Origin of the sequence: Pseudomonas sp. Root71, from assembly GCF_001429045.1 — a bacterium.
Lineage (GTDB): Bacteria > Pseudomonadota > Gammaproteobacteria > Pseudomonadales > Pseudomonadaceae > Aquipseudomonas > Aquipseudomonas monachiensis.
In genome coordinates, this window is record NZ_LMHY01000028.1 from 1 (window position 1) to 57,671 (window position 57,671).

At 61.0% G+C, this 57,671-nt stretch carries 45 protein-coding genes and 1 pseudogene (1 of these 46 running past the window's edge); 36 read left to right on the plus strand and 10 right to left on the minus strand.

Annotated features, from left to right (window positions below):
- Positions 1–222: pseudogene (locus tag ASD95_RS28890) on the minus strand (sulfatase-like hydrolase/transferase); the annotation flags it as partial.
- A gap of 370 nt (positions 223–592) precedes the next feature.
- On the opposite strand from ASD95_RS28890, the gene ASD95_RS22480 reads away from it, so the two are divergent.
- The 7 genes from ASD95_RS22480 (at position 593) to ASD95_RS22510 (ending at position 8,135) form a co-directional block, all read left to right on the plus strand.
- A complete protein-coding gene (locus ASD95_RS22480; RefSeq protein WP_056727460.1) occupies positions 593–1,189 on the plus strand; it encodes a paraquat-inducible protein A in 597 nt (198 codons plus the stop codon).
- Positions 1,186–1,842 carry a paraquat-inducible protein A gene (locus ASD95_RS22485; RefSeq protein ID WP_056727463.1) on the plus strand — a complete coding sequence of 219 codons (657 nt, stop codon included), beginning with the start codon at positions 1,186–1,188 and terminating at the stop codon, positions 1,840–1,842. Before ASD95_RS22480 ends, ASD95_RS22485 begins: the two co-directional genes overlap by 4 nt.
- On the plus strand, positions 1,823–3,499 hold the full coding sequence (locus ASD95_RS22490) for a PqiB family protein (protein WP_056727464.1): 1,677 nt from the start codon (positions 1,823–1,825) through the stop codon (positions 3,497–3,499). The genes ASD95_RS22485 and ASD95_RS22490 overlap by 20 nt, the downstream gene beginning before the upstream one ends.
- Before the next feature lie 17 nt (positions 3,500–3,516).
- Positions 3,517–4,074 carry a PqiC family protein gene (locus ASD95_RS22495; RefSeq protein WP_056727466.1) on the plus strand — a complete coding sequence of 186 codons (558 nt, stop codon included), beginning with the start codon at positions 3,517–3,519 and terminating at the stop codon, positions 4,072–4,074.
- A 377-nt stretch (positions 4,075–4,451) separates the two neighbouring features.
- The gene (locus tag ASD95_RS22500) at positions 4,452–5,465 is read left to right on the plus strand and encodes an iron ABC transporter substrate-binding protein (protein ID WP_056727467.1); all 1,014 of its coding nucleotides are present in this window, start codon (positions 4,452–4,454) and stop codon (positions 5,463–5,465) included.
- 4 nt (positions 5,466–5,469) lie between these two features.
- On the plus strand, positions 5,470–7,068 hold the full coding sequence (locus ASD95_RS22505; RefSeq protein ID WP_056727468.1) for an ABC transporter permease: 1,599 nt from the start codon (positions 5,470–5,472) through the stop codon (positions 7,066–7,068).
- Complete coding sequence (locus ASD95_RS22510) at positions 7,065–8,135, plus strand: ABC transporter ATP-binding protein (protein WP_056727470.1); 1,071 nt, start codon at positions 7,065–7,067, stop codon at positions 8,133–8,135. Before ASD95_RS22505 ends, ASD95_RS22510 begins: the two co-directional genes overlap by 4 nt.
- Before the next feature lie 4 nt (positions 8,136–8,139).
- On the opposite strand, the gene ASD95_RS22515 is transcribed toward ASD95_RS22510, so the two are convergent.
- Complete coding sequence (locus ASD95_RS22515; protein WP_056727471.1) at positions 8,140–9,078, minus strand: site-specific integrase; 939 nt, start codon at positions 9,076–9,078, stop codon at positions 8,140–8,142.
- 390 nt (positions 9,079–9,468) lie between these two features.
- Here ASD95_RS22515 and arnB point away from each other — a divergent pair, with 390 nt between their 5' ends.
- The 13 genes from arnB to ASD95_RS22580 all read left to right on the plus strand — a co-directional run bounded on the left by arnB (position 9,469) and on the right by ASD95_RS22580 (position 24,103).
- Positions 9,469–10,617, plus strand: a complete 1,149-nt coding sequence (arnB, locus tag ASD95_RS22520) for a UDP-4-amino-4-deoxy-L-arabinose aminotransferase (RefSeq protein WP_056727472.1) — start codon at positions 9,469–9,471, stop codon at positions 10,615–10,617.
- Positions 10,614–11,633 carry an undecaprenyl-phosphate 4-deoxy-4-formamido-L-arabinose transferase gene (gene arnC / locus ASD95_RS22525; RefSeq protein WP_056727474.1) on the plus strand — a complete coding sequence of 340 codons (1,020 nt, stop codon included), beginning with the start codon at positions 10,614–10,616 and terminating at the stop codon, positions 11,631–11,633. The genes arnB and arnC overlap by 4 nt, the downstream gene beginning before the upstream one ends.
- Positions 11,630–13,636: a bifunctional UDP-4-amino-4-deoxy-L-arabinose formyltransferase/UDP-glucuronic acid oxidase ArnA gene (arnA, locus tag ASD95_RS22530; protein ID WP_056727475.1), complete on the plus strand. Its 2,007-nt coding sequence runs from the start codon at positions 11,630–11,632 to the stop codon at positions 13,634–13,636. The genes arnC and arnA overlap by 4 nt, the downstream gene beginning before the upstream one ends.
- Positions 13,636–14,520, plus strand: a complete 885-nt coding sequence (arnD, locus tag ASD95_RS22535; protein WP_056728082.1) for a 4-deoxy-4-formamido-L-arabinose-phosphoundecaprenol deformylase — start codon at positions 13,636–13,638, stop codon at positions 14,518–14,520. Before arnA ends, arnD begins: the two co-directional genes overlap by 1 nt.
- Entirely contained in the window at positions 14,517–16,166 is a 1,650-nt protein-coding gene (gene arnT / locus ASD95_RS22540; RefSeq protein ID WP_056727477.1) for a lipid IV(A) 4-amino-4-deoxy-L-arabinosyltransferase, read from the plus strand. The genes arnD and arnT overlap by 4 nt, the downstream gene beginning before the upstream one ends.
- Entirely contained in the window at positions 16,163–16,507 is a 345-nt protein-coding gene (gene arnE / locus ASD95_RS22545; protein ID WP_056727479.1) for a 4-amino-4-deoxy-L-arabinose-phosphoundecaprenol flippase subunit ArnE, read from the plus strand. Before arnT ends, arnE begins: the two co-directional genes overlap by 4 nt.
- Positions 16,504–16,905, plus strand: a complete 402-nt coding sequence (arnF, locus tag ASD95_RS22550; protein WP_056727481.1) for a 4-amino-4-deoxy-L-arabinose-phosphoundecaprenol flippase subunit ArnF — start codon at positions 16,504–16,506, stop codon at positions 16,903–16,905. Before arnE ends, arnF begins: the two co-directional genes overlap by 4 nt.
- Positions 16,902–18,281, plus strand: coding sequence for a UDP-glucose dehydrogenase family protein (locus ASD95_RS22555; protein ID WP_056727483.1), 1,380 nt, complete (start codon positions 16,902–16,904; stop codon positions 18,279–18,281). Before arnF ends, ASD95_RS22555 begins: the two co-directional genes overlap by 4 nt.
- A gap of 5 nt (positions 18,282–18,286) precedes the next feature.
- Positions 18,287–19,870 (plus strand): ArnT family glycosyltransferase, encoded by a 1,584-nt coding sequence (locus ASD95_RS22560; RefSeq protein WP_162252432.1) that lies wholly within the window; start codon positions 18,287–18,289, stop codon positions 19,868–19,870.
- 56 nt (positions 19,871–19,926) lie between these two features.
- Entirely contained in the window at positions 19,927–21,138 is a 1,212-nt protein-coding gene (locus ASD95_RS22565; protein ID WP_263291685.1) for an MFS transporter, read from the plus strand.
- A 159-nt stretch (positions 21,139–21,297) separates the two neighbouring features.
- The gene (locus ASD95_RS22570; RefSeq protein ID WP_056727486.1) at positions 21,298–22,005 is read left to right on the plus strand and encodes an HPP family protein; all 708 of its coding nucleotides are present in this window, start codon (positions 21,298–21,300) and stop codon (positions 22,003–22,005) included.
- A 97-nt stretch (positions 22,006–22,102) separates the two neighbouring features.
- Positions 22,103–23,575 carry a nucleobase:cation symporter-2 family protein gene (locus ASD95_RS22575; protein ID WP_056727487.1) on the plus strand — a complete coding sequence of 491 codons (1,473 nt, stop codon included), beginning with the start codon at positions 22,103–22,105 and terminating at the stop codon, positions 23,573–23,575.
- A 57-nt stretch (positions 23,576–23,632) separates the two neighbouring features.
- The gene (locus ASD95_RS22580; RefSeq protein ID WP_056727489.1) at positions 23,633–24,103 is read left to right on the plus strand and encodes an LEA type 2 family protein; all 471 of its coding nucleotides are present in this window, start codon (positions 23,633–23,635) and stop codon (positions 24,101–24,103) included.
- 34 nt (positions 24,104–24,137) lie between these two features.
- On the opposite strand, the gene ASD95_RS22585 is transcribed toward ASD95_RS22580, so the two are convergent.
- Complete coding sequence (locus tag ASD95_RS22585) at positions 24,138–25,154, minus strand: AraC family transcriptional regulator (protein WP_056727491.1); 1,017 nt, start codon at positions 25,152–25,154, stop codon at positions 24,138–24,140.
- Between the two features lie 126 nt (positions 25,155–25,280).
- A complete protein-coding gene (gene pssA / locus ASD95_RS22590) occupies positions 25,281–26,624 on the minus strand; it encodes a CDP-diacylglycerol--serine O-phosphatidyltransferase (RefSeq protein ID WP_056727493.1) in 1,344 nt (447 codons plus the stop codon).
- 217 nt (positions 26,625–26,841) lie between these two features.
- Here pssA and ASD95_RS22595 point away from each other — a divergent pair, with 217 nt between their 5' ends.
- The 3 genes from ASD95_RS22595 (at position 26,842) to ASD95_RS22605 (ending at position 28,907) form a co-directional block, all read left to right on the plus strand.
- The gene (locus tag ASD95_RS22595) at positions 26,842–27,405 is read left to right on the plus strand and encodes a TetR/AcrR family transcriptional regulator (protein ID WP_056727494.1); all 564 of its coding nucleotides are present in this window, start codon (positions 26,842–26,844) and stop codon (positions 27,403–27,405) included.
- 55 nt (positions 27,406–27,460) lie between these two features.
- Positions 27,461–27,937, plus strand: coding sequence for a nuclear transport factor 2 family protein (locus tag ASD95_RS22600; protein ID WP_056727496.1), 477 nt, complete (start codon positions 27,461–27,463; stop codon positions 27,935–27,937).
- A gap of 190 nt (positions 27,938–28,127) precedes the next feature.
- Entirely contained in the window at positions 28,128–28,907 is a 780-nt protein-coding gene (locus ASD95_RS22605; RefSeq protein WP_056727498.1) for a TSUP family transporter, read from the plus strand.
- On the opposite strand, the gene nudC is transcribed toward ASD95_RS22605, so the two are convergent.
- Positions 28,875–29,705 (minus strand): NAD(+) diphosphatase, encoded by an 831-nt coding sequence (nudC, locus tag ASD95_RS22610; RefSeq protein WP_046037107.1) that lies wholly within the window; start codon positions 29,703–29,705, stop codon positions 28,875–28,877. The genes ASD95_RS22605 and nudC overlap by 33 nt on opposite strands.
- 6 nt (positions 29,706–29,711) lie before the next feature.
- Positions 29,712–30,524 carry a crotonase/enoyl-CoA hydratase family protein gene (locus tag ASD95_RS22615; RefSeq protein ID WP_056727499.1) on the minus strand — a complete coding sequence of 271 codons (813 nt, stop codon included), beginning with the start codon at positions 30,522–30,524 and terminating at the stop codon, positions 29,712–29,714.
- 564 nt (positions 30,525–31,088) lie between these two features.
- Between ASD95_RS22615 and glgA the strand changes: the two genes are divergently transcribed.
- The 9 genes from glgA to ASD95_RS22660 all read left to right on the plus strand — a co-directional run bounded on the left by glgA (position 31,089) and on the right by ASD95_RS22660 (position 46,579).
- Positions 31,089–32,672 carry a glycogen synthase GlgA gene (gene glgA, locus ASD95_RS22620; protein WP_056727502.1) on the plus strand — a complete coding sequence of 528 codons (1,584 nt, stop codon included), beginning with the start codon at positions 31,089–31,091 and terminating at the stop codon, positions 32,670–32,672.
- A 12-nt stretch (positions 32,673–32,684) separates the two neighbouring features.
- Positions 32,685–34,481 (plus strand): malto-oligosyltrehalose trehalohydrolase, encoded by a 1,797-nt coding sequence (gene treZ / locus ASD95_RS22625; RefSeq protein ID WP_056727504.1) that lies wholly within the window; start codon positions 32,685–32,687, stop codon positions 34,479–34,481.
- The gene (malQ, locus tag ASD95_RS22630) at positions 34,478–36,556 is read left to right on the plus strand and encodes a 4-alpha-glucanotransferase (protein ID WP_056727505.1); all 2,079 of its coding nucleotides are present in this window, start codon (positions 34,478–34,480) and stop codon (positions 36,554–36,556) included. Before treZ ends, malQ begins: the two co-directional genes overlap by 4 nt.
- Positions 36,553–39,348, plus strand: coding sequence for a malto-oligosyltrehalose synthase (locus ASD95_RS22635; RefSeq protein ID WP_056727507.1), 2,796 nt, complete (start codon positions 36,553–36,555; stop codon positions 39,346–39,348). The genes malQ and ASD95_RS22635 overlap by 4 nt, the downstream gene beginning before the upstream one ends.
- A 21-nt stretch (positions 39,349–39,369) precedes the next feature.
- Positions 39,370–39,687 (plus strand): DUF2934 domain-containing protein, encoded by a 318-nt coding sequence (locus ASD95_RS22640; protein ID WP_056727508.1) that lies wholly within the window; start codon positions 39,370–39,372, stop codon positions 39,685–39,687.
- A 150-nt stretch (positions 39,688–39,837) separates the two neighbouring features.
- A complete protein-coding gene (gene glgX, locus ASD95_RS22645) occupies positions 39,838–42,000 on the plus strand; it encodes a glycogen debranching protein GlgX (protein ID WP_056727510.1) in 2,163 nt (720 codons plus the stop codon).
- Between the two features lie 213 nt (positions 42,001–42,213).
- On the plus strand, positions 42,214–42,972 hold the full coding sequence (locus tag ASD95_RS22650; protein ID WP_056727512.1) for a PIG-L deacetylase family protein: 759 nt from the start codon (positions 42,214–42,216) through the stop codon (positions 42,970–42,972).
- Positions 42,973–43,068: 96 nt separating this feature from the next.
- On the plus strand, positions 43,069–43,869 hold the full coding sequence (locus tag ASD95_RS22655; RefSeq protein ID WP_056727513.1) for an endonuclease/exonuclease/phosphatase family protein: 801 nt from the start codon (positions 43,069–43,071) through the stop codon (positions 43,867–43,869).
- Positions 43,870–44,050: 181 nt separating this feature from the next.
- Positions 44,051–46,579 (plus strand): autotransporter family protein, encoded by a 2,529-nt coding sequence (locus tag ASD95_RS22660; RefSeq protein ID WP_056727515.1) that lies wholly within the window; start codon positions 44,051–44,053, stop codon positions 46,577–46,579.
- A gap of 97 nt (positions 46,580–46,676) precedes the next feature.
- Here ASD95_RS22660 and glgB read toward each other — a convergent pair whose 3' ends face one another.
- The 3 genes from glgB to ASD95_RS22675 are packed head-to-tail and all read right to left on the minus strand — an operon-like array spanning position 46,677 to position 54,306.
- A complete protein-coding gene (gene glgB, locus ASD95_RS22665; protein WP_056727516.1) occupies positions 46,677–48,908 on the minus strand; it encodes a 1,4-alpha-glucan branching protein GlgB in 2,232 nt (743 codons plus the stop codon).
- Positions 48,909–48,910: 2 nt separating this feature from the next.
- Positions 48,911–52,252, minus strand: a complete 3,342-nt coding sequence (gene treS, locus ASD95_RS22670; protein ID WP_056727518.1) for a maltose alpha-D-glucosyltransferase — start codon at positions 52,250–52,252, stop codon at positions 48,911–48,913.
- A gap of 56 nt (positions 52,253–52,308) precedes the next feature.
- The gene (locus tag ASD95_RS22675) at positions 52,309–54,306 is read right to left on the minus strand and encodes an alpha-1,4-glucan--maltose-1-phosphate maltosyltransferase (RefSeq protein ID WP_056727520.1); all 1,998 of its coding nucleotides are present in this window, start codon (positions 54,304–54,306) and stop codon (positions 52,309–52,311) included.
- Between the two features lie 215 nt (positions 54,307–54,521).
- Here ASD95_RS22675 and ASD95_RS29480 point away from each other — a divergent pair, with 215 nt between their 5' ends.
- A complete protein-coding gene (locus tag ASD95_RS29480; protein ID WP_177336494.1) occupies positions 54,522–54,689 on the plus strand; it encodes a hypothetical protein in 168 nt (55 codons plus the stop codon).
- A 41-nt stretch (positions 54,690–54,730) separates the two neighbouring features.
- Here the strand turns inward: ASD95_RS29480 and ASD95_RS22680 are convergent, their stop codons facing one another.
- Complete coding sequence (locus ASD95_RS22680; protein WP_056727522.1) at positions 54,731–55,228, minus strand: MgtC/SapB family protein; 498 nt, start codon at positions 55,226–55,228, stop codon at positions 54,731–54,733.
- A 121-nt stretch (positions 55,229–55,349) separates the two neighbouring features.
- On the opposite strand from ASD95_RS22680, the gene ASD95_RS22685 reads away from it, so the two are divergent.
- From ASD95_RS22685 to mapR, 3 genes are all read left to right on the plus strand, one after another.
- Entirely contained in the window at positions 55,350–55,583 is a 234-nt protein-coding gene (locus ASD95_RS22685) for a DUF3203 family protein (protein WP_056727524.1), read from the plus strand.
- 195 nt (positions 55,584–55,778) lie between these two features.
- Entirely contained in the window at positions 55,779–57,191 is a 1,413-nt protein-coding gene (gene ccoG, locus ASD95_RS22690) for a cytochrome c oxidase accessory protein CcoG (protein WP_056727525.1), read from the plus strand.
- Positions 57,192–57,334: 143 nt separating this feature from the next.
- Positions 57,335–57,671, plus strand: the 5' portion of a protein-coding gene (mapR, locus tag ASD95_RS22695) for a GntR family transcriptional regulator MpaR (RefSeq protein ID WP_056727527.1). Its footprint extends 1,073 nt past the window's final position; 337 of the gene's 1,410 nt are visible here — the first part of the coding sequence; it begins with the start codon at positions 57,335–57,337; its stop codon lies beyond the right edge, outside the window.

The following is a 57,671-nucleotide window of genomic DNA, read 5'->3' on the forward strand; positions in this document are numbered from 1 at the left end:
ATAAAAGGTCGTACCTTCTTGTGCCAGTTGGTCGATGCTGGGGGTTGGCATGCCACGGCCGACACCACCACCGTACGGCCCCAGATCGCCGTAGCCGGTATCGTCGGACACGATGAACAGGATATTGGGTTTTTCTGTTTGTGCAGCCTGGGCCATACCGTTAAGCGCTATCAGTAATGAACCTGCAATGTAGAACCTTGAGCGATGCGAGAGTCTATTCATGGCGACCTTCCTTTATCGGGACGGATCCTTGTGGTCGGCTACTTGTTTTCAAGTAATCCGTGACCGGACCCTGGTGAGTTACCCCAAACCATGCCCTCTGGTGAGTTCCAGGCTTTCAACTGACCAGGCAATTGGATTCCTGTATCTACTCAAGGCACCCGAGTCAGCCTAGTACGGTTATTTTCATAACGCGCAATACAGGCAGTGGAATTCTCAGTCGTTCGTCGCTTGCTTCCCATGTCATTTCGTGGGTCGAGTCATCCCCGGCGGCAGATAGTGTTCAGGTTGCGATTTTTGATTTGCTCAATTGCAAGTCACCTCTATATTGAGGGGGTGCTCTGAACTTCCTGCCTTCTGTTGAGCTTGACCCATGGCAACTACTGATCAGCTGATCATCTGCGAGCACTGCGACAGCGTGTACCAAAAAGCAACGCTCGCCAAACATCAAAAAACCCTGTGTACGCGCTGTGGCGGCGTGCTTCAGCGCTATAACGGCCTCACGGTGGAACAACGTCTTGCGTTGACCTTCACCGCATTGATGCTCTGGATATTCGCCAATTTCTATCCGGTGATGAGCATCAGCCTCAAAGGCGTGAAGAACAGCGCAACGCTCTGGGACTCGGTGCTGGCCCTGAGCATGGGGCCTATCACCTTCATCGCCATGGTGGCGGCAATCGCCATGATCATCGCGCCGATTTTCCAGTTGCTGCTGCTGATCTGGGTGCTGGGCTTCGCCCTCAGCGGGCGACGCTCGCCCGGATTCAAACTCTCCATGCGCTGGCTGGAAACCCTGAGGCCCTGGAGCATGCTCGAAGTCTGTCTGCTGGGAGCCATGGTCGCGGTGATCAAGCTCGCCGGACTGCTCGATGTGCTGCCCGGCATCGGGTTGTTTGCCCTCGCTGCGCTGAGCCTGATGATGATCCGCATCGCCGGGCGCGATATTCGCGAACTATGGGACCTTGTATGAGCACGCCTCCTTACGCCGACGAGCTCAACCTGTGCCTGTGCCACACCTGCGGCCTGGCCTGCGACATGACCTTAGAACCCCACGAATGCGAGCGATGCGGTGCACCGCTGCACCGGCGCAAAACCAATTCACTGACCCGCACCTGGGCCTACATGATCGCGGCCCTGGTGTTCTACATCCCGGCCAACCTGTTGCCGGTGATGAACACCAAGATGGTCGGCAACGGCGCCGACAGCACGATCATGAGCGGCGTGCTGGAGTTCTGGGAGGCCGGGGCCTGGGACATCGCACTGATCATTTTCATTGCCAGTATCGCGGTGCCGGGCATCAAGTTCGTCGCCATCACATTGCTGCTGGTTACCGTGCAGCGCGACAGCGAGTGGGCACGCAAGGAGCGGTCGACGCTGTACCGCTTCGTCGAGGTCATCGGTTACTGGTCGATGCTCGATGTGATCGTGGTCGCCCTGGTGGCCTCGCTTGTTAAATTCCAGGCCCTGGCCGATATCGAACCGCGCCCGGGCATTCTGTTTTTTGGTCTGGTGGTGGTATTTACCATGTTGTCGGCAATGAGTTTCGATCCACGCTTGATTTGGGATAAAGAACGGGAAAAACCACACAATGAGGAGGTCACGGATGAAGTCACAAGCCACTGACGGGCCGCAAGCCCCCGGGCAGGCTCCGATCAAGACCCGCCGCTTCAGCGTCTCGCTGGTCTGGATCGTCCCGATCGTCGCGGTGCTGGTGGGTATTTCGCTGGTGGTTCACAGCATTTTGCAGCAAGGCCCGACCATCGTTGTCACGTTCAAGACCGGGGACGGCCTGACCGCGAACAAGACCGAGGTCAAGTACCGTAATGTCGTGATTGGTCATGTCTCCGATGTGGAACTGGCCAATGACCAGAAGAGCGTCAACGCCACCATCAAACTGGAAAAGCAGGCCGAAAGCTTTACCCGCGAAGATTCGCAGTTCTGGGTCGTGCGGCCGCGCATTGGCGCGGGCGGTGTGTCCGGCATCGATACGCTGTTGTCGGGCGATTACATCGGTGCCGATATCGGCCAGGCCAACGGCCGGGCAAAAAACTTCAAGGGCCTGGAAAACCCGCCACCCATCACCTACGGCGAGCCGGGCAAGCGTTTCACCCTGTTCACCCAGGACCTGGGGTCGCTGGATATCGGCTCTCCGGTCTACTACCGCAAGATCCCGGTGGGTCAGGTGGTGGCTTACGCGCTGGACCCGGATGGCAAGGGCGTGAACATAGAGCTGTTCATTCACGCCCCCCATGACAAGTACGTCACCGAAAACACCCGTTTCTGGAACGCCAGCGGCATTGACGTGAACGTCGGCGCCAACGGTTTCGCGGTCAAGACCGAATCCTTGTCTTCCTTGCTGGTGGGCGGCATTGCCTTCCGCGCGCCCGACTACAGCCCCAACGATAAGCCTGCTGCCGCGGAGTACGCCTACGAACTGTTCGAGGACCAACAAGCCGCCCTCGCCCCGCCAAACGGCAAGCCGCAGTACCTGGCCATGCGCTTCGACCAGGCACTGCGCGGGCTCAAGGTCGACGCCCCGGTGGAATTCCTCGGTGTGGAAATCGGCAAGGTAGTGGCAGTCAATCTGGATTACGACGAGAAAAAACGTTCCTTTCCGATCAACGTCGGCATCGTGATCTACCCGCAGCGCCTGGGCCAGGCCCACATCAAGATGCTCAAGGCGCTCAATCATGATCCTGATAACGAAGCCGCTGGCGTACGGCTGATCGGCACCTTCATCGAAAACGGCCTGCGTGCCCAGGCCCGCACCGGCAACTTCCTGACCGGCCAGTTGTACATTGCCCTGGACTTCTACCCCAAGGCCGACAAGGTTACCTTCGATGCAAACGCGCGCCCGGTCATGATTCCGACCCTTCCCGGCAGCCTCGAGCAATTGCAGGAAAAACTCGAATCCATGGTCGACAAGATCAACAAGCTGCCGATCGAGCGTATCGCCGGCAATCTCGATGGCAACCTCGTCGAATTGCGCAAAGGCATGATGCAATTCAACGGCAAGATCCTGCCGGGCGTGCAATCCACCCTGTCGGATGTCAGCAAGACCCTGGAAACCGCCAATTCGACCCTGCAATCGGCCAGTTCGACCTTGGCCGAGGATTCGCCGCAACGGGAAAAACTGGGGCAGACCCTGGATGAACTCGGACGCACGTCGAGATCCTTGCGTGATCTTTCGGATTACCTGGGACGGCATCCGGAATCGCTGCTTCGCGGCCGTCCGAACAATGCCGCGCCCATGGACCTGCAAGGGCCACCGCGCAATTGAACACAGGAGCAATACCCATGGCTTTACCGCTGAAGTTCACTCTGGTCACCGCGATGTTGCTGCTCGCCGCCTGCCGCAGTGGCCCGATTCACTTCCATACCTTGACCCCGGCACATGAGGGCAATCACTCAAGGACCACCGTCGGGCTGATCCAGATCGAGATGCTCAGCGTGCCACCCCAGGTCGATCGTGCGCAGATCGTCATTCGCGAGGGCAACAGTGGCCTGGCAATCCTGGAAAACCAATGGTGGGGCGCCACCCTCGTGGACGAATTGCGCAGTGCGCTGGTCGATCAACTGAGCAACAATCCTGTACAAGGCCGATATTCGGTGCGGATCGATGTGCAGCGTTTTGACTCGGTGCCCGGCCAGTACGCCTTGATGGACGTGGAATGGCGCCTGCGCAGTGACAGCACCGGCGACACGGCACGGGTGATTTGCCGCAGCACCTTGCAAACGCCATCGGGCGCGAGCATCGATGACCTGGTGCTTGCCCAGCAAAACAACGTCAAGCGCCTGGCCGCGCTGATCAGCCAGGCAGCCACCAGACCGCAGGCGAATTGCCCCACGCCCTGAATGCCGTCTCCCCCCCTGGATCTACGGCGACAAGTTCGCCGTAGATCCGTCTCTCCTTTTCCTGCTGTCATTCCCCGCGACAGGCGACCCGCAGCAACTGCCACCGTCAGATACGCCGAGGCGCACGACAAAAAGGCAACCGGGGCAACGTCATATTCTGATCGACGGCATCGTTTGATCGACGAGTCCAACCACAGTGGGCACAGTGCTGCTAATCTGAATGAAAATTACATGTATTAGCGGTTTTTTTGACGTTTTTTTCTCATTTGGATCTCTACATTTCCCGCACTTCAAAAACATGCAAATGATTCGCATTGGTTAACTGGCGTTTGAATGCGCATGACTTTCAAAAAAATGCACCAGGAGCAGCCCGCAGAATGATTCCAAAAATCCCTTCGTTCTTGAAAAAAGCCCTGCTGGCCACCGCTTTGCTGAGCGCTGGCCAGGTCTATGCCGCTGACTCTGTCGGCATCGTGGTGTACAACGCGCAACACGAAGGCCTGACCAAGGCCTGGGTCGAGGGTTTTACCCAGGAGACCGGTATCCCCGTCACCTTGCGCAACGGCGATGACACCGAGATGGGCAACCAGATCGTGCAGGAAGGCGCGGCTTCTCCGGCGGACGTATTCCTGACTGAAAACTCCCCTGCCATGGTCCTGGTCGACAACGCCGGGCTATTTGCGCCCATCGACAAGGCCACGCTGGAACAGGTTGACTCCGCCTACCGTCCAGCCCACGGCAAATGGGTCGGGATTGCCGCGCGCTCTACAGTGTTCGTCTACAACCCGAGCAAACTGCCGGAAGCCGACCTGCCGAAATCGATCATGGACCTGGCTTCGCCGAGCTGGAAGGGTCGCTGGGGTGCATCGCCCGGTGGCGCTGACTTCCAGGCCATCGTCGCGGCCATCCTCGAACAAAAGGGTGAAGCCGCCACGCTGGATTGGCTCAAGGCGATGAAAACCAACTACGCCAACTACCGCGGCAACAGTTCGGTACTCAAGGCGGTTAATGCCGGGCAGATCGACAGCGGCGTGATCTACCACTATTACAGCCTGGTGGATCAGTCCAAGACCGGCGAAAACAGCAAGAACACCGCCCTGCACTATTTCAAGCACAAAGACCCTGGCGCTTTTGTTAGCATCTCCGGCGGCGGCGTCCTCGCTTCCAGCAAACACCAGGAACAAGCCCAGGCGTTTCTCAAATACATTACCGGCAAGGATGGCCAGGCTGTCCTGAAGAACGGCAAGTCGTTTGAATACGCCGTGGGCAAAGGTGCTGCATCCAACCCTAAACTGGTGCCTCTGAATCAACTCGATGCGCCGACTGTCGATGCTTCGAAACTCGACAGTAAAAAAGCCGTGGAGCTGATGACACAGGCCGGACTGCTCTAAATTGATGCCAGAAACCCTGCCTGCGGGGGTCGCTGAGGCGACACCCGCTAATTTGCGTCGACGTTCCCGTGGAGTCTTTGCGGGACGTGGCGGTGTATGGGTGATTGGTTTGTCGGTGCTGGTTTCATTACTGGCACTGCTACCGATCGCCTACGTTATTGGCGTGTCCCTGCAGACAGGCTGGTCAACCGTTGTGGCCCTGGTGTTCCGTCCTCGGGTCGGTGAACTGCTGGTCAACACCGTGTTGCTGGTGCTGCTGACGATTCCCTTATGCGTCGCGCTGGGAGTGACGCTGGCGTGGCTCACGGAACGCACGAATCTGCCGGGACGACGCTGGTGGTCGTTGCTGGCCACCGCGCCGCTGGCGGTGCCTGCGTTTGTTCACAGCTACGCCTGGGTCAGCCTGGTGCCACCGATTCACGGCTTGTTTGCCGGAGTCCTGGTCTCGGTCATCGCCTACTTCCCGTTCCTGTATTTGCCGGTAGCGGCGACTTTGCGCCGGCTCGATCCGGCCATCGAAGACGTCGCCGAGTCCATGGGGCTCAAGCCCTGGAAAGTGTTTTTCCGCGTGGTGTTGCCGCAATTGCGCCTGGCGATCTGCGGCGGCGCCTTGTTGGTCGGCCTGCACCTGCTGGCTGAATATGGCCTGTACGCCATGATCCGCTTCGACACCTTTACCACCGCGATCTTCGATCAGTTCAAATCGACCTTCAACGGTGCGGCTGCGCACATGCTGGCCAGTGTGCTGGCGCTGTGTTGCCTGGCGATGCTGACGGCCGAATCCGCCGCCCGGGGTTCCGCGCGCTACGCTCGCGTCGGTTCGGGAAGCGCCCGGGAGCAACGGGTCGTATACCTGAAACCGGTATCCACACTGCTCTCGCTGACGCTGCAAATCGTGACCTGCGCCCTGGCCCTGGGCGTGCCCTTGATCACCCTGGGCAAGTGGCTCATCGCCGGTGGCGTGGAAGTCTGGGACATGGCCGAATTGTTGCCCGCCCTGGAGCAAACCCTGCTGCTTGGCATCGCGGGCGCGGCGCTGACCACCTGCGCGGCGATTCCGATAGCCTGGCTATCGATTCGCTACCCCGGTCGAATGCAACGGGTACTGGAAAGCTGCAACTACATCACCAGTTCCTTGCCTGGAATTATCGTGGCGCTGGCACTGGTAACCGTCACGATCCATTATGCCCGGCCGATCTACCAGACCACCTTCACCGTGCTGCTGGCGTACCTGTTGATGTTCCTGCCCCGCGCCCTGGTGAGCCTGCGCGCCGGCATTGCCCAGGCCCCGGTGGAACTGGAAAACATGGCCCGCAGCCTTGGCCGCTCGCCGGCCCGGGCACTGTGGCTGATCACCCTGCGCCTGGCCGCACCGGGGGCAGCCGCCGGCGCGGCACTGGTGTTCCTGGCGATCACCAACGAATTGACCGCCACCCTGCTGCTGGCACCCAACGGAACGCGCACCCTGGCGACCGGGTTCTGGGCCTTGACCAGCGAAATCGATTACGCAGCCGCTGCCCCCTACGCCTTATTGATGGTTGTGCTGTCACTTCCGTTGACCGGACTTCTTTATCACCAATCGAAAAAAACGGCTGGCCGATGAACACTCTTGAATTAAATGCCCTCTACAAGTCCTATGGCGCCCATTGCGCCCTTGACAACGTCAGCCTCTCGGTACCCAGCGGCAGTCGCACGGTCATCGTTGGCCCTTCCGGCTCGGGCAAGACCACGTTGCTGCGGATGATCGCCGGCTTCGAGTTCCCCGATTCCGGGCATCTTTCGCTCAATGGCCAGACCCTGGTCGACGGCACCCACGAAGTGCCGGCCCATCAACGCCTGATCGGCTACGTGCCACAGGACGGCGCATTGTTCCCGCACATGACCGTGGCCGCGAACATTGGCTTCGGCCTGGCGACCAAGGGCCCTGAAAAACAGCAGCGCGTCGCCGAACTGATGGACAGCGTGGCCCTGGACGCGAAGATGGCCGCGCGCTGGCCCCATGAATTGTCCGGTGGCCAGCAACAGCGCGTGGCCCTGGCCCGAGCCCTGGCGCAACAGCCACGACTGATGCTGCTGGACGAGCCGTTCTCGGCGCTCGATACCGGATTGCGCGCCGCGATGCGCAAGATGGTTGCGCGGCTGCTGGAGGACGCGGGTGTCACCACCATCCTGGTCACCCATGACCAGAGTGAAGCCCTGTCCTTCGCCGACCAGCTGGCGGTGATGCGTCATGGCCGATTGGTACAGTCAGGGCATCCGCTGGACCTTTACCGCTATCCCGAAGACGAACAGACCGCCTTGTTCCTGGGGGATGCCGTGGTGATGCCCGCACGCATCGAGGCCGGTTGGGCCCATTGCGACCTCGGGCGGATTCCCGTCAACAATCACCGCAACAACAACTCGGCGCAGATCATGTTGCGCCCCGAACAACTGCAATTGGCCAGCATCCTCCCCAGCGACCCGGAAGCCAGCGGTTGCCGGGCCGTGGTCACCGATCGGGACTTCAGCGGCAACACCTGCACGCTGACAGTGGAACTGCAGCCATTGACCCGCAATGAGCAATCGGGCCGATCACTGCTGGTGCGCAGTTCAGGCATGTATGCACCACCCGCCGGCAGCTCGGTGCAGGTCTCGACCATCGGCCATGCCCATGTACTGAGCGAGATGTGATCGCTCAGAGGTCGAATCGATCCACCGCCCGACGCCGCTCGTTGTCATCGCGCACATCGTAGTTGGCCGTGGTCTGGATATTGCTGTGGTGCGCCAGCTTCTGCGCAATCGACAAGTCATGCTCTTCGATCACCCGGGTGATGAATGAACGCCGGAAGTCGTGGGGCATGATTTTCACCCCGACCTGTGCGCCCCGTTGCCGTGCGATGTAGTAAATCGCGTGCTTGGTGATGCGTTCGCGGGTGATGTGACTGCCACGGCGGATGCGGTTGAACAGGAACGGGTCGTCCGACTCACCGTCCTTGAGCATCGACCGACGTAGCTCAAGCCAGGCTTCAAGCTTGGCGAAGGCCCAGGCCGGGGCGTACTTGATCAACTGTTTGTTGCCCTTGGCCGTCACCCGCAGGCTGCGCTCGGTGAAATCGACCTGGTTCAGCTCCAGGTTCACCGATTCGGATTTGCGCATTCCCGAACCGTACAGAATCCCGATGATTGCTGCGTCCCGCAGGCCTTGCGGCCGCGGATCGGCGGCGCAAACCGCCATCAGTTCCTGGATCAGCGTGCGCCTGAGATTGCGCCCCTGGGACAGCCGTGTACCGGCCATGCCCTTCACCGATCGCATCTTCAACAGATGATCCTGAGAGATCAGGCTCATGCGCCACGCTTCGTTCATCACCCCGCGCACCGCGTTGACATAGAGCGACGACGTGTTCGGTGCATAGCCATCCGAACGCAAGGTGGCCACCAGCGCAATGACGTCCTCGGGCTGCAGGTTGTGCCAGGGAATTTCCTCGATATCCTGGTCTTCGAAGCCCAGGCGGTCGGCGGCATCCTGCAGCACATAACGCATGGTCAACTGGCTGGACGGCGCCAATCGCGCCAGATACAGGGTCAGCGGATTGGTGAGGAGCGGGCGTGAATCAGTAACAGGTAAGTCAATCAAACGAAACGGCCTTGAATGTAAACAGTTCAATGAAACAACTAAGAAGTGAAATAACGATGATGTAAAAGACATTACCGCTGTAGGACTTTTCCTAGGAACTACCATAAATGTCGGAAGTCTGAACAACGGCTTAATAGCCTTCAGATAAACGATTCCCCAACCGTTTTTTCATGTTCCTTTCACAAAATCGGGCATAACCTTCTATAAACTCGACGCAACCCGAATGGACGTCCAACCTGCCGCCCGTGGCGAAAAAAGTCAACCAATGCAGATTTTTACCGCCAACCGGTAACTATTTGATTTGATGCAGGTTCTGATTTAGCGTCTAAGCTGATTTCTGGATCCCTTTAGCCTCAAAGGCTATTTACGTTTACAGCCCCTGAGGTGCCCATGAGTCAGGCGTTTCTCCCTTTCTCCCGTCCCAGTATCGGCGACGAAGAAATCGCTGCCGTAGAGCAAGTATTGCGCTCCGGATGGATCACTAGCGGACCGAAGAACCAGGCACTGGAAGAACACTTCGCCAACTACGTCGGTTGCCGACATGCCGTGGCACTTTCCTCGGCCACCGGCGGAATGCATATCACCCTGTTGGCATTGGGTGTCGGTCCCGGCGATGAAGTCATTACGCCGTCGCAGACCTGGGTTTCCACCGCCAACATGATCACCCTGCTGGGTGCCACGCCAGTGTTCGTCGATATCGACCGCGACACGCTGATGACCGACGTGGCCTCTATCGAAGCTGCGATCACGCCGCGCACCAAAGCCATCATCCCGGTGCATTACGCCGGTGCGGCATTCGATCTCGATCCGCTCTACGCCCTCGCCGAAAAACACGGCATAGCCGTGATCGAAGACGCCGCCCACGCGGCAGGCACTGTCTACAAAGGTCGTCACATCGGCTCCAAAGGCACTGCGATCTTTTCGTTCCACGCGATCAAGAACATGACCTGCGCCGAAGGCGCCATGTTCGTCAGCGACGATGAAGCCTTGGCCTCACGGGTACGCATGCTCAGGTTTCACGGGCTGGGGGTTGATGCCTACGACCGCCTGACCCACGGCCGCAAGCCTCAGGCCCAAGTGGTCGAGCCCGGTTTCAAGTACAATCTGGCTGACATCAACGCGGCTATCGCGCTGGTGCAACTGGAACGCCTGGACGAGATAAATGCCAAGCGCACTTCACTGGCACAGACCTACTTGCAGCGCCTGGAAGGCTTGCCCGTGCAACCCCTGGCCGTTCCCGCCCATTCGCAAAAACACGCCTGGCACCTGTTCATCCTGCGTATCGACGCCGAGCGTTGCGGACTGGATCGAGAAGCGTTCATGAAAGCCCTCCAGGAACAGAATATAGGCACCGGCATTCACTTCATTGCAACGCACCTGCACACCTACTATCGACAACGTTACCCCAACCTGTACCTGCCCAACACCGAATGGAATTCGGCGCGGCTGTGTTCGATCCCGTTGTTCCCCGACATGACCTCCGATGATGTCGAGCGCGTCGTCGGCGCCATTGAAAACTGCATGGACAGAAGCCTTTGAGACCCTACCCAATCAACTTCGTTTCGATCGTCATTCCGGTCTACAACGAACAGGAAAGCCTGCCAGAGTTGCTTCGTCGCACCGAAGCAGCGTGTCAGCAATTGACCCATCCCTACGAGATCGTTCTGGTCGACGACGGCAGCCGCGACGACTCCGCACAGATTCTGGAAGACGCCGCCTCCCGCGAAGGCAGCCCTGTTGTGGCGGTGATCCTCAACCGTAACTACGGCCAGCATGCGGCGATCATGGCCGGTTTCGAGCAGTGCAAGGGCGATGTCGTCATCACCCTCGATGCCGACCTGCAAAACCCGCCCGAAGAAATCCCGCGACTGATCGAGCAGGCCGAACTTGGCTACGACGTCGTCGCGACGGTACGCAACAACCGCCAGGATTCGGCCCTGCGCCGTTGGCCATCGAAGCTGATCAACCTCGCCGTGCAACGTTCCACCGGTGTGGCCATGAACGACTACGGCTGCATGCTGCGCGCCTACCGACGCACCATTGTCGACGCCATGCTCGCCTGCCGTGAACGCAGCACCTTCATTCCGATCCTGGCCAACAGCTTTGCCCGCCATACCACGGAAATCCCCGTGACCCACGCCGAGCGTGAACATGGCGATTCCAAGTACAGCCCCATGCGCCTGATCAACCTCATGTTCGACCTGGTCACCTGCATGACGACCACGCCGCTGCGACTGCTGAGCATCGTCGGCGTGGGCATGGCGGCGCTGGGCATCCTGTTCGCCATCGCCTTGATCCTGCTGCGCCTGGTGTTCGGCGCCGGTTGGGCCGGTGGCGGTACCTTCGTACTGTTTGCCGTGCTGTTTGTCTTCACCGGTGGTCAATTCATCGGCATGGGCCTGCTGGGTGAATACCTGGGACGCATGTACAGCGACGTACGCGCGCGTCCGCGCTTCTTCGTTGAAAAGGTGCTGCGCAGCCAGCCCGCCGCCCCCGCTTCCGTTGTAACTGTCGACGGCCTTACTTCCACTTCTACAGATCAGGTTCCTTCATGAGTGCAAAAGCTGTTGTCTTCGCCTATCACGATATTGGCTGCGCCGGCATCGAATCCCTGCTCTGCTCCGGTTTCGAGATTGCGGCGGTGTTCACCCACGCCGACGATCCGAAGGAGAACGCGTTCTACGGCTCCGTCGCGCAACTGTGCGCCCGCCACGGCATTGTCGTGCATGCACCGGAAGACGCCAACCATCCGCTGTGGATCGAGCGTATCGCCAAGCTCGACCCCGACTACATTTTCTCCTTCTACTACCGCAACCTGCTGAGCGAACCACTGCTGGCCACTGCGCGCAGAGGCGCGTTCAACCTGCACGGTTCGCTGCTGCCGCGCTACCGTGGTCGCGCACCGGCCAACTGGGTGCTGGTCAACGGCGAAACCGAAACCGGCGTGACCCTGCACCGCATGGTCAAGCGTGCCGATGCGGGCGCCATCGTCGCCCAACAGAAAGTCGCGATCGAACGCAGCGACACGGCGCTGAGCCTGCACGGCAAATTGCGCACGGCGGCAGCAGACCTGCTGCGCGACACCTTGCCGGCCCTGCTGCAAGGCAAGGCCACTGAAACACCGCAAGACGAATCCAAAGCCACGGTGTTTGGCCGCCGCACCCCGGCCGACGGCAAACTGGTCTGGGCCAGGCCGGCCGAAGAGCTTTTCAATCTGGTTCGCGCGGTTACCCAGCCGTACCCGGGCGCCTTCTGTGCGGTGGGCGAGCACAAGCTGATTGTCTGGAGCGCAGAAGTCGCCAAGGGCAACGAAGGCCTTGCGCCTGGTCGCGTCATCAGCGTCGACCCGCTGCGCATCGCCTGCGGTCAAGACTCGCTGATCATCAACGCCGGCCAGCGCAACGACAACGGTCTGTACCTGAGCGGCCCGCAACTGGCCAACGAACTGGGCCTGGTGGACGGTTCCGTGTTGCGCGGTGCCGAATCCGGTCGTGCGCCACGCCGCACCCGCGTGTTGATCCTCGGCGTCAATGGTTTCATCGGCAATCACTTGTCCGAGCGCCTGCTGAGCGACGACCGTTACGAAGTCTATGGCCTGGATATCGGCTCGGACGCCATTGACCGCCTGCGCAGCCACCCGCATTTCCACTTCGTCGAAGGCGACATCAGCATTCACTCCGAGTGGATCGAATACCACATCAAGAAGTGCGACGTGGTGCTGCCACTGGTGGCCATCGCCACGCCAATCGAATACACCCGTAACCCGCTGCGTGTATTCGAACTGGACTTCGAAGAGAACCTGAAGCTGGTTCGCTATTGCGTCAAGTACAACAAGCGCGTGATCTTCCCGTCGACGTCGGAAGTCTATGGCATGTGCCAGGACAACAACTTCGACGAAGACACCTCCAACCTGGTGGTCGGCCCGATCAACAAGCAACGCTGGATCTACTCGGTCTCCAAGCAACTGCTGGACCGCGTGATCTGGGCCTACGGCCAGAAGGGCCTGAACTTCACCCTGTTCCGTCCGTTCAACTGGATGGGCCCACGCCTGGACCGCCTGGATTCGGCCCGTATCGGCAGTTCCCGGGCGATTACCCAGCTGATCCTGAACCTGGTGGAAGGTACACCGATTCGCCTGTTCGACGGTGGCGAGCAGAAACGTTGCTTCACCGACATCGCCGACGGTGTGGAAGCCCTGGCACGGATCATCGACAACGACAACGATGTCTGCAATGGCCAGATCATCAACATCGGCAACCCGGACAACGAGGCCAGCATCCGTCAGTTGGGCGAAGAGCTGCTGCGTCAGTTCGAAGCTCATCCGTTGCGCGCCAACTTCCCTCCGTTCGCCGGTTTCCGCGACATCGAGAGCAAGGCGTTCTACGGCACCGGTTACCAGGACGTGTCGCACCGCAAGCCAAGCATCGCCAACGCCAAGCGCCTGCTGGACTGGACGCCAACCGTTGAGATGAGCGAAACCATCGGCAACACCCTGGACTTCTTCTTGCGCGAGGCCATGCTCGAAATCGCAGAGCGCCCTGCAGAAGAATCATGCTGATGCAGGCAGGCCTTCGGATCGATGTCGACACCTACCGGGGCACCCGTGAAGGGGTTCCCCGGTTGCTGGAAATCCTTGATGAAGCTCAGGTCAAGGCGACGTTCTTCTTCAGTGTCGGGCCGGACAACATGGGGCGCCACTTGTGGCGTCTCATTCGTCCGCAGTTTCTCTGGAAAATGCTCCGCTCCAACGCTGCCGGCCTGTATGGCTGGGACATTCTGCTGGCCGGCACCGCATGGCCCGGGAAACCGATCGGCCGCGACCTGGGGCACTTGATGCGCCAGGCCCGGGATGCCGGGCATGAGGTGGGTTTGCACGCCTGGGATCACCATGGCTGGCAGGCCAATGCCGGGCGCTGGAGCGACACACAACTGGTCGAGCAGATACGCCGTGGCGTGGACACCCTCAGCGACATTCTCGGGGAAAAGATCACCTGCTCGGCGTCCGCCGGCTGGCGTGCCGACGAGCGTGTGATCGAAGCCAAGCAGGGTTTCGGTTTTCGCTACAACAGTGATTGTCGTGGCCAGAGCCTGTTCCAGCCGCAACTGGCCAATGGTCGACTGGGCACACCGCAAATCCCGGTGAACCTGCCAACCTTCGACGAAGTGGTCGGCCCGACCGTCGCCGCCAAGGACTTCAACAGGTTCATCCTGGACCGGTTCAACCCGGAAAAGCTCAATGTCTACACTATCCATGCCGAGGTAGAAGGGATTCTGATGGCCAACGATTTCCGTCAACTGCTGAGCGATGCACATCAGCGAGACATTCGTTTTCACCCCTTGGGCAACTTGTTGCCCCGGGCCCCTGACAGTTTGCCGATCGGCCGCGTGGTACGCGGTGCGCTCGAAGGTCGCGAAGGCTGGCTGGGAGTGCAAGGCGCATGAGCAAACGCTGGGCTTTGCCGTTATTGCTGACCATGATGGCTCTGGCGTACCTGCTGCCACTGGGCAGTCACGGTTTATGGATTCCCGATGAAACCCGCTACGCCCAGATCAGCCAGGGCATGCTCCTGAGCGGCAACTGGGTGTCGCCGCATTTCATGGACGTGCGCTATTTCGAAAAACCCGCGGCCGGCTACTGGATGATTGCCATCGGTCAGGCTCTGTTCGGCCAGAACCTGTTCGGAGTGCGCTTCGCCTCGGCACTGAGCACCGCTTTGGGTGTGTTGCTGTGCTATCTGGTCGCCCGCCGGATGTGGAACGAGCCGAGCAAGAGTCTCGCCTGCGCCGTGATCTTCATGAGCTTCACCATCATTGCGGCTATGGCGGGGTACGCCAACCTCGATCCGCAATTCACCTTTTGGGTCAACCTGAGCCTGGCGGCGCTATGGTTCGCGCTCGACAGCAAGAGCCGTGGGCAACGCCTGATCGCGTGGGCGGTGTTGGGCCTCGCTTGCGGCATGGGCTTCATGACCAAGGGCTTCCTGGCCTGGCTGTTGCCGGTGCTGATCGCCCTGCCCTGGATGATCTGGCAAAAACGCTGGCGTGAACTGTTGGTCTATGGCCCTGTGGCGATCGTGGTCGCCATTGTCGTCAGCCTGCCATGGGCACTGGCTGTACACGCCCAGGAGCCCGACTACTGGCGATTCTTCTTCTGGCACGAGCACATCCGCCGTTTTGCCGGGGACGATGCCCAGCATGACGCGCCATGGTGGTACTACCTACCGCTGCTGGTGGCGTTCAGCATGCCGTGGGTTGCCATGCTGCCCCCCGCGCTCAAGCAAGCCTGGCAGACCCGGCGCCAAACCAATATCGGGTTCCTGCTGCTGTGGCTGTGGATGCCGTTGTTCTTCTTCAGCCTGAGCAAGGGCAAGTTGCCGGCCTACATCCTGCCGTGCCTGCTGCCGCTGGCATTGTTGCTCGGCCATGCTCTGGCTGACCGATTGAAGCTGGAGCAAGGTCGCGCCCTGGGCATCAACGGCCTGCTGAATCTGGCTGTGGGTGTGGCCACCCTGTTGACCCTGGTTTATCTGCAACTGAAAAAACCAATTTACGATCATGAACTGCACAACCTGGTATTGGTGTTCGTCGGTTTGATCGGCTGGATCATGGCCAACCTGCTACAGACCTTGCGCCCATTGCAGTGCTGGGCGGCCCCGGCTTTTGGCAGCCTGTTGCTCGCCGCCGTGCTGCCCGCCGGACTGCCCAACTCCGTCGTCGCCAATAAAACCCCTGACCAATTCATCCTCGATCACGCCGAAGAACTTGGCCAGAGTGCCAAATTATTGAGCAACGATCTGGGTGCCGCGTCGGCGTTGTCCTGGCGGGTGAAACGGCCGGACGTGGCTTTTTTCAACACGATAGGCGAATTGAAATATGGCCTTGCCTATCCTGACTCGCTTGAACAGCGCGTCGACTCCGATCAGGTGCAACAGTGGATGCACGATGCCCGCCAGCAAGGCTCGGTGGGTGTGGTCATGCGGGTCAAGGGCGAAGAAGAGCTGCGCGAACTTGAACTGTTGCCCAAAGAGGGCAAGCGGTATGAACAAGGCAATCTGGTGATTTTGATTATTCCTCAGGCGGCACCATGAGCCTGCTATTGCTGCTGGTGGCCTGCCTGCTGACCTGCCTGGGCCAGATCGCCCAGAAATATGCGGTAGAAAGCTGGCGCGACAAACCTTCCGGGTGGGCGGACAAACTGCGTTCGCCCTGGCTTTGGCTGGCCCTGGCCTCATTGGGCCTGGGCCTGCTGGTATGGCTGCTGGTGCTGCAACGCCTGGAAGTCGGGATTGCCTACCCGATGCTGAGCCTGAACTTCGTGCTGATCACCCTGGTGGCGCGTTTCGTGTTCCACGAAACCGTCGACCGCCGCCACTGGCTCGGTGTGGCGCTGGTGATCGGCGGCGTGGCATTGTTGGGGCAACACGCATGAACCTGAGTCGCGGCATCACCTTCGCGCTGGGCAGTGTGTTGCTGGTCAGCGCCGCCCAACTGGGCATGCGCTGGAGCATGAGCCACCTGCCACAACCCGAACAATGGCTCAGCGCCCCCGTCGACCTGACAGCGGTTGCCGTGGTGCTCCTGGCCATCTTCGCCTACGCCCTGTCGATGCTCTGCTGGCTCGCCGCCCTGCGGGACCTGCCCCTGGGTCGTGCCTACTCGTTGCTGAGCATCAGCTACGCATTGGTGTACCTGCTAGCCGCCAGCCTGCCGCTGTTCAACGAAACGTTCAGCCTTGCAAAAAGCCTTGGCGTGGCATTGGTCATCCTCGGCGTCATCACCATCAATTCTCGACCTGCTCGTGCGCCCGAATCAAGGAGTGCCCCATGAAAATCAGTGTATTTGGTAGCGGATATGTCGGCCTGGTGCAGGCAGCGGTATTGGCGGAAGTCGGCCACGATGTGGTCTGCATGGACGTTGACGAAAATAAAGTCGAACTGCTCCAACAGGGTCACGTGAGTATTTTCGAACCCGGGCTGGCCAGCCTGGTGCGCGAAGGTCTGGACGCCAGGCGGTTGCAGTTCACCAGCGACGAAAAGTTCGCGGTACAGCACGGACAAGTGTTGTTCATCGCAGTCGGCACTCCGTCCCGGGACGACGGCTCGGCGGACTTGCGCTACGTGATGTCGGTGGGCGACGCCGTGGCCCGTCATCGCGAGCAACCGGCGATCCTGGTGGAGAAATCCACTGTCCCGGTCGGCACCGGCGATGCCTTGCGTGCACACATCGATAAATGCCTGCTCAGCGCCGGGCGCGTATTGCAGTTCGATATCGTCTCCAATCCGGAATTCTTGAAAGAGGGTTCGGCCGTGGCCGACTGCCGACGCCCGGACCGTATCGTCATCGGCTGTGAACGCGAAGAAGTGCGTGACGTGATGCGTGACCTGTACTCGCCCTTCAACCGCAACCATGAGCGCATCATGTTCATGGACCTGCGCAGCGCCGAGCTGACCAAGTACGCCGCCAACTGCATGCTGGCGACCAAGATCAGCTTCATCAACCAGATCGCAGAACTGGCCGAACACCTGGGTGCCGACATCGAATCAGTACGCCTGGGCATCGGCGCCGACTCCCGCATCGGCTATCACTTCATCTACCCCGGTTGCGGCTACGGTGGCTCATGTTTCCCCAAGGACATGCGCGCCCTGATCCACAGCGCCGAGCAGGCCCATTGCTCCAGCGACCTGCTGCAAGCGGTGGAAGCCATCAACGAGCGACAGAAATACAAGCTGTTCGAGCGCATCAACGCGTTCTACAAGGGCGACTTGCATGGCAAGACGTTTGCCTTGTGGGGCCTGGCGTTCAAGCCAAATACCGACGACATGCGCGATGCGCCGAGCCGGGTGTTGCTCGAATCCTTGTGGGCCGCCGGGGCGAATGTCCGTGCGTTCGACCCGGAAGCCATGCAGGAAACCCAAAAGCTGTATCCCGATGAATCGAAGCTGATGCTCATGGGCACGCCCGAGTCGGTCCTGTCCGGTGCCGATGCACTGATCATCTGCACCGAATGGCAACAGTTCAAGGCGCCGGACTTCCAGCTGATCCAGCAGCGGCTCAACGCACCGGTGATCTTCGACGGCCGCAACCTTTACGACTCGGACCGCCTGGCACGCATCGGTTTCACCTACTTTCCGATCGGCCGGGGTGAGTCGAGCAAATTGCCGATTCCGTACCAGCAATGGTTTGCCGAGTCAGTGGTTGCCTGAACACCATGCTCCCTCACATCCGCCAACAGTCCCTCGCGCTGGGTCTGTTGGCGCTGTTGTTGTTCTGCGCCGGGATTTACCAGCAAGCGGTCATCGGTTTCGATTCGCGCTTCGTGCTGTTCGCCCAGGAGATGCTGCGCAATGGACCGTCGTTTTTTCCGACGACCTATGGCCAGCCCTACGCCGACTATTCGGGACTTTCAACGGTATTCATCTGGCTGCTTTCGCTGCCGTTCGGCCAGGTCAGCAGCCTGACCGCATGGCTGCCGAGTGCCATCGCCGCAGCGGTCATCGTCAGCTTGATGTACCGCCTGTTGGCACCCTACTCCACGCGCTGGGCGCTGTTGAGCATCGCCTTGATGCTGTTGACCAATACCTTCATCACGCAAACCCATGCCGTTTCCCTCGACCTGATGCTGGCGGCCGTCGCGTTCAGCGTTTTCTACCTTGGCTATGCCGCCGATCATTTCGCGGCGCCGCGCCGCCGGGTTCTGATCTTTGCCTTGCTGATGCTGGGCTTCTGGATTCGTGGGCCCATCGGCCTGGTCATTCCTGCGGGGATGCTCTGCAGCTGTTTTCTGCTTGATCGCCAATGGCGACGGCTGATGGTCTTCGGATTGCTGGCATCGGTACTGCTGGCGGTGTGCATTGGGCTGCTGTTGTGGCTGGCAGGCGTCAGCGGCGGCCCGGCCTTCCTGCAGGAAGTGATTCGCATGCAGTTCCTGGGACGCATGGACGGTAGCGAAGGGTCCAACGGAGCGTTGTATTACTTCACCAGCTCGATGGGCAATTACGCGCTGGCCTGGCCGTTGGCCGTGCTGACGCTTGGGGCCGCTGCGTTAACCGGTTCGAGGGAAACCGGGCCGGCATTGCGCCTGATGCAGTACTGCGTGGCGGCCGGACTGATCGTAATGCTCGGCCTTTCCATTCCCCAGGCGAAAAAGGCCCGCTACCTGCTGCCGATGTTGCCCATGGCGGCAATCGTGGCGGCGTATCCGTTTTACGCGACGCAGGGTCAATGGTTTGCCTGGCTGCGGGGGTTGATGCAGGGGCTGTGGCTGCTGATCCCGGGGCTGCTGATCACGGCATTGCTGGTGGTACGGCAAAAATTCCCCGATGGGGTGGCTCACCTCACTTCCCTGTTCATCCTGCTCGGAGTGTTGCAAGCGATCGCCCTGGCAGCGCTCAGGCAGTCCCGCTGGCGAGCTCAGATACTGGCCCTCTGCGCGGTCCTGGCACTGTGGTCGTCCTACATCCTGCAGTTCGAGCCCATTCAACGACAGCTCTACGACACCCGGACCTTCAGTCGCGAAGCTTTTGAACTCGTGCAAAAAGACCCGGCGCCGCTGGTCATGCACGGGATGGGCAAAGACGCGAAGGCCATCAAGTTCATGGTCAACATCCCGCAGGACCTGCACCCGGTTTTCACTGACTCCCCACCGGAGCTTTTAGCCCTCAAGGGCCCGGCGTGGCTGATGATGGACCGCAACACCTACCAGACACTGCAAAGCACAGCCGTTGGTGCATTGCCGCCAGTGCTGAGCGGGCGGTTCGACAAGAATGATTTCGTACTCCTGCACCTTAAGTAAATCCCGTAGCAACGACAGGGGGGCCGACTGCTAAAGTAGCGCTCACGACCGGGCTGATGCCGACCCGCTCGAATAAGGATATTCGCGCCGTGACCAGCTACTCCCCCCTCATTCGCCGCCTGCTGATCTGCTCGCTGACCATCGTCGTCAGCCGCGCCATCACCAGCCCGTTGCTCACACTGTTCGTCAGCGACAAGCTGGGCCTCAACCAGCAGGATGTTGGCTTGCTGCTCGGCATTGCAGTGTTCATCGCCACCCTGCTCTCCCTGTATGGCGGCTACATCATCGATCGCTTCGAAAAACGCCGGTTGCTGATTCTCTCGATGGCGTCCAGCGCGGTCGGCCTGGTGTTGCTGACCTTTGCTGAAAACCTCTACCTGACCACGATCACCCTGATCGTCACCGAAACCGCTTCATCGCTGTTCCTCATCGGTTCAAAAGCGATCCTCAGCGACAACCTCCCGGTGGGCCAGCGCGCCAAGGCGTTTTCCTTGAGCTATACGCTGACCAACATCGGCTACGCCGTCGGGCCGATGTTCGGTGTGCTGATTGCCGGGGCCTTTGCCAGTGCACCTTTCCTGATCGCGGCGGCCATCGCTTTTTTCAGTATTTTCCTGATGACCGGGATCGCAAAGGACCCGGCGAGTTCATCTGTCACCGGCCAGGCGCAGAGTTTCCTCAAAACCCTGATCACCCTGAAAAACGATCGCACGCTGATCATGTTCACCGCCGGTTGCCTGCTCAGCACCGTGGTGCACGGACGGTTTACCTTTTACCTGTCGCAGTACCTGCTGGTGACCAGCGACCCCCAACACACCATGGAAATCATGGCTGCCCTGCTCGCCTGCAACGCCATCAGCGTGATCCTGCTGCAATACCAGATCGGGCGTTTTCTCAAGCGTGAGCAACTGCGCCAATGGATCGTGGCCGGCACCGGCCTGTTCATCCTCGGGCTGATCGGCTTCAGCGTGGCGGACAGTCTGGTGAGCTGGTGCGTGGCGATGTTCATCTTCACCCTCGGTGAAATCATCATTTACCCGGCCGAGTTTCTGTTCGTCGACACCCTGGCGCCGGAAGATCTGCGCGGCAGCTACTACGGTGCGCAAAACCTCGCTGCCCTTGGCGGCGCGCTGAGCCCGGTGATTTGCGGCTTCATGTTGATGCACACCCCCGCGCCGACGATGTTTTATGCCTTGAGTGCACTCGCGGCCCTGGGTGGTTTGCTGTGCTACATAAGCGGCCGACGGAGAAAATTACAACAAAATTAATGCACTCAAAGCTCATTAATATGAATTTGTCAGTAACTTAATTGAACGGCACACTGTGTGCGTTCCTCCCCCAACAGTTGGAACGACTTCAAGGGCTTTCTGGGTTCCCCAGCTAAGCCCTTTTTTTACCTCGATTTTTTCTGCCGGAGTTTTCTCGGAATGCTTGCTCGCTGGTTGCCTGCCGCCATCAACACCCGCCCCACCGAATGGAGCCGCGCCGCCATCGGCATGGCCTTGGGGACACTGATGAGTGTGTGGCTCTGTAGCCAGGTGTTCGGCATCGAGGTGGCCCAGCACCTGATCGGCCCGCTGGGGGCCTCGGCGGTGCTGTTGTTTGCCGTGTCTTCGGGCGCGCTCGCCCAGCCCTGGTCGATTCTCGGCGGTTACTTGAGCGCCGGGGTGATTGCCCTGCTGGTGGCCCATGTGTTGGGACGAACCTTGGGTAGCGCTTGCCTGGCGGCGGGCATGGCGTTGATCCTGATGTGCTGGCTGCGGTGCCTGCATCCACCGGCCGGTGCAGTGGCCCTGACCCTGGTGCTGGCCGATCCGGCAACCATTGCCATGGACTGGAAAGCCATTGGGCCGGTGATGCTCAGCGCGGCGACGATGCTGCTCTGCGCCCTGATCTACAACAACCTGACCCGTGTTCGTTACCCCAAGAGCGCCAGCGAACCGGTGGCCAGGATTCCTGCCGATCATCCGCCGGTCGACCGTCAGGCCATCACCGCCGAAGACCTGAAACTGGCGTTGGCCGACATGGAAGCGTTCTATGACGTCACGCCCGAAGACCTCGAACAGTTGATCCAGGCCAGCCAACTGCACGCCAAACGCCGCAGTGTGGGCGAAGTGCTCGCCCCACGACTGTAAGTCGCTGTTTTGGAGGTTCTTTTGCCGTGGCCGGGCGGTTCTGGCATCCTGCGCCTCCATTTTCTGACCCGGCCCGCCTTCTGGCACGCAAACCACCATGACCGCCTCCGAAAAAGCCCCCGCTCCACGCCACAGCGATCTGATCTACGGCCTCGATGACCGCCCGCATCTGACCGCCACCGTCTTTGCCGCCCTGCAACACGTCCTGGCGAGCTTCGTCGGCATCATCACCCCGACGCTGATCATGGGCAGCGCCCTGGGCCTGCAAAGCGAAATTCCCTACCTGATCAGCATGGCACTGTTCGTCTCCGGCCTGGGCACCTTCGTGCAGGCGCGGCGCTTCGGTCCGGTGGGCTCGGGCCTGTTGTGCCTGCAAGGCACCAGTTTCTCGTTCATCAGTGTGATTCTCAGCGCCGGCTTCATGGTCAAGGCCCGGGGTGGCGGCACCGATGAGATTCTCTCGACCATCTTCGGCGTGTGCTTCTTTGCCGCGTTCATCGAGGTGGTGTTAAGCCAGTTCATCGGCAAACTGCGCATGCTGATCACCCCGGTGGTGACCGGAACCATCATCACGCTGATGGGTTTGTCGCTGATCAAGGTGGCGATGACCGACATCGCCGGCGGCTTCGGCGCCCCGGATCTTGGGGCGGCCAGTCACCTGGCCCTGGCGGCGCTGGTGCTGGGCACCATCGTGGTGTTGAACCGGGTGGATGTGCCGTTTCTGCGCCTGGGGGCGATTGTCATCGGCCTGACCCTGGGCTACGGGGTGGCATGGCTCATGGGCCAGGTGGATTTCAACAGCCTGCCTGAAGTGCCGCTGATGAGCGTACCGGTACCCTTCAAGTACGGGTTCTCCTTCGATTGGGTGGCGTTCATTCCGGTGGCGGTGATCTTCCTGGTGTCGCCGCTGGAGGCCGCGGGCGACCTCACGGCCAACTCGATGATCTCCCGGCAACCGGTCAAGGGCCCAGTGTACATTCGCCGGATCAAGTCCGGCCTGCTCGCCGATGGCCTCAACTCGGCCATGGCCGCGGTGTTCAACAGCATGCCGATGGTGACCTTCGCCCAGAACAACGGGGTGATCCAGCTCACCGGTGTGGCCAGCCGTTACGTGGCGTTTTTCATTGCCGGATTGCTGGTGGTGCTTGGCCTGTTCCCGATGATCGGCGCGGTACTGCAACTGATGCCGAAACCGGTGCTCGGCGGCGCCGAACTGGTGATGTTCGGCACCGTCGCGGTGGCCGGGATCAAGATTCTCGCCGAGGCCGGCCTGCATCGGCGCAACATGCTGATCGTGGCGATTTCCATCGGCATGGGCCTGGGCGTGGCCGCCGTGCCGGAAGTCTTGCGTGAACTGCCCAAGGCCCTGCACAACATTTTCGAATCGCCCATCACCGTCGGCGCGCTGTGCGCTATCGTTCTTAATATCTTCCTGCCCGAAGAGTTCATCGAACTGGAAGAGGACGAATTCGATCCGGAGGCCTCCGTGCTTCAGGTGATGCAGAACCCCGATGTGACCGCCAGGGATGAACCCGCAAAGCCTGCGATGGTCGCACAGTCGAACCACTAGTCGGGCTCAAGGGCTGAGCCGCTGGCGGTTCAGTCTTTTTCAGATGAGAGCACGTCCATGCGCAGCCTCCATGCGGTCCTGATTTCCCTCCTGCTCTGTCTGGGCGCCTGCTCCTCCTTGCCCAATCGAGACCCGTTGAAAATCAACGTCGTGGGTGTCGACCCCCTGCAAGGCGAAGGCATGGAAGTGCGCTTTGCCGTGAGAATCCGCGTGCAGAACCCCAATGACTACACCCTCACCTACAGCGGCGTTGCCCTGGACCTGGACATCAATGGCCAGCCCTTCGCCTCTGGCGTCACCGATGTGCAGGGTACGATCGGACGTTTTTCCGACACCATCGTCACCGTGCCGGTCAGTGTTTCGGCGTTTTCGGTGATCCGCCAGACCTATGGCATCAGCCAGATGAAAACGCTGAACAACATGCCCTACGTCCTGCGAGGCAAGCTCTCGGGTGGGGTGTTCAACACGATGCGTTTCGTCGACAGTGGCACCCTCAATCTGCCAGGGCCTACCACCGGCAGCCGTTAACAGCTCGGGAATATACGGTCATTGCGCTGCTGACTTACTCGGTATCATTGAGAATCAGGCTGCGGTAATGCCCCGGATTCGACCCCGACCACTTGCGAAACGCCTTGTAGAACGAACTGACGTCAGCGAACCCCAGCCGCGTGGCGATTTCGCTGAAGCTGATCGCCGGCTCCGCCAGCCAGACGATCGCCAGTTCCTTGCGCACGCCATCCTTGAGGCCCTGGTAGGTTTGCCCTTCCTCGGCCAGTCGGCGGCGCAAGGTCGAGGCCGACATGCACAGGCGTTGCGCCAGGGCTTCGGTTTCCGGCCAGTGTTCGGCCGGCAGGTGGCGCAGGTCGTGTTTGATGCGACTGGCCAGGCTCTGCGGATCGCGGTACTTCACCAGAATGTTCGCCGGCGCACGGGCCAGGAATCGCTCGAGTTCCTCAGGGCTGCGCTTGATGGGCAGGTCCAGGCAATCGGCGGAGAAAATCATCCGCGTGCGTGGGCGGTTGAAGCGCAGGTTCTCGGAAAACATCACCTGATAGTCATCGCAGAAATCCGGCTTCGAACAGCGCAGTTCGATGGCCAGGATCGGAATCCGCCGCCCTGCCAGCCAGCAGGCAACGCCATGCACGATCATCCAGTAAGTGAAATAGGTGAAGGCCCGGCGCGGGTCCTTGTCGTCCTCCAGCAGGACGATTTCCGCCAGGCTTTGCTGACGCACCAACTGCGCCGGCAGGTGCTCGAGGATCAACGACAGAAACTCCAGGCCACTGGCCACTCCGGCCGCCACGTTGGGCTGGAGCATGGCACTGCGACACAGGAACGCGAAGCTGCCGGATTTCAGTTTGCGCAAGTCCATGCCAAAGAACTCATCATCGCCGCGCCGTGCCAGCAACCGCCACAGGCGCGCATAAGCCGTGGCCGGAACACGGGCGTCGGTGCTGCCCAACAGTTGCGGGTCGATGCCGACTTTGCTCAACACCTCGTCCGTGGCGATGCCCGGCGCGCAGCTTTGCAACAGTGCTTCACGCACCAGTTGAATGGAGATGGTGTCTTTTTCCGACATGGATCGCGGCAAGCCCTGTTCTTGTTCGAGTGGGGGCATATTAGCCGAAACCACCCGCTGAACGCTGATCGAATAACCCTGTGGGAGCGAGCTTGCTCGCGATCGCTTTTCTGAGACCCACCGGGTTTACAGGATGCGGTAAAGCAACCGCTCTATCCGCACACGGCTCACGCGCTTGAGGAACTTGGCCACGCCCGCCGGGTACTCGGCCAGGGTTTCCAGGTTCTGGAAGTGCTCGATGCGCCGGGTGTGCTGGAAGATCTCCGCCAGCTCTTTGCCACGCGGTTCCAGCAGTTCGCCATGGGGGTCATCGATCAACAAGGCGTTTTCCAGATCGAGTCGAAACGCCCGCGGGTTGAGGTTGTTGCCGGTCAGCAAGGTATAGCGCCGGTCGATCCACATGCCCTTGAGGTGATAGGTGTTGTCGCCATCTCGCCACAGGTGCAGGTTCAACTGCCCGCTGTTTATGTTGCGTTGATGACGCTTGGCAAACCGGCGCAAGCTGATTTCGTACAGGTACGGCAGCGCCGAAATGACCCGGAAGGGTTCGCTCGGCGGAATGTAGAAATCGTTGGCCGTCTTGTCGCCGACCACAATGTCGATCTTCACCCCACGGGCCAGTGCGCGGTTGATCTCGCGGATGATCGCCAGCGGCAGGTTGAAGTACGGCGTGCAAATGGTCAGTTGCTGCTGGGCGCTGGCGATCAGTTCGCAGATCACCCGGTTCAACGGATTGTTCTTGCCGACGCCAAGCAGCGGGCTGACGGACAAACCGGTCCTGTCGGTGGTGCCCTGCGTGGTGTCGTACGCCGCGTGCTTGAGGCGGCTGCGCAGGTCACCAATGTCATTGCGCAGGCTGCGGGTGGTCGGCAGGTTCGGCAGGTCGAGGCGGTGCACCGCCTTGGACGCCACCAGGCCGTGCTGCACCAGGTGCTGCATCGAATCGGCCAGTTCACGATTGTGCAACAGGTGATAGCGGTCGTAGCGGTACTTGTCGAACTTGTGCAGATAGACGTTGTTCAGGCTCGCGCCGCTGTAGATCACCCAGTCATCGATCACGAAGCCTTTAAGGTGCAACACACCGAACAGCTCGCGGGTTTGTACCGGGACGCCGTAGATCGGCACTTCGCTGGCATGGGTACGGGTCACTTCCTGATACCACGCGGAGTTTCCCGGCTGCTTGCCGGCACCGATAAGGCCGCGCTGGGCGCGCAGCCAGTCGACGACCACCACCACGTCCAGTTCCGGACGCGCCAGTTTGGCCGCGTGCAAGGCATCGAGTATTTCCTGGCCGGCTTCATCCTGTTGCAGGTACAGCGCAACGATGTAGATACGCCGGGTCGCGCTGGCAATTTTCTCCAGCAGGCAACGACGGAATTCGGCAGCGCCGGCGAGGACGCTGACGGCATCGGCCGTCAGCGGAAAACTGCGCAACTTGGGCAGCAGGGAGCGTTTGAAAAGCGACGGCATAGGGCTCGCAATGGGTCGAATCCGAAGAACCCATGAGCTTACACCATGCAAAGGTTCGGGTCTTGTTACCGTCTGTAATGTCCCCTTCGCGAGCAGGCTCGCTCTCACTGGCTGAATGCATTCCCATGTGGGAGCGAGCCTGCTCGCGAAGACCATTTATCAGGCACTAGAAAAATATCGATTGACCATGGAGAACGATCGTTCTACTGTTTGTCACATGAACGAAATCACTAGCAACGACACACGCGACATCATTCTGGATGTCACCGAAAAGTTGATCTACAAAAGTGGCATAGCCGCCACTGGCATGGATCTTCTGGTGAAAACCGCCGGCGTCTCCAGAAAAAGCGTCTACCGCTACTTCGCCAACAAGGACGAACTGGTTGTGGCGGCCCTGCAACGCCGCGACCAGCGCTGGATGCACTGGTACAGAGGCGCAGTCGGCCAGGCACAAACCCCGGCCGAGCGACTGCTCAACCTGTTTACCGTACTCAAGTCGTGGTTCGCCTGCGAAGGTTTCCGCGGCTGCGCCTTCATCAACACCAGCGGCGAAACCGGCGACCCGCAAGACCCGGTGCGCCTGGTCGCCAAAGAACATAAACAGAAGCTGCTCGACTACCTGTGCGAGCTGTGTACCGAACATGGCGCCGAGGATCCGCAACTGCTGGCCAGACAGCTGCTGATCCTGATCGACGGTGCCATTACCGTGGCGCTTGTAATGGGTGATCACAGTGCCGCCGATAATGCGCAATGCATGGCGCGAAAGTTATTGGACCTGTAGCAACCTGATCAAGCTCGACAATTGTTTGAACTTTAACTTGATACGGAGACTTGAAATGTCTAACGCCGAAGTTCGTCCGCCATTACCCCCATTCACCCGTGAATCGGCGATTGAAAAAGTTCGCCTGGCCGAAGACGGCTGGAACTCCCGCGATCCCGAGCGTGTGTCCCTGGCCTACACCCTGGACACCCAATGGCGCAACCGCGCCGAGTTCGCCCACAACCGCGAAGAGGCCAAGGGCTTCCTGACCCGCAAATGGGCCAGGGAACTGAACTACCGGCTGATCAAGGAGCTCTGGGCATTTACCGACAATCGCATTGCCGTGCGTTATGCCTATGAATGGCACGACGACTCAGGTAACTGGTTCCGCTCCTACGGCAACGAAAACTGGGAGTTCAACGAGGACGGCCTGATGGCCCGCCGCTTCGCCTGCATCAACGACATGCCGATCAAGGAAAGCGAACGCAAGTTCCACTGGCCGCTGGGGCGTCGGCCTGACGATCATCCGGGGCTGTCGGATCTGGGCTTGTAATTCAGCTTCACGCTAAACCCTGTGGGAGCGGGCTTGCTCGCGAAAGCGGTGTGTCAGCCAACATTTATGCTGGATCTGGCGGCCTCTTCGCGAGCAAGCCCGCTCCCACATTGGTGTTGTGTTGTTAGTGTGGGTAACATGTCGCCCCTTCCCCGCAGCCCTTCCTGCACCCGCCGATTAAGCCGATCCCATGCCTTTCGAACTTAGCGTTGACCTCTCCACCCTGGCCATCCTGGCCCTTGTCGCTTTTGTTGCCGGTTTCATCGACGCCATCGCCGGTGGCGGTGGGCTGTTGACCACTCCTGCCTTGCTGACCGCCGGCCTGCCGCCGCACCTGGTGCTGGGCACCAACAAACTCAGTTCGACCTTCGGCTCGGCCATTGCCAGTTTCACCTTCTACCGCCGCAAGTTGTTCCACCCCGCGCAATGGGTCCACGCCATCGTCGGCACTCTGGTCGGCGCGCTGACCGGTGCCGTGGTCGCCCATTACCTGCCGGCGGAATGGCTGAACAAAATGCTGCCGGTGATCGTTTTCGCTTGCGGTGTCTATCTCTTGTTTGGCGGTACGCCGAAAGCGCCGCTGGATAGCAACGCACCGATCAAGAAAAAGTGGCAGTCGACCCAAGGCTTCAGCCTCGGCTTCTATGACGGCGTGGCCGGTCCCGGCACGGGTGCGTTCTGGACCGTGAGCAGCCTGCTGCTCTACCCCATCGACCTGGTGAAGGCCAGCGGCGTGGCGCGCAGCATGAACTTCGTCAGCAACGCGGCGGCACTATCGATCTTCATCTTTTCCGGTCAGGTGGATTGGGTCATCGGCCTGTGCATGGGCTCATCGTTGATGGTCGGCGCCTTCTTCGGCGCTCGCACCGCCATCAGCGGCGGCGCGAAATTCATTCGCCCGGTGTTCATCACCGTGGTGCTGGGCCTGACCGTGCGCCTAGCCTGGCAGCACTGGTTCAGCGTGGCCTAAGCGCCGCGCCACATAGACGTCGATCAGGTAACGGGCAATCGAGCGTGACGCCGGCAACGGCGGCAGCTCGTGCACGTTGAACCACTGGGCGTCCTCGATCTCGTCTTCCTGACAGACGATCTCGCCACCGGCATATTCGGCGTGAAAGCCAAGCATCATCGAGTGCGGGAACGGCCAGCACTGGCTGCCCATGTACTGGATGTTCCTGACCTCGATGCTCACCTCTTCGCGAACCTCGCGAATCAGGCAGTCCTCGGCCGATTCGCCCGGTTCGGCGAACCCCGCCAATGTGCTGTAGACACCGCTGACAAAACGCGGTGAACGTGCCAACAGCACTTCATCGCCTCGAGTCACCAGGACAATCATGCTCGGCGAAATCCGTGGGTAGCTGCGCAGATCACATGGCTGGCAATACATCGCGCGCTCGCGCGGCACCTGGGTCATGGCCTGACCGCAGTTACCGCAAAAGCGGTGCTCCCGGGCCCACGTGCCGATCTGCGCGGCGTAACCGAGCACCTTGTACAGCGTGTGATCGCCTTCGAGCATGAACGCCCGCAGGCCTTTCCAGTTGCAACCCGGCACTTCGCTGTGGCTGCGCAACTCCAGCAGATAGACCGGCTCGCCATCGAGGTGACCGATGCCATGCTCGGCCAGAATCGACAGGTCCTGACGTTTCAGCCATTCGCGCGCGAACAGTGCGCCGTTGTCATCGAACAGAAAGCCTTCGGGGCTGCGCGCGATGGCCCAGCCGCCGGGTTGATCGGTGTCCAGTACTGCGGTGGTCCAGCGAGGAATCATGGTTAATCAATCCAGAAATTCGGGTTTCTGTTTGCTCATATGGGCGGCCATGGCCACGCGCAGATCGGTGGATTGCAACATGGCGGCGTTCCAGGTGGCGATGTATTCGAGGCCGTCATCGATGCGATGGTCACGCATGTAGCTGATCATCTCCTTGGTGCCGGTGACCGCGATCGGTGACTTGCCGGCGATTTCCCGGGCAATACCCATGACGCCGTCGAGCAGGCTGGCGCTGTCGCTGTAGACGCGATTGACCAGGCCCATGCTCCGCGCTTCATCGGCGCCAAAAGTGCGACCAGTGTAAGCCAGTTCGCGCAGCATGCCGTCACCGATGATTCGCGGCAAGCGTTGCAGCGTGCCAACGTCGGCGGCCATACCGATGTCGATTTCCTTGATCGAAAACTGTGCGTCCTCGGCGGCATAACGCATGTCGCACGCGGCGATCAGGTCGATGGCGCCCCCCAGGCAGTAACCCTGAATGGCCGCAAGCACCGGTTTGCGGCAGTTATCGACGGCATTGAACGAAGCTTGCAGGGTGAGGATCTTGCGCCGCAACAGGCGCGCGTTGCGTCCCACGTCCTTGCCCAGTTCATTGGCCACGCCGGCCAGCATCATCAGGTCGATCCCCGAGGAGAAATGCTTGCCTGCTCCGCTGAGGACCACCACCCGCACTTCATCGGTGTCGTCGATCCACTGAAAGATCTCGACGATCTCGCTCCAGAACGCCGCGTTCATCGAGTTGATCTTCTCCGGGCGGTTGATCTGCACATGGGCGATTTTATCGACCAGTTCGACGTTGAACGCAGTGTACTGAGACATGCCAATGATCCTTTTGCGGGCAAAAATGAGGTCCGAACTATAACAAGGCATGAAGGTGGGCAGTAAGGCAGTGGTTTGGCCAAATGCGGGACTCAAAAAACACGCACCACAATAGTGCGCGCCTGATATATCACGTCGCACATTTATATGACTGCCCAGTGACTTTTTGAGGCCCGAACGCAAAAAAACATGCACTTCGTCGGGGCGTTTGCACCTCGATCAGGCACGTCCGTTCCGCTACAAACCGATTGTCGAACAATTTTGCCATCTGCCCTTTACCGCTCTAAGTTCTGGCCTAGACTCACTTTCTCAAGGCGAAACCGGTCGGTCACAAAATGGAAAAATAGTCGAAACTTTTTCCAATCCCGATCGGTCCTCTGACAAGAAGGTGCGTTGCGACTGGTGCAATCTTTGCAACGGCTGATTCAACCCTTTTGCTTCGACTCGACGCATTGGGCAGCGCTTGCTCACTGATGCGCAGCGCGTTTGCGCCGGCCACGGGAAATGGCCATGAAACACCGTTTGCCAGACCTAAGAATTAGATCAACAACACGGGAGATTCATATGATCAGTACGGCTTTGGAAATACAGGGAGAGCGTGCTCATCAGGTCGGCGAATCGAGCGCCGTAACTGCCGCAAACACCCAACCCGCCAGCGTTCCAGGCACCAGGACGCTGACCCCGGCAGCCAACCAGAATCCGAACCGTAAGAAAGTCCTGTTCGTCACCTCGGAAATTGCCGACCTGGTGAAAACCGGTGGCCTGGGCGATGTTTCCGCAGCACTGCCGCGGGCCATGGCCCATCTGCACGATGTACGGGTGTTGATCCCCGGTTACCCGCAAGTGCTGCACAGCGAGAACCCCATTCATATCATCGGTGAGCTTGGCGGCCATGCTGCGTTGCCACCGTGCAAGATCGGGCGCATGGACATGCCCGATGGCCTGGTCATTTACGTGTTGATCTGCCCCGAACTCTACGAGCGCGAAGGTTCACCCTACGGCGCCAACAACGGCCGCGACTGGCCGGATAACCATATCCGTTTCGCCCGCCTGGGCCTGGCGGCGGCTGATATTGCCGCCAATCTCGCGCAGATCCACTGGTGCCCGGACCTGGTGCACGCCCACGACTGGCCCGCCGGCCTGGCCCCTGCCTACATGCACTGGCGTGGGCAGCGCACACCGACGCTTTTCACCATCCACAACCTGGCCTATCAAGGTGTGACCAGCCTGGGCTCGTGCCCCGAACTGGGCATTCCCCAACACGCGCTGCAACAGGAAGGCATGGAGTTCTACGGCAAAATGTCGTTCCTCAAGGCCGGAATGGCCTATTCGAGCCACATCACCACGGTCAGCGCGACCTACGCCCAGGAAATCACCACCCCGGATTTCGGCTGCGGCCTGGACGGTTTCCTCGCCGCCAAGACCCAGCAAGGCCTGCTCAGTGGCATTCCCAACGGCATCGATGAAAGCTGGGATTCGGCGACCGACCCGCACCTGTTCTGCCCGTTCGACATCGGCGACTGGGATGGCAAGGCCGTGAACGCCGCCCATGTCCGCGAACTGTTCGGCCTGAAAGACTCCGAAGGACCGCTGTTCGCCGTGGTTTCGCGCCTGGTTTATCAGAAAGGCCTGGACCTGACAGAGGCGGTGTCCGAGTACATCGTCAAAAATGGCGGGCAGATCGCGATCATCGGTCGCGGCGAGCCGGAAGAAGAACAGGCCATGCGTGAACTGGCCCTGCGCTTCCCCGGGCAGATCGGCGTGCGCATCGGCTTCAACGAAACCGACGCCCGGCGCATGTTTGCCGGCAGCGACTTCCTGCTGATGCCTTCGCGATACGAGCCATGCGGCCTGAGCCAGATGTACGCCCAGCGCTTCGGCTCGTTGCCGGTGGCACGCAACACCGGCGGTCTTGCCGACACCATCGAAAACGGCGTGACCGGTTTCCTGTTCGATGAATCCACGGTGCAGAGCTATCAGGAAGCCCTGAGCCGCGCGTTCAAGGTGTTCGCCTTTCCCGGCCTGCTGCACGCCATGCGCTGCCGGGCCATGGCGGCGCCGTTCAACTGGTGCAAGGCGGTCGAACCCTACGCCGAGCTCTACGAACAGCTTGTGGCCAAGGCATTGGGGAAATCGCACAAACAGTAAGAGGCTTTGAAGATGCCGTTACGGACCCTTGAGACCTGGCCCCACGGCGCAATCATGCTGGACGCAGAGCACACGCGATTCGCGTTGTGGGCGCCAGATGCGTACTACGTCAGTGTCGAACTGGAAAATGGACAGTCCTTGCCGTTGCTGCCCCAGGCCGACGGCTGGTTCGTGAGCAACATCCGATGCGCGGCGGGCACGCGTTACCGCTACAGCATCGACGGCGAACTGGAAGTGCCCGACCCGGCCTCCCGCGCCCAGGCCGGCGACATCGACCGGCACAGCGTGGTGGTCGATCCGCTGGCCTATGCCTGGCAACACGCCGCCTGGCTGGGACGGCCGTGGAACGAAGCGGTGATCTACGAACTGCATGTCGGTGCGCTCGGCGGCTTCAGCGCCGTCGAGCAGCATCTGGCGCGGCTGGTCGAACTGGGCGTCACCGCGATCGAACTGATGCCTGTCGCGCAGTTTCCCGGCGAACGCAATTGGGGTTATGACGGCGTCCTGCCCTACGCGCCCCAGGCGTCATACGGCTCCCCCGAGCAGCTCAAGCACTTGATCGACACCGCCCATGGCCACGGCCTGGCGGTGATCCTCGACGTGGTCTACAACCACTTCGGCCCGGACGGCAATTACCTGCATCGTTATGCCAAGGGCTTTTTTCGCGAAGACAAACACACGCCGTGGGGCGCGGCCATCGACTTGCGCCGTCGCGAAGTACGGGACTTCTTCATCGAAAACGCCTTGATGTGGCTGCTGGAGTACCGTTTCGACGGTTTGCGCCTGGACGCGGTGCACGCCATCGAAGACCCGGATTTCATCCAGGAACTGGCACGACGGGTGCGCCAGCAGACGGGACCGGCGCGGCATGTGTGGCTGATGGTGGAGAACGAACATAACCAGGCCAGCCTGCTCGAACAGGGTTACGACGCGCAGTGGAACGATGACGGCCACAACGCCCTGCATGTGTTGCTGACCGGCGAAACCGACGCCTATTACGCCGACTACGCGCAAAACCCCACCGAACAACTGGCGCGCTGCCTGAGCCAGGGCTTCGTGTTCCAGGGCCATCTCAATCGCCATGGTGTGGCGCGGGGCGAACCCAGCGGACATCTTCCGCCCAGTGCATTCATCCTGTTTTTGCAGAACCATGACCAGATCGGCAACCGGGCCTTCGGCGAGCGCCTGCATCAACTCGCCCACCCGCAAGCGCTGCGGGCCGCCACGGTGTTGCTGCTGTTGTCGCCGATGATTCCGCTGCTGTTCATGGGCGACGAATTTGCCGTCGAGCAACCCTTCCTGTTTTTCACCAGCCATCACGGTGAATTGGCCAGGCAGGTTCGCGACGGCCGGCGCAATGAGTTCGCGGCGCTCAGCGCCTTTGCCGACCCGATCCTGCGCGAACACATTCCGGACCCGAACGATCCGCAGACATTTGCAGCGTCCCGCCCAGTCCTGCCATCGACCGGCCATTGCGAGATGCACGACCTGTATCGACGACTGTTGCAGATCCGTCACCGGCACATCATCCCGCGCCTGCCGGGCGCCCGGGCACTGGGCACCGATGTGCTGGGTGAAGCCGCGGTCAGTGCAACCTGGCGCCTGGGCGATGGCAGCCAGCTGCGCATTGACCTGAACCTCAGCGCCAGCCCCGTAGTCCACACCTCACAGACCGGTGCCACGCGCTTGTTCGAATACCCGCCACAGGGCGCCGACCTGCCGGCCCCAAACACCCTTGCCCCGTATTGCGCGCTCGTCACCCTCGCCGCCGCAGCCCCCTTTGCTACCCCGTTTGGAGAGCGTCCATGAGTGATGCGCAACTGGAAATCCTGGCCAGCCGTGCCGGTCTCGCAGTCGATTGGCTCGACGCCAACGGCCGCCCGCAAAAAGTCGCGCCGTCCGTGTTGCGCAATGTGCTGACCGGCCTTGGCCACCCGGCCGGCAGCGCCCAGGAAATCGACGCCAGCCTGCTGGAACTGCAAGAGGTGCAACAGACCCATCACTTGCCGCCATTGATCACCGCCGATGTCGGGAAGGGCCTGGACCTGGCGCGTTTTTTCGAGCCCGGGACCCCTTGCGAAATCCACCTCGAAGACGGTTCGCGGCTCGACCTGAAACTGGACGCCAACGCGGTGCTACCGGGGCTGGTACCGGTCGGCTATCAACAGGTCAGCATCGACGGACAAAGCTTCACCCTGGCCGTAGCCCCGGCCCGTTGCTACAGCGTGGCCGATGCCGTGGACAACCCCATCCCCCGTGCCTGGGGCCTGAGTGTGCAATTGTATGGATTGCGCCGCCCCGGCGATGGCGGGTTTGGTGACACCCAGGCGCTGGAGGACCTCGCCCGGGTGGCCGGCGAGCGTGGCGCCGAGGCGCTGGCGATCAGCCCGCTGCATGCGATGTTTTCCAGTGACACCCAACGCTACAGCCCCTATTCGCCGTCCAGCCGCTTATTTCTCAACAGCCTTTACTGCGCCCCGGGCACCATTCTCGGCGAACGCGCACTGCGCACCGCCATCGATGCAACCGGGCTGGCCATTGAACTCAAGGCGCTGGAAGAGCGACCGCTGATTGACTGGCCGGCCGCCGCCGAAGCCAAGCATCGGCTGTTGCAGTCGCTGTACGAAGGTTTCGTCCAGGGCGAACATCCTTTGCACGAAGACTTCAGCAGCTTTCGTCACGCCGCCGGCGAAGCGCTGGAAAACCACTGTCGCTTCGAAGCCATCCAGGAGGCGCGCGCCGCCCGGGGTGAACACCTCGACTGGCGGCAGTGGCCTGAACCCTGGCGCAATCCGCGCAGCGCCGAACTGGCGGCATTCGCCGAAGAGAATGCCGGGCGCATCGGCTTCTTCGCCTTCTGCCAGTGGCTGATCACGCGCTGCCTGGAGCGCGCGCAAACCGCCGCCCGCGCCAGCGGCATGAGTATCGGCCTGATCGCCGACCTGGCCGTTGGCGCCGATGGTGGCGGCAGCCAGGCCTGGAGCCGTCAGGACGAACTGCTCGCGTCCCTCACCGTCGGTGCGCCGCCGGACATTCTCAACCGCACGGGCCAAGGCTGGGGGATTTCCGCATTCTCCCCTGAAGGCCTGGTGCGCAATGGTTTCCGGGCCTTCATCGAAATGTTGCGGGCCAATTTCGCCCACTCCGGTGGCTTGCGCATCGATCACGTCATGGGCTTGCAGCGTCTGTGGGTAATCCCCAATGGATCGCCGCCAGCGGACGGCGCCTACCTGTATTACCCGGTGGACGATCTGCTGCGCCTGCTGACCCTGGAATCCCATCGTCACCAGGCCATCGTCCTGGGCGAAGACCTCGGCACCGTGCCGGACGGCCTGCGGGAAAAACTCATCGCCCGCTCGATGCTGGGCATGCGGGTATTGCTGTTCGAACAGGACAACACGCATTTCAAGCCGATCCTCGACTGGCCGGACAACGCCCTGGCCACCACCAGCACCCATGACCTGCCGACCCTCAACGGCTGGTGGCATGGCCGCGATATCGACTGGAACGCCCGGCTCGGCTTGCTCGATGCCAGTGGTGAAATCGAATGGCGCCAGCACCGCGAACGCGAGCGCGAAGGCCTGCGCCGGGCGTTGAGCCAGGACCCGCAGAACTTCCGTGAAGAGTCCCACGAAACCGACCAGGTGCTCGATGCCAGCGTGCGCTTCCTCGGTCATACCCGGGCCCCCTTGGTGCTGCTGCCCCTGGAAGACGCCCTTGGTGTCGAACAGCAAGCCAACCTGCCCGGCACCATCGACTCCCACCCCAACTGGTCGCGGCGCTTGCCCGGTTACAGCGAAGCCCTGCTCGACAGAGCGGATGCCGCACGACGCCTGGAGTTGCTCGCCTGTGCGCGGCTCCAGGCGGCCGAGCGTGATCGATGACCCTGGTACCGAGTCGTCTACTGCGCGCCACCTTGCGCCTGCAATTTCACAAAGGCTTCACGCTTGAAGATGCGGTGCCACTGGTGCCGTATTTCTCCCGTCTTGGCATCAGCCATGTCTACGCCTCCCCGCTGTTGCGTGCCCGCGCCGGGTCGATGCATGGTTATGACGTGGTGGACCCGACCCGGGTCAATCCGGAACTGGGCGGAGAGGCGGCGCTGCGCAGCCTGGTCAGCGCCCTGCACGAGCACAACATGGGGTTGATTCTCGACGTCGTCTCCAACCACATGGCGGTCGGCGGCGGTGACAATCCCTGGTGGCTGGATTTGCTGGAGTGGGGACGCCTGAGCCCTTACGGCGAGTTTTTCGACATCCAGTGGCATTCACCCGACCCGTTGATGGAAGGCCAGTTGCTCCTGCCGTTTCTGGGCAGCGACTACGGCGTCGCGTTGCAGGACGGCACCCTGCCCCTGCGCTTCGATGCCTGGCACGGCAGCTTCCATGTCGAGCACTACGAACATCGCTTTCCGATTTGCCCCAGCGATTACGGGGAACTGCTCAGGACCGATGCACCGCTCGATACACAGCAGGCCGAACAACTGAAAAACCTGGCCGATCGCTTCAGCACCCTGAGCTACCAGACCGACGCCCACAGCCTGGCCCTGCCGCTGAAAGCGGAACTTCGCGATCTGGTCAACGATCCGGCCCTGGCCCACGCCATCGAGCAGCACCTGAACAACTACGACTCACTGACCGGCGAAGGCTTCCGGCGCCTGCACAACCTGCTGGAACGCCAGAGCTATCGCCTCGCCAGTTGGCGCACCGCCGCCGATGACATCAACTGGCGGCGCTTCTTCGATATCAATGAACTCGGCGGACTGCGGGTCGAGCGTCCCGCCGTGTTCGAAGCCACCCACGCGAAGATTTTCCAACTGGTGGCTGAAGGGCTGATCGACGGGTTGCGCATCGACCACATCGACGGCCTCGCCGACCCGCGAGGCTATTGCCGCAAGCTGCGCCGCCGGGTCGACAGCCTGTCAGCGGGCCGGCACCTGCCCATCTATGTGGAAAAGATCCTGGGCGAAGGGGAAACCCTGCCTCGCGACTGGTCGGTGGACGGCACCACCGGCTACGAATTCATGAACCAGTTGTCACTACTGCAACAGGATCCACGGGGCGCGCAGACTCTGGCCGAACTCTGGCATCGTCACAGCGAGCGGTCCGCCGATTTCGCCCAAGAAGCTCAACTGGCCCGCCAGCAAGTCCTCAGCGGCTCCCTGGCCGGAGATTTCGAAAGCGTTGCCCAGGCCTTGCTGCAAGTGGCCCGGGACAACCTCATGACCCGCGACCTGACCCTCGGCGCCATTCGCCGGGCCTTGCAGGCGTTGATCGTGCATTTCCCGGTGTACCGCACCTACATCAGTCCCCTTGGCCGGTCGGCCCAGGGCGAGGCGTTTTTCCGTCAGGCCATGGACGGCGCCCGCCAAACCCTGGGTGAAGAGGACTGGCCGGTGCTCGACTGCCTGGCCGGATGGCTCGGCGGTGAACCCTGGCGTTCGCGCCCGGCCGGTCGCGAGCGCAAACGCTTGAAGCACGCCTGCGTACGTTTCCAGCAACTGACCTCACCGGCGGCGGCGAAAGCGGTGGAAGACACCGCGTTCTATCGTTCGGCGGTCCTGCTCTCGCGCAATGACGTTGGCTTCAACACCGAACAGTTCAGCGCACCTGTCGCCGACTTTCATCAGGCCTGTATCGAACGCCTCGACACCTTCCCGGACAATCTGCTGGCCAGCGCCACCCACGACCACAAGCGCGGTGAAGATTCACGGGCGCGGCTGGCGGTACTGAGCGAGCGCAGCAGTTGGTACGCCGACCAGATCGGCCTGTGGCGCGCCCTCGCCCGGCCCTTGCGCAACGACGATCAAATGCCATCGACGGGGGATGAACTGATTCTCTACCAGGCGATCATCGGCAGCTGGCCGCTGGCGTTGGAGATCGATCATGCGCCGGCCCTTGAGGACTACGCAAAACGCCTCTGGCAGTGGCAACGCAAGGCCCTGCGCGAAGCCAAACTGCAAAGTAGCTGGAACGCGCCCAATGACCCTTACGAGCAAGCGAGCGAAGACTTTATCCAGCGTCTGTTGCTCAGCCCCGAAGGCGAGTTGTTGCGTACGGCCCTGGCCAAGGCTGCCCGCTCGATTGCCGCCCCCGGCGCACTCAACGGATTGGCGCAAACCTTGCTGCGCATGACCGTGCCCGGTGTACCGGACTTGTATCAGGGCAACGAGTTCTGGGACTTCAGCCTGGTCGACCCGGACAACCGTCGTCCCGTGGATTACGCCAGCCGCCAGCAGGCGCTGCAGCAAGCGGTGGACCTGCCGGACTTGATGCAAAACTGGCGTGACGGGCGCATCAAACAAGCCTTGATTGCGCGCACCCTGAGCCTGCGCGCCGAGCATGCCGAGCTGTTTCGGCGTGGTACCTGCCAGGCTTTGGAAGTGGTGGGCAGCGAGGCCCATCGAGTGCTGGGATTTGTCCGTGAACGGGAGGGGAAACGCGCCATTGTGATTGTGCCGATACGTTGTGCCGATCTGCTGGAAAACGGTGCCGAACCACAGGTCCACGCGCCGCTGTGGGGCGATACCCGGGTCAAACTGCCGTTCACCGTCCCGGACGAACATCTGCAGGGACTTTTTTCCCGCATCACAGTCACAGAACACAGGGAGCTGCTGATCAGCGCCGCGCTGGGGGATTTCCCGGTCAATCTCATTTTTCAAACTGCCCACACTTGAATTCAGTTCAGGAGCATTACGATGAGTACCGACGATAAACGCATCCGCGAATTTGCCTATCAGATCTGGGAATCCGAAGGAAAACCCGAAGGCCAGGAGGCCCGTCACTGGGAAATGGCGTGCAAACTGGCGGAAGCCGAAGCCCTGGCCCCGAAAAAGCCGGTCAAGGCTGCTGCGAAAACCCCGGTCAGCAAAACGGCCAATGGCAAGGCTGGCGATGCCAAGGTCGCCGCGGCAAAAACCAAGGCCAAACCGGCGGCGGCTTCGAAGGTGATCCCGCCGGGGGAAAAGGCCGCTGAGAAAAAGCCCCGGGCTGCGCGAAAACCGCCAGCGGTTTGAATAGGCCTTGAGGCCCCTTCGCGGGCAAGTCGGACCGCCGCACCGCCGCTCACACAGTGTTTGGTGGTGTAACTGCAATCTGTGGCAACTCACAGGTCCCTGTGGGAGCGGGCTTGCTCCTACAGGTTGCCGCCGCTTTAAGGAATACCTATGACCAGTCCGAAGAAAGCCGCCGCGCCAGCCACTCGTGCCGAAACCACACGAATCCGCGAAGGCCTGCCCTTTCCACTGGGTGCCACCTGGGATGGACTGGGAGTCAACTTCGCCCTGTTTTCCGCCCACGCCACCAAGGTTGAACTGTGCCTGTTCGACGACGCCGGCGAGGTGGAACTCGAACGCATCGAACTGCCCGAATACACTGACGAGATCTACCACGGCTACCTGCCCGACGCCCATCCGGGGCTGATCTACGGCTATCGCGTCTACGGTCCATACGACCCGGCCAACGGCCATCGCTTCAACCCCAACAAACTGCTGATCGACCCCTACGCCAAACAACTGGTGGGCAAGCTGAAATGGTCCGAAGCGCTGTTCGGCTACACCATCGGCCACCCCGACGCTGACCTCAGCTTCGATAAACGGGACAGCGCGCCCTTTGTGCCCAAATGCAAGGTCATCGACCCGGCGCATACCTGGGGCCACGATCATCGGGTCAGCGTGCCGTGGGACAGGACGATCATCTATGAAACCCATGTGCGCGGCTTCAGCATGCGCCACCCCGCCGTCCCCGAAAACCTGCGCGGCACCTTTGCCGGGTTGATGGTCGATGATGTGGTGGAGCACATCCGCAAGCTCGGCGTGTCGACTGTGGAATTACTGCCGATCCACGCCTTCGTCAACGACCAGCATCTGCTGCACAAGGGCATGACCAATTACTGGGGCTACAACAGCATTGCGTTCTTCGCCCCCGATCCGCGTTACCTGGCCAGCGGCAAGATCGCCGAATTCAAGGAAATGGTCGCGCACCTGCACGAAGCCAATCTGGAGGTGATCCTCGACGTGGTCTACAACCACACCGCCGAGGGCAACGAGCAAGGCCCGACCCTGTCCATGCGCGGCATCGACAACGCGTCCTACTACCGCCTCAAGCCCGATGACAAGCGCTTCTATATCAACGATTCCGGCACCGGCAACACCCTGGACCTGAGCCACCCCTGCGTACTGCAAATGGTCACCGACTCCCTGCGCTACTGGGCCACGGAAATGCACGTGGACGGCTTCCGCTTCGACCTGGCGACCATTCTGGGGCGTTACCACGACGGTTTCGACGAGCGCCACAGTTTCCTCGTGGCCTGCCGCCAGGACCCGGTGCTGCGCCAGGTCAAACTGATCGCCGAACCCTGGGACTGCGGCCCCGGCGGTTATCAGGTCGGCAACTTTCCGCCGGGCTGGGTCGAGTGGAACGACAAGTTCCGCGACACCGTGCGCGCCTTCTGGAAAGGCGACGACGGCCAACTGGCTGACTTTGCCAGCCGCCTGACCGCTTCGGGCGATATGTTCAATCAACGTGGTCGGCGGCCATACTCATCGGTCAATTTCGTCACCGCCCACGACGGCTTCACCCTCAACGATCTGGTGTCGTACAACGACAAGCACAACGAGGCAAACGACGAAGACAATCAGGATGGCAGCAACAACAACCTATCGTGGAACCACGGCGCCGAAGGCCCCACCGACGATCCCGAGATCAACGCGCTGCGCCATCGGCAGATGCGCAATTTCTTCGCCACCCTGCTGCTGGCCCAAGGCACGCCGATGCTGGTGGCCGGCGACGAGTTCGCCCGCACCCAGGACGGCAACAACAACGCGTACTGCCAGGACAGTGAGATCGGCTGGGTCAACTGGGACCTCAGCGAAGATGGCAAGGCCCTGCTCAAGTTCGTCAAACGCCTGATCAAGTTGCGCCTGACCTACCCGGTTCTGCGGCGCGGACGTTTTCTGGTGGGCAATTACAACGAGGATATCGGCGTCAAGGACGTGACCTGGCTGGCGCCGGACGGCACACAAATGACCACCGAAAATTGGCACGATGCGCACAATCGATGCCTGGGCATGTTGCTCGATGGCCGCGCCCAGGAAACCGGCATCCGCCGCAAAGGCGTCGACGCGACGTTGATGCTGGTAGTCAACGCACATCACGACATCGTCAATTTCCGGCTGCCGGAAGTGCCTGACGGCGGTTTCTGGACATGCATGATCGACACCAACCAGCCGTCGATCCGCGGCCAGGAGCGTTTCGAGTTTGGCCACGAGTACTCGGTCACCGGACGCTCGTTGCTGCTGTTCGAGTTGCAGCATGAGGAAGAAGAGTAAAAAAGCCTACAGGCGTTTATGGCCGCAACACCGCAGAGCGGAAAAGTCATTGCGGACAGGTTCGCGACGCGACGAATAGCGTTACATGAGCAATACTCGATTCGCGGCAATCCAGGGTTTGGCTTGTCGCTCCGCTATCAACGAGCCCTCACGGGTCTGCCGGGCTGGTCCCATGCACGACTGAAGGCGACGCAGAACAAGGACGTATCGACTATGAAACCCGTTTCCCTGAGCGAAGCCAGCCTGCCATCACAGATCTGGAACAGCGCCCCGCAACTGGACAGCATTCCGGTCATCAGCACCCAGTCGCTGGTACCCACCGGCGCACGCGCGGTGCTCATTGCCCCGCACCCCGGCGATGAGGTAGTGACCTGCGGCGGCCTGCTGCAGTTGCTCAGCAACCTCGGCCACCCGCTGCAATTGATCTCGATCACCGACGGCAGCGCCAGCCATCCGGGCTCTCGGCAGTGGTCGGAAAAACGCCTCAGCGTGTTTCGTCCCCAGGAAAGCGTCGAAGCCATCCGCCGGCTCGGGTTGCCGATGCACAGCCTGAAGTGGATTCGTGGCGGGTTTACCGACAACGCCCTGGTGGAGCACGAAGATCAGATCGCCCAATTCATCACGCGCTACCTGCGCCCCGGTGATGTGGTGTTCAGCACCTGGCGCGAGGACGGCAACGTCGACCACGACACCGTTGGCCGCGCCAGCGCCAGGGCGGCAGCCAACGCAGGGGCAACCTACAACGACGTACCGTTCTGGGCCTGGCACTGGCCGGCACGAGACCGTGAACTGATCCCCTGGCACCGCGCCCGCAAGGTGCGCCTCGATACCTGGACCGTCGCCCGCAAGAGCCACGCCACCCATGCCTACGCCAGCCAACTGGACGGCGAACCGGCCATCGGCCTTGCGCCGTTGCTGCCCCGGCCGCTGTTGGAGCGTATCCGTTTGCCTTATGAAATCGTGTTGGTATGAACTCATCGATTATCGACCCGGTGCAGTCCATCGGACTGAACTGCCTGCCTTTGCATCAGTCGCATGCATAAGCAGCCTTGAGTCAGAGGAGTGTAAGTGGCCAGTTATCCAAAACGGCAGGCAGCCGAATCGACACCCTTGAACACGCCCCCGACGATTCATCGGCTTCGCGTGCTGACGGTCAACACCCACAAGGGTTTTACTGCACTCAACCGGCGCTTCATCCTTCCTGAGTTGCGTGAAGCGGTGCGCAGTACGTCGGCAGACCTGGTGTTTCTGCAAGAAGTCGTCGGCGAGCACGACCGCCATTCCTCCCGCTACAACGATTGGCCACAAACCTCGCAATATGAATTCCTCGCCGACAGCATGTGGAGCGACTTCGCCTATGGGCGCAACGCCGTCTATCCCGACGGTCACCATGGCAATGCCCTGCTGTCGAAATACCCGATCCGCGAGTATCGAAACCTGGATGTTTCCATTACCGGCCCGGAACGCCGTGGCTTGCTGCACTGCGTGCTGGACGTGCCGGGGCATCGCGAAGTGCATGCCATTTGCGTTCACCTCAGCCTGCTGGAAAGCCATCGACAACTGCAGTTGCAGTTGCTCTGTCAGCTCCTCGAATCCCTGCCGGATGATGCGCCGGTGATCATTGCCGGCGACTTCAACGACTGGCAGATGCAGGGCAATGCCACCCTTGCCCGCCGCGACTACTTGCACGAAGCCTTCGAACGCCACCTTGGCCGACCGGCCAAAACCTACCCCGCGCGGTTTCCCTTGCTGCGCCTCGATCGCGTCTACCTGCGCAACGCCAGCAGCCACCAGCCACAAATACTGGGAAACAAGCCGTGGACGCACCTGTCCGATCATTTGCCGCTGGCGGTGGAAGTGCACTTGTGAATCACGGCTATCAGGCGCCTGGCGCTGTGATAACGCCCCCCACCTGTTATTTCTGACAGTAGCCGCATTGAAGCGGCGCCTGCTACGTTGGTGACGCCCTGCCGATGCCGGTAAGGGCAGTCGTTCCTGGCCATTGCTGACGGCCAAAGGAACGGACGTTGACCCCATCGCGGAGGCAACCATGGAGTTTTCGACAGATCTGCCCAAATACCGTTTAAGCGCCTGCCTGTTCTCGATCTGGTTATGCGCGAACTGGCCCCAGGCTGCCGACGCCGCCTGCACACTCATCCCCACCGTCGGTAACGACAACTTCGTCTGCGACAGCGCCACCAGTGGACCGTTGACCGACCTGTCGGGCAACAACACCCTGACCTTTCCTGCCAACGGCACCGGCAGGATCAACGGTAACGTGACCTTCGGTACCGGCGCCGACACCGTGACCATTGCTTCGGGCACCGTAGCCGGGGCACTCAGCCAAGGCAATGGCATCGATGACTTCGTCATGTCTGGCGGAACTGTTCAGTCACTGGCCCAAGGGGATGGTCGCGATACCTTCCTGATGACCGGCGGCACCATCGTCGGCGCTTTCGAGGACGGCGACGTCGCCAGGATGACCGGTGGCTCCATCGGCCGGGTTGACATGAAGCTCGATAACAATCTCTTCGAAATGTCGGGTGGGCAGATACTTCGCAACCTGGTGACCGGTTTGGGCACCGATACCATTATCGTTTCCAGGGGGAGGATCGGTGGCAACATCAGTGTCAGCAATGGCAACGACAGCATCACGGTCACCGGCGGGGAAATCGTCGGCGAGATCCGCGCCGGCAATGGCGATGACACCCTGGTATGGGACGGCGACGGGATCATCCGCTCGCAAATCCTGCTGGAGGCCGGCAACGACAGCGCCACCCTGCGCAACCTCAGCGAAAGCACCCTCGCCCTCACCCCGAGCATCAATGGCGGCGTCGGCAATGACCTGCTGACCTTCGATCACACCACCTCGTCAGGCGCCGCCCGGTATATCAACTGGGAAACGGTCAATCTCGCTAACAGCTCGCGCTTTGATCTCGATGGCACCTTTCAATTGGGGGACAGCACCAGCGGCACGGGCGTGTTCAATCTCGATGGCAGCAGCACCCTGACGTCGGCGCAAGGCAGCATCGTGCCATTGACCGCAGGTCGGCTCGTTACCTTGAACAACAGCGGGATCATCGACCTCACTCGTGGCAACTCGCGCACCAATGACAGCCTGACGGTTGAAGGCAATTACGTGGGTAACGGTGGCCAGCTGTTGTTGCAAAGTGCCGTGGGCGATGACAGTTCTCCCAGTGACAAGCTGGTGGTCAACAACGGGACATTGACCGGCAGCACCCTGATCAGCGTCACCAACCTTGGCGGCGTGGGCGCCTTGACCCGGGAAAACGGAATCCAGCTGGTACAGGCCCAAGGCACGGCGGTCAGCGACAGCACCGCGTTCGCCCTCAAAGCCCCGGTGTCGGTTGGCGCCTTCGATTACCGCCTGTTCAAAGGCGGTATCACACCGGGCAGCGAAAACAGTTGGTATTTGCGCTCCCAGGTGGTGGCGCCGCCAGTCGTTGCCGTCGCCAACCCTGATCCCGCGCTGCCGCCGACGCTGGTGCCCATTGTGGCAGTGCCGGTGGCCGCACCGGTGGTTGTGGCCACCGCGGCTGAAGGCGTTGCAATCGTCGAAGCCCCGGTGCTACCGGCCGCCGTACCCGGCGCAGCACCAATCCCCTTGTATCGCGAGGCCGTACCTACCTGGTCGGTGGTGCCGCCAGCTGCAGCACAGTTGAGCCTTGCCGCGTTGGGCACCTTCCATGACCGTCAGGGCGATCAGAGCCTGCTGAGTGAAACCGGTGTCTTGAGCGCCGGTTGGGGCCGGGTCTACGGCAAGAACCTCGAGCAGACCTGGGCCGGCACCGTCACCCCAAGACTGGACGGCTCGCTCAACGGTTTTCAGGTCGGCAATGATCTGTTCAGCTCAGAGTGGGCGGGTGGGCAAACCCAGCGCAGCGGTTTCTTCATCGGCCACAGCCGCCTGCAAGGCGATGTCGACGGTTTCAATCAGGGCTTCGCGGGCAAGCGCTCCGGCAACGTCGAGTTGGAAGGCGACAGTCTTGGCGTTTACTGGACCCTGACCGATCGCGCCGGCGCGTATCTCGATACCGTGGCCATGTACACCCGGCTCAACGGCGACAACCGCTCCGAAAGTGGACTGAAGATCGACAATGAAGGGCACGTGACGACGTTATCGGCAGAAGTCGGATACCCGATCCCGGTGGCCGGTAACTGGGTGGTCGAACCCCAGGCACAGGCGATTTACCAGAAAGTCAGACTCGACAGCCAGGACGACGGTATTTCCCATGTCTCGTTCGATTCCGACACTGCCTGGACCGGCCGCGTCGGCGCACGCCTGAAGGGTCGCTACGAGGTCGGCGGCCGGCCGCTGGAACCTTATCTGCGGGCCAACATCTGGCACACCTTCACAGGTACCGATACGGTCACCTTTGACCATCTCGATCAGGTCGAAACCCAGCAACGAACCTCGTCCGCCGACCTGGGCATCGGCATGGTGCTGAGCGTTGCAGACTCGTTCAGCGTGTACGCCGGACTCGACTACACCAACAATATCGACAGCAACCAACAACGGAAAACCTACGGTAACCTGGGTGTACGGCTGCGCTGGTGAGGAAATACTTCAAAAGATGCTTTGACCAGGCTGGCTCCTTCGCGAGCAGGCTCGCTCCCACATTCATCCAATGTGGGAGCAGCAACGCGGCTCTGGATCAGCCCTGCGGCCTTAACATCAACACCGCCAACGGCGGCAAATTCAGCACCAGCGACAACGCCTGCCCATGACTCGGCGTCTCCTCGGCCACCGCCCCGCCACTGTTGCCGTAATTGGAACCGGCATAGATGGAGGAGTCGCTGTTGAGCACCTCGTTCCACTGCCCGGCAAACGGAACCCCGACGCGATAAGCCTCACGCGGCACCGGCGTAAAGTTGGCCACCACCAGCACCGGCTCACCCTCCTTGCTCCAGCGCAACCAGGCATAAACGCTGTTGATCGCGTCATCGCCGATCAGCCACTGGAAACCCTGCGGCACATCGTCCTGCTCATGCAGCGCCGGCGCTTCGCGGTACAAGCGGTTGAGGTCGGCCACCAGTTTCTGCACACCCTGGTGCTCGGGGTATTGCAACAGGTACCAGTCCAGTTGCTGGTCATGGTTCCACTCGCGCCACTGGCCGAATTCGCAGCCCATGAACAACAGCTTCTTGCCCGGATGCGCCCACATGAAACTCAGGTAGGCCCGCAGGTTGGCGAATTTCTGCCAGCGGTCGCCGGGCATCTTGTCGATCAGCGAGTGTTTGCCATGCACCACTTCATCGTGGGAGATCGGCAGGATGAAGCGCTCGGACCACGCATACACCAGGCCGAAACTCAGCTCGTTGTGGTGATGGGCGCGGTACACCGGGTCCTGCTGGATGTAATGCAGCGAATCGTGCATCCAGCCCATGTTCCATTTGTAGGCGAAGCCCAGGCCGCCCTGTTGCGTGCCCTGGCTGACACCCGGCCATGCGGTGGATTCCTCGGCGATCACCAACGCACCGGGCGCCTCGAGTGCCACCACGTCATTGAGGTGACGCAGGAAGTCGATGGCTTCCAGGTTCTCCCGTCCGCCATGGCGGTTCGGCACCCACTCGCCGGCCTTGCGCGAGTAGTCGCGATACAGCATCGAGGCCACTGCATCGACCCGCAGGCCGTCGACATGGAAATGCTTGAGCCAGTGCAGCGCCGACGCCAGCATGTAGCCGTGCACTTCAGTGCGACCCAGATTGTAGATCAGTGTGTCCCAGTCCTGGTGGAACCCTTCCTGCGGGTTGCCATACTCGTACAGCGCCGTGCCATCGAACTGGGCCAGGCCATGGGTGTCGGTGGGAAAATGCGCCGGCACCCAATCGAGAATCACCCCGAGTTCGGCCTGGTGGCAGGCGTTGATGAACGCAGCGAACTGGTCCGGCGTGCCATAGCGCGCACTCGGCGCGAATTGCGACAGCAACTGATAACCCCACGAACCGCCGAACGGATGCTCCATGATCGGCATCAGTTCGATGTGGGTGAAGCCCAGGTCTTTGACATAGGGAATCAGTCGCTCGGTCAGTTCCGGCCAGGTGTACTGGCGGGCCACTTCACCCAGGTCATCCAGCTCGCATTGCCACGAACCGGCGTGCAATTCGTAGATCGACAACGGTGCCGTCACCCGCTGGCGGTCACCCCGGGACATCATCCAGTCCTGGTCCTGCCAGTCGATGCTCAAGGGTGAGGCGACTTTCGAGGCGGTGTCCGGCGGCAGGCTGGTGGCCAGCGCCACGGGATCGGCCTTCAACGGCAGAATGCCATGGGCGCCGAGAATCTCGTATTTGTAGGTGTCCCCGGCTTGCAGGCGCGGGATGAACAATTCCCAGACACCGGTGGGATGACGCAGGCGCATCGGGTGCCGGCGCCCGTCCCAGACGTTGAAATCGCCGACCACCGACACCCGCCGGGCATTCGGTGCCCACACCGCGAAACGCACGCCGTCGACGCCGTCCACGGTTTTCAGTTGCGCGCCCAGGCACGCGCTGAGGTCGCGGTGATTGCCTTCGGCAAACAGGTACAAATCCATTTCGCCCAGCAATGGGCCAAAGCTGTACGGATCTTCTGCGGTTTGCTCGCCGCCGGCCCAACGGGTGCGCAGCAGGTACGCTTGCGCTCGATCGAAATGCCCGACGAACAAACCCGGTGTCTGCGTGGCCTCAAGGTGACCCAGATCCTCGCCGGAGTCCCTGGCCAGTACCTGCACACTCAGGGCGCCCGGCAGATACGCACGAATGAATTGTCCGCCGGCACCATCGGCGTGGGGGCCGAGAATGGCGAAAGGATCGATATGCTCGGCACGCACCAATGCATCGATATCCCGCGCCCTGGGTAGCAGCGCTTCTTTGTGATGACCCTGTTCCTTGTTCGAGAAACTCATGACTACTCTCCACCAAGATCGGAAAAGGGTTTAAGCCCACTCAATAATCCATATAAACCGTGCAACGGCACGGGCAACCACGCGGGGCGATTTTCCGCCTCATAAGCCACTTCATACGCCGCCTTCTCCAGGCCGAACAACGCCAGCGCGGCATCCTCGCCTTCGGGATCTTGCCATGCATGGGCAAGACTAGCTGCCGCCAGCCGATAAGCGTCGACAAATGCTTGCCGCGCCTCGCTCAAGTAGCGATCGGTGACCCGCAAGCGCGCAGCATCGGCTGCCGCGGTGTTGTCGACGCTCTGCACATTGATCGCCATCGCCGCCGCATAGTCGAAAGAGCGCAGCACGCCGCTGACATCCTTGTACGGGCTGTGTTTGCCCCGTCGTTCATGCAATGGCCGGGCCGGTTCGCCTTCAAAGTCGATCAGGTAGGCATCGCCCTTGATCACCAGCACCTGCCCCAGATGCAGATCGCCGTGCACACGTATACGCAAGCCGCCCACGGTCTTTTTACCCATCGCTTGTACATGGCCGAGGATGGCCTTCTTGTTGTCCAGTAAACGGCCGACCAGGGTCTGGTCCGCCGGGCTCAATTGACTTTTATGTTGCTTGAGCAAGCTCAGCGCGTGCTCGATTTGCGCTGCAACATCCTTGGTCGAAGCCAGCGCCTCTTTCTGCGTGGTGACCTGGGGCATGAAGTCCGGATTGGCACTCGGCGCCGCCAGCACCTGGTGCATTTCCCCCAGGCGCTGACCGAGCATAGCGGCGAAATCTTTCAGTTCGCCGAGCGCGTTGTAATGTTGTTCCTGCTCGGACACAGCGTCGGCCAGCTCATCGCGCAGCGCCCGTTCGAGGTTGTTCTGGGTCCATTCCCAGGCGTCGCCCTGATTGCTCAGATAGCCTTGGGCGATCATCAGCAAATTGTCTTCACCCGCCCCGTCCCGGCGCACCACGGCCCCGAGCAATGGCGAAATATTGCTGAACCCGGCTGCGGTCAGGTACGCGCTCATTTCCAGTTCCGGGTGCACACCGCAGGCGACCTTGCGGATCAGTTTCAGCACCAGGCTGTTGCCGATCACCACCGAGCTGTTGGACTGCTCGGCGGACAGGTAACGTACCGGCGACTCGGCATTGAGGCCGAGTTTTTCCAGCTCCGCGGTGGACTCGAAACGAATGTCGCCATCGCTGGAGGCCAATACGGTGCCGGCCTGAATGCCCTGCAAGACGGCATGCACAAAGGTCTCCAGGCTGAAGGCATCGGTGATAAGACCGACCTGGCGTCCGCGCCGTACCCGCGACAATGCCAATTGCTGCGGCAGCGGGGTACCGACCTGATCTTCCGAGATAAAGCCGAACGGCAACTGGTAGCGACTGCTCTGGCCAGCGCTGGTGACATTGATCTCACTGAACAGCACCGGATGCTGCGGATCGCCGAACCGCACGCCATAGGCCAGGTCGACCTGTTCGATGGCGGCGTCCTTGCCCGCGAACCAACGGCGGTTCTGCAGCCAGTTGGGCAGGATGCTGTGCTCCAGCGTGGTGCGTGACGGAGCCTCCAGCAATTCCTCCATGCGCTTTTTCAGCACCAGCGTGGTGAAGTCCGGCAAGCTTTGTGCGGGCTCCACGTGCCAGCTCGGCATCTGGTTTTCCGCGGCGAGGCCAAACCAGTAGAAGCCGTAAGGCGCCAGCGTCAGGAGAAAATTCAGCTGGCCGATGGGCGGGAACGCGTTACCCCCGAGCATTTCCACCGGCACCATGCCGACATAGGCCGACAGATCCAGCTCGGCGGCCTGGGCGCTGCGCGACACGTTGGCCACGCACAGAATGACTTCGTGCTTGCCGTCCACCCCGGTGAATTCGCGGGTGTAGGCCAGAATCCGCCGATTGCTCGGCGACAGCATTTTCAACGTACCGCGCCCGAAGGCCTTGGATTGCTTGCGCACGGCGAGCAGGCGCCGGGTCCAGTTCAATAGCGAATGCGGGTCGCCAGCCTGGGTTTCGACGTTGACCGACAGGTAGCCATATTGCGGGTCCATGATCGGCGGCAGCACCAGGCTCGCCGGGTCGGCCCGGGAAAAACCGCCGTTGCGGTCGATGGACCATTGCATCGGCGTGCGCACACCGTCGCGGTCGCCGAGGTAGATGTTGTCGCCCATGCCAATCTCATCACCGTAATACAGGGTCGGCGTGCCGGGCATGGACAGCAGCAGGCTGTTGAGCAGCTCGATCCGGCGGCGGTCGCGCTCCATCAGCGGCGCCAGGCGACGGCGAATCCCCAGGTTGATCCGCGCCCGGCGGTCGGCGGCGTAGTAATTCCACAGATAGTCGCGTTCCTTGTCGGTGACCATCTCCAGGGTCAGTTCATCGTGGTTGCGCAGGAAGATTGCCCATTGGCAGTTGGCGGGTATATCCGGGGTCTGGCGCAGAATGTCGGTAATCGGGAAGCGATCTTCCTGGGCCAGCGCCATGTACATGCGCGGCATCAACGGGAAGTGAAAGGCCATGTGGCATTCGTCGCCGTTCAGGCCTTTCTTGTCGGTGTCGCCGAAGTACAACTGGGTGTCTTCCGGCCACTGATTGGCCTCGGCCAGCAGCATGCGGTCGGGGTAATTGGCGTCGATTTCCGCGCGGATCTTCTTCAGGACGTCGTGGGTTTCCGGCAGGTTCTCGTTATTGGTACCGTCGCGCTCGATCAGGTAGGGAATGGCGTCCAGGCGCAAGCCGTCGATGCCCATGTCGAGCCAGTAACGCATCACCGACAGCACCGCTTTCATCACTTGCGGGTTATCGAAATTCAGGTCCGGCTGGTGGGAGTAGAAACGGTGCCAGAAGTATTGGCCGGCGACCGGGTCCCAGGTCCAGTTGGATTTTTCGGTGTCGAGGAAAATGATGCGGGTGCCGTCGTATTTCTGATCGTCATCAGACCACACATAGAAGTCCCGCGCCGCCGATCCGGGTTTGGCCTTGCGCGCCCGCTGGAACCACGGGTGCTGGTCGGAGGTGTGGTTGATGACCAGCTCGGTGATCACCCGCAGGCCGCGCTTGTGCGCCTCGGCAATGAACCGCCTGGCATCGGCCATGGTGCCGTAGTCGCTGTGCACACCACGGTACTCGGCAATGTCATAACCGTCGTCGCGCCGTGGCGAGGGATAGAACGGCAACAGCCAGATGGTGTTGACGCCCAGGTCGGCGATGTAGTCGAGCTTGGCAATTAAACCGGGAAAGTCGCCAATCCCGTCGTTGTTGGAGTCGAAATACGATTTGACGTGGACTTGATAGATCACCGCGTCCTTGTACCAGAGCGGGTCCTTGATGAACGTGGCTGCCTTGGGTTTCTTCGCCATGTGAAACTCCTGGTGAATTCATCTTGGCCACAGGCGGAGTATCCCCTGTGGGGCTCTCAAGAGGCGGTAATTCTCCAAATCCCGAACGGCTGGTACGCCGGGTCGATCCGCATGAATTGCTGTTTGCCATGCCAGGTCCAGCGATGGCCATTCATCAGGTCTTCGCCATGAGTGCTGGCGTAGTCCGGCAAGCCCATTTCCCACAACGGCAACTCGAAGTTCGCCTCCTGCACGTTGTGCGGATCGAGGCTGACCGCCACCAGAATGAAATTGCTGCCGTCCAGGTTGCGTTTGCCGAAGTACAGGATGTTGTCGTTCCAGGCGTTGTAGACCTTCAGGCCCAGGTGCGTGTGCAACGCCGGGTTCTGCCGCCGGATGCGGTTGAGCTGGGCGATCTCGGCAATGATGTTGCCGGGCGCGTTGAAGTCCCTGGGGCGGATTTCGTACTTCTCGGAATCGAGGTACTCCTCCTTGCCTGGCACCGGTGCCGACTCGCACAACTCGAAACCCGAGTACATGCCCCACAGGCCCGAGCCCATGGTCGCCAGCACGGCGCGGATGAGAAACCCGGGGCGCCCGGATTCGTGGAGGAACGCCGGGTTGATGTCCGGCGTATTGACGAAAAAATTCGGCCGGTAGCATTCGCGCCACGGCGATTCGTTGAGTTCGGTGAAATAGGTCGCCAGTTCAGTCTTGGTGTTGCGCCAGGTGAAATAGGTGTAGCTCTGGGAGTAACCGACCTTGCCCAGGCGCGCCATCATGGCGGGGGTGGTAAAGGCTTCGGCGAGGAAGATCACCTCGGGGTACAGCGCCCGTACATCGGCGATCAGCCACTGCCAGAACGGCAACGGCTTGGTGTGCGGGTTATCGACGCGGAAGATCTTCACGCCCTCCTCGACCCAGCCCACCACGATATCCCGCAACTCCACCCACAAGCTCGGAATCGCCTCCGGGGCATAGAAGTCGACATTGACGATGTCCTGGTATTTCTTCGGCGGGTTTTCCGCGTACTTGATCGTGCCGTCCGGCCGCCAGTTGAACCAGCCCGGGTGTTGCTTGAGCCACGGATGGTCCTGGGAGCACTGGATGGCAAAATCCAGGGCGATTTCCAGGCCATGGGCCGCGGCGGCCGCCACCAGTCGGCGGAAGTCTTCGCGGGTACCCAATTGCGCGTGAATCGCTTCGTGCCCGCCCTCCTCGCTGCCAATCGCATAGGGGCTGCCCGGATCATCGGGGCCCGCCGTCAGGGAGTTGTTCGGACCCTTGCGGTAACTACGCCCAATCGGATGGATCGGCGGGAAATACAGCACATCGAAACCCATGTCCTGAATCATCGCCAACCGCGAATGCACGTCATTGAAGGTGCCATGGCGCTCCGGGCTGTCGGTGATCGAACGCGGGAACAACTCGTACCAACTGGCAAACTGCGCCAGTTCTCGCTCCACATCCACCGGGTACTCCGGGCTCAGGCTCAAGTAGGCGCGATGATCGACGCGGGTCATGAGGTCGGCGCTACGCGGGTGCAAAAACAGTGCAATCTGCTCGGTTTCAAGCAGCCCTGACAGTTCATGGTGCAAGGCCGCCAGTTGCTCGCTGAGTAGCCCTTCGCTGCGTTCGGCGGCCTGCTGGACATGAATCCGCCCTTCCTGCAGTTCCAGGCTGACGGGCACCGCCGCCGCATGCTTCTTTTCCAGCTCATAACAAAAACTGGCGAATTGATCGATCCAGGCTTCGATACAGAACAGATAACGGCCCTGGCTGTTGACCCGGAACTGCCCTTGCCAGCCGTTATTGCCCAGGTCCTTCATGGCCGCGCTTTGCCAGGCGTCCCCATCTTCGGCCCGCCAGCGCACGCGAACCGCCAGCTTGTCATGCCCGTCGGCGAAGACCTTGGCCGTCACCACCACGTCCTGCCCCACCACGGACTTGACCGCGAACTGCCCGCCTTCAAGGGTCGGCATGATGTTTTCAATGACGATACGCGGCAGCAACAACGCCTGCGACAGCGGCATGTGCGGGTTGTAGCTCAACTCAGTCGGTTTTTCAGCCGTCATCGAGCCTCTCTCCTTACGCCCCATGGACGCGCTTGTGTCTGGTCGCCACCCCGCCGGGCAATCCGCCCCGGGATGAAGTCACTTAGGTTCCGAGCGACAGCCGCCGGGAAAGTTTCATCGACAATTTCCGGAATCAAGTCCTACGCGCTGCGGTCAACCAACCAGTCCACCTACTTAAGCACGACTCACGCCATGTGCCACCGGAGGCTTGAACAATGAACAATCCTTTCCCGGCTGAAACCCCCGACCCCAACATCGACAACCCGGTGATACCGCCGAGCGATCCGCAGCCGGTACCCGAACAGGATCCGCCCGAAAAGAACCCGCCGCCAAGGGAAGAACCGCCAACGACGATGCCACCGGTGATTGTGAACCCTGAATGACGACAGTTGATCGTTCCCCCATGCTGGCCGGGGGAACGATCTCATGGGTGATCCTTATCGATCAGCTTCACAATCCCCGGCATCACACTGAAAACCCCCAGCGCCAGCAGCGTACTGAGCACCGCCGTCGCCTCCCGGCCCAGTCCGGCCGCGACACCGATGGCGGCGGTCATCCACAGGCCGGCGGCGGTGGTCAGGCCTTTGACGTGGCTCTCATCGCCGTCGTGGTTTTTCAGGATGGTGCCAGCCCCCAGGAAGCCGATCCCGGCAATCACGCCCTGCACTACCCGGCTCATGGCATCGGCCTGCGAACCGGACATCTGCGGCACCAACACGAATAGCGCCGCCCCCATCGCTACCAGCATGTGGGTACGCACGCCAGCGGCCTTGCCCTGGTGTTCACGCTCGAACCCGAGAATCCCGCCCAGCACCGCAGCCATCAACAGGCGCACGGTCACTCGCGTCAGCTGCGAGGCATCGCCGATGTCGACGAACTCGCCTTGCAGGGTCACCCAGACTTCGTGCCACCAGGCGTTCATGGGGTTGTCCTTGAGAGAGGCCATGGAGGGTGGACCGCAGCGACCACTAATCGGTTGCACAGAACGATGACCGGTGGTTGCGGCCTGAAACTATAGACTCCACTGAAAAAAGGATCCCGTCATGACTGTGCGCATCGAGAACCAGACCTGCTTTTTCACCACTGAAAATGGCGAACTCATTCGTCTGTGTCCCGACGTGACCATCGTCACCGACGGTGCCAAGGCCATGTCGGCAGTGGACATCGAAGGCGAGCGCATCTACATCACTGAAGCCGAGGCTGACGCCTTGACCGTCGCAGGCGCGGTGGATGGACGCCGGCACTTGAAAGCCACCGACAGTGGTTCGGTGATTTGATCGGGTTTGATCCGCACCTGCCGCTGCTGTTTTGCAAAGACCCCTGAGCCCGGCAGTGACGGCTGCTTCAAGTTGTCGCAGGCCGTGCAAACACGACCATCTGATCTGCTTTTTAACGCAATATCTGAGTCTGTTATGCAAACAGTTCGCCGCTCATAGTGCTCATGCCTGATGGAGGCTGATGAGCGAAAGACCATGAGCGAAAGAATCCCCGTCCGAACCGTAGAAACATTCGAGCCTTCGCGTCTGAAGATGAAGGCCAAATCCAGCGACAATCTGATCCACACCCGCAGCTTCACCGGGCTGTTCCGCAACCTGCGCATCAGCGGCGCCGGTTTTCTGTTCTTGCTGTTTTTCGGCACCGTGTGGCTGAACTGGGGCGGCCGCCAGGCAGTGCTCTGGGACCTTTCCGAAAGCAAGTTCCATATCTTCGGCGCGACCTTCTGGCCGCAGGATTTCATCCTGCTCTCGGCGCTGTTGATCATTGCCGCGTTCGGCCTGTTTGCGATTACCGTGTTCGCGGGCCGGGTCTGGTGTGGCTACACCTGCCCGCAAAGCTCGTGGACCTGGATCTTCATGTGGTGCGAGAAGATCACCGAAGGCGAACGCAACCAGCGGATCAAGTTGCAAGCCGCGCCGTGGGGGCTGAACAAACTGATGCGTCGCTCGGCCAAGCACACCTTGTGGCTGGCCATCAGCCTGCTGACCGGCCTGACCTTCGTCGGCTATTTCACGCCGATCCGGCCGTTGGCCGAAGAGCTGCTGAGCTTCCAGATGAGTGGGGTCAGCCTGTTCTGGGTGCTGTTTTTTACCGGCGCCACCTACATCAACGCCGGTTGGCTGCGTGAAGCGGTGTGCATGCACATGTGCCCCTACGCGCGGTTCCAGAGCGTGATGTTCGACAAGGACACCCTGACCATTTCCTACGACGTGGCCCGGGGCGAAAACCGTGGCCCGCGCAAACGCGAGGTGAAACCCGCCGAGGTCGGTCTGGGCGATTGCATCGATTGCCAGCTGTGCGTACAGGTCTGCCCGACCGGCATCGACATTCGCGATGGTTTGCAGATGGAATGCATCGGCTGCGCCGCGTGCATCGACGCCTGCGACTCGATCATGGACAAAATGGGCTACGCCCCAGGATTGATCAGCTACACGTCCGAGCATCAATTGCAGGGTGGCAAGACACACCTGCTGCGTCCGCGCCTGATCGGCTACACCGCCGTGCTGCTGGTGATGATTGCCGCCCTGGTGATGGCATTGGTGCAACGGCCGATGGTGTCCCTCGACGTCAGCAAGGACCGGGGCCTGTTCCGCGAGAACAGCCAGGGGCAGATCGAAAACATCTACAGTCTGAAGGTGATCAACAAGACCCAGCAGCGTCAGGACTATCAATTGAGCCTGGTGGATGCCGATGATTTCCAGTTGCAGGGCAGGACCGAATTCACCCTGGCGCCGGGGGAGATTGTCGATGTGCCGGTGTCGGTGGCGATGCTCACGGAGCGTCCGGCCAGCAGTTCGCAGAGCATCGGCTTCAAGGTGGTCGACAGCGATGAGCCCGGCGTCTACAGCGTGGCGAAGAGCCGGTTTGTTGCGCCGATGAATCGCTGAGCCTTTAAGATGCAGAGCTTTAAAGATCGCAGCCTTCGGCAGCTCCTACGCACGCAGGCCGATCCATTGCAGGAGCTGGCGAAGGCTGCGATCTTCGCGGTACGACCGTCCCTTTGTCCAAATGACACCCAACCGGGCTTTTGATGAAACGCTACGAAAAATTCGCCGACGACATCGCAGAACTGATCCGCAACGGCGTCCTGGGTCCCGGCCAGCGGGTACCGTCAGTGCGTTACGCCAGCCAGACCTACGGGGTTAGCCCGTCCACGGTGTTCCAGGCCTATTACCTGCTGGAACGTCGCGGCCTGATCCGCGCCCGCCCGCGCTCCGGCTACTTCGTCAACGCCCATGCGCCACGGCCGTTTTCCGAGCCGGTGATCAGCAATGAGGTCAACGAGTCGACGGCAGTCGACGTCAGCGAACTGGTGTTCTCGGTGCTCGACTCGATCAAGGACCCGAACACCGTGCCCTTCGGCTCGG

Bases quoted from the DNA above. Each gene is read 5' to 3' on its own strand.
- ASD95_RS22480 (WP_056727460.1), top strand. From the start codon at position 593: ATGGCAACTACTGATCAGCTGATCATCTGCGAGCACTGCGACAGCGTG.
- ASD95_RS22485 (WP_056727463.1), top strand. From the start codon at position 1,186: ATGAGCACGCCTCCTTACGCCGACGAGCTCAACCTGTGCCTGTGCCAC.
- ASD95_RS22490 (WP_056727464.1), top strand. From the start codon at position 1,823: ATGAAGTCACAAGCCACTGACGGGCCGCAAGCCCCCGGGCAGGCTCCG.
- ASD95_RS22495 (WP_056727466.1), top strand. From the start codon at position 3,517: ATGGCTTTACCGCTGAAGTTCACTCTGGTCACCGCGATGTTGCTGCTC.
- ASD95_RS22500 (WP_056727467.1), top strand. From the start codon at position 4,452: ATGATTCCAAAAATCCCTTCGTTCTTGAAAAAAGCCCTGCTGGCCACC.
- ASD95_RS22505 (WP_056727468.1), top strand. From the start codon at position 5,470: ATGCCAGAAACCCTGCCTGCGGGGGTCGCTGAGGCGACACCCGCTAAT.
- ASD95_RS22510 (WP_056727470.1), top strand. From the start codon at position 7,065: ATGAACACTCTTGAATTAAATGCCCTCTACAAGTCCTATGGCGCCCAT.
- arnB (WP_056727472.1), top strand. From the start codon at position 9,469: ATGAGTCAGGCGTTTCTCCCTTTCTCCCGTCCCAGTATCGGCGACGAA.
- arnA (WP_056727475.1), top strand. From the start codon at position 11,630: ATGAGTGCAAAAGCTGTTGTCTTCGCCTATCACGATATTGGCTGCGCC.
- arnD (WP_056728082.1), top strand. From the start codon at position 13,636: ATGCAGGCAGGCCTTCGGATCGATGTCGACACCTACCGGGGCACCCGT.
- arnT (WP_056727477.1), top strand. From the start codon at position 14,517: ATGAGCAAACGCTGGGCTTTGCCGTTATTGCTGACCATGATGGCTCTG.
- arnE (WP_056727479.1), top strand. From the start codon at position 16,163: ATGAGCCTGCTATTGCTGCTGGTGGCCTGCCTGCTGACCTGCCTGGGC.
- arnF (WP_056727481.1), top strand. From the start codon at position 16,504: ATGAACCTGAGTCGCGGCATCACCTTCGCGCTGGGCAGTGTGTTGCTG.
- ASD95_RS22555 (WP_056727483.1), top strand. From the start codon at position 16,902: ATGAAAATCAGTGTATTTGGTAGCGGATATGTCGGCCTGGTGCAGGCA.
- ASD95_RS22560 (WP_162252432.1), top strand. From the start codon at position 18,287: ATGCTCCCTCACATCCGCCAACAGTCCCTCGCGCTGGGTCTGTTGGCG.
- ASD95_RS22565 (WP_263291685.1), top strand. From the start codon at position 19,927: ATGCCGACCCGCTCGAATAAGGATATTCGCGCCGTGACCAGCTACTCC.
- ASD95_RS22570 (WP_056727486.1), top strand. From the start codon at position 21,298: ATGCTTGCTCGCTGGTTGCCTGCCGCCATCAACACCCGCCCCACCGAA.
- ASD95_RS22575 (WP_056727487.1), top strand. From the start codon at position 22,103: ATGACCGCCTCCGAAAAAGCCCCCGCTCCACGCCACAGCGATCTGATC.
- ASD95_RS22580 (WP_056727489.1), top strand. From the start codon at position 23,633: ATGCGCAGCCTCCATGCGGTCCTGATTTCCCTCCTGCTCTGTCTGGGC.
- ASD95_RS22585 (WP_056727491.1), bottom strand. From the start codon at position 25,154: ATGTCGGAAAAAGACACCATCTCCATTCAACTGGTGCGTGAAGCACTG.
- pssA (WP_056727493.1), bottom strand. From the start codon at position 26,624: ATGCCGTCGCTTTTCAAACGCTCCCTGCTGCCCAAGTTGCGCAGTTTT.
- ASD95_RS22595 (WP_056727494.1), top strand. From the start codon at position 26,842: ATGAACGAAATCACTAGCAACGACACACGCGACATCATTCTGGATGTC.
- ASD95_RS22600 (WP_056727496.1), top strand. From the start codon at position 27,461: ATGTCTAACGCCGAAGTTCGTCCGCCATTACCCCCATTCACCCGTGAA.
- ASD95_RS22605 (WP_056727498.1), top strand. From the start codon at position 28,128: ATGCCTTTCGAACTTAGCGTTGACCTCTCCACCCTGGCCATCCTGGCC.
- nudC (WP_046037107.1), bottom strand. From the start codon at position 29,705: ATGATTCCTCGCTGGACCACCGCAGTACTGGACACCGATCAACCCGGC.
- ASD95_RS22615 (WP_056727499.1), bottom strand. From the start codon at position 30,524: ATGTCTCAGTACACTGCGTTCAACGTCGAACTGGTCGATAAAATCGCC.
- glgA (WP_056727502.1), top strand. From the start codon at position 31,089: ATGATCAGTACGGCTTTGGAAATACAGGGAGAGCGTGCTCATCAGGTC.
- treZ (WP_056727504.1), top strand. From the start codon at position 32,685: ATGCCGTTACGGACCCTTGAGACCTGGCCCCACGGCGCAATCATGCTG.
- malQ (WP_056727505.1), top strand. From the start codon at position 34,478: ATGAGTGATGCGCAACTGGAAATCCTGGCCAGCCGTGCCGGTCTCGCA.
- ASD95_RS22635 (WP_056727507.1), top strand. From the start codon at position 36,553: ATGACCCTGGTACCGAGTCGTCTACTGCGCGCCACCTTGCGCCTGCAA.
- ASD95_RS22640 (WP_056727508.1), top strand. From the start codon at position 39,370: ATGAGTACCGACGATAAACGCATCCGCGAATTTGCCTATCAGATCTGG.
- glgX (WP_056727510.1), top strand. From the start codon at position 39,838: ATGACCAGTCCGAAGAAAGCCGCCGCGCCAGCCACTCGTGCCGAAACC.
- ASD95_RS22650 (WP_056727512.1), top strand. From the start codon at position 42,214: ATGAAACCCGTTTCCCTGAGCGAAGCCAGCCTGCCATCACAGATCTGG.
- ASD95_RS22660 (WP_056727515.1), top strand. From the start codon at position 44,051: ATGGAGTTTTCGACAGATCTGCCCAAATACCGTTTAAGCGCCTGCCTG.
- glgB (WP_056727516.1), bottom strand. From the start codon at position 48,908: ATGAGTTTCTCGAACAAGGAACAGGGTCATCACAAAGAAGCGCTGCTA.
- treS (WP_056727518.1), bottom strand. From the start codon at position 52,252: ATGGCGAAGAAACCCAAGGCAGCCACGTTCATCAAGGACCCGCTCTGG.
- ASD95_RS22675 (WP_056727520.1), bottom strand. From the start codon at position 54,306: ATGACGGCTGAAAAACCGACTGAGTTGAGCTACAACCCGCACATGCCG.
- ASD95_RS29480 (WP_177336494.1), top strand. From the start codon at position 54,522: ATGAACAATCCTTTCCCGGCTGAAACCCCCGACCCCAACATCGACAAC.
- ASD95_RS22680 (WP_056727522.1), bottom strand. From the start codon at position 55,228: ATGAACGCCTGGTGGCACGAAGTCTGGGTGACCCTGCAAGGCGAGTTC.
- ASD95_RS22685 (WP_056727524.1), top strand. From the start codon at position 55,350: ATGACTGTGCGCATCGAGAACCAGACCTGCTTTTTCACCACTGAAAAT.
- ccoG (WP_056727525.1), top strand. From the start codon at position 55,779: ATGAGCGAAAGAATCCCCGTCCGAACCGTAGAAACATTCGAGCCTTCG.